This window comes from Staphylococcus argensis, from assembly GCF_002902305.1.
GTDB classification, from domain to species: domain Bacteria; phylum Bacillota; class Bacilli; order Staphylococcales; family Staphylococcaceae; genus Staphylococcus; species Staphylococcus argensis.
In genome coordinates, this window is sequence record NZ_PPPX01000016.1 from 105,731 (window position 1) to 161,815 (window position 56,085).

52 protein-coding genes, 1 pseudogene and 1 riboswitch are annotated in these 56,085 nt (G+C 39.2%); of the genes and pseudogenes, 13 read left to right on the top strand and 40 right to left on the bottom strand.

Annotated features, from left to right (window positions below; all coding sequences use genetic code 11):
- The 3 genes from CD039_RS09415 to CD039_RS09425 all read right to left on the bottom strand — a co-directional run.
- Nucleotides 1-5,220, bottom strand: a 5,220-nt coding sequence (locus CD039_RS09415; RefSeq protein WP_142384382.1) for a YPDG domain-containing protein, incomplete at its 3' end; no start/stop codon positions are given.
- 548 nt (nucleotides 5,221-5,768) lie between these two features.
- Nucleotides 5,769-6,470, bottom strand: a complete 702-nt coding sequence (locus CD039_RS09420; protein ID WP_103372095.1) for a DUF4064 domain-containing protein — start codon at nucleotides 6,468-6,470, stop codon at nucleotides 5,769-5,771.
- A 95-nt stretch (nucleotides 6,471-6,565) separates the two neighbouring features.
- Entirely contained in the window at nucleotides 6,566-7,039 is a 474-nt protein-coding gene (locus tag CD039_RS09425; protein ID WP_103372096.1) for a peptide-methionine (S)-S-oxide reductase, read from the bottom strand.
- A gap of 247 nt (nucleotides 7,040-7,286) precedes the next feature.
- Here CD039_RS09425 and CD039_RS09430 point away from each other — a divergent pair, with 247 nt between their 5' ends.
- Nucleotides 7,287-7,553, top strand: coding sequence for a hypothetical protein (locus tag CD039_RS09430; protein WP_002472660.1), 267 nt, complete (start codon nucleotides 7,287-7,289; stop codon nucleotides 7,551-7,553).
- Nucleotides 7,554-7,735: 182 nt separating this feature from the next.
- Here CD039_RS09430 and CD039_RS12185 read toward each other — a convergent pair.
- Nucleotides 7,736-7,984, bottom strand: a pseudogene (locus tag CD039_RS12185) (MFS transporter); the annotation flags it as partial.
- Between the two features lie 12 nt (nucleotides 7,985-7,996).
- The gene (locus CD039_RS09435; RefSeq protein WP_313955606.1) at nucleotides 7,997-8,938 is read right to left on the bottom strand and encodes an MFS transporter; all 942 of its coding nucleotides are present in this window, start codon (nucleotides 8,936-8,938) and stop codon (nucleotides 7,997-7,999) included.
- 420 nt (nucleotides 8,939-9,358) lie between these two features.
- On the opposite strand from CD039_RS09435, the gene CD039_RS09440 reads away from it, so the two are divergent.
- Entirely contained in the window at nucleotides 9,359-9,622 is a 264-nt protein-coding gene (locus CD039_RS09440; protein ID WP_103372097.1) for a hypothetical protein, read from the top strand.
- Nucleotides 9,623-9,648: 26 nt separating this feature from the next.
- On the opposite strand, the gene CD039_RS09445 is transcribed toward CD039_RS09440, so the two are convergent.
- Entirely contained in the window at nucleotides 9,649-9,861 is a 213-nt protein-coding gene (locus tag CD039_RS09445; RefSeq protein WP_103372098.1) for a YozE family protein, read from the bottom strand.
- Between the two features lie 743 nt (nucleotides 9,862-10,604).
- On the opposite strand from CD039_RS09445, the gene CD039_RS09450 reads away from it, so the two are divergent.
- The 4 genes from CD039_RS09450 (at nucleotide 10,605) to CD039_RS09465 (ending at nucleotide 13,365) form a co-directional block, all read left to right on the top strand.
- Nucleotides 10,605-10,856, top strand: coding sequence for a hypothetical protein (locus tag CD039_RS09450; RefSeq protein WP_103372099.1), 252 nt, complete (start codon nucleotides 10,605-10,607; stop codon nucleotides 10,854-10,856).
- Nucleotides 10,857-11,011: 155 nt separating this feature from the next.
- Nucleotides 11,012-11,512 (top strand): HTH domain-containing protein, encoded by a 501-nt coding sequence (locus CD039_RS09455; RefSeq protein ID WP_103372100.1) that lies wholly within the window; start codon nucleotides 11,012-11,014, stop codon nucleotides 11,510-11,512.
- Nucleotides 11,513-11,617: 105 nt separating this feature from the next.
- On the top strand, nucleotides 11,618-12,589 hold the full coding sequence (locus tag CD039_RS09460) for a hypothetical protein (protein ID WP_103372101.1): 972 nt from the start codon (nucleotides 11,618-11,620) through the stop codon (nucleotides 12,587-12,589).
- A gap of 17 nt (nucleotides 12,590-12,606) precedes the next feature.
- On the top strand, nucleotides 12,607-13,365 hold the full coding sequence (locus CD039_RS09465) for a hypothetical protein (protein WP_103372102.1): 759 nt from the start codon (nucleotides 12,607-12,609) through the stop codon (nucleotides 13,363-13,365).
- Nucleotides 13,366-13,531: 166 nt separating this feature from the next.
- Here CD039_RS09465 and CD039_RS12165 read toward each other — a convergent pair whose 3' ends face one another.
- From CD039_RS12165 to CD039_RS09485, 4 genes are all read right to left on the bottom strand, one after another.
- Entirely contained in the window at nucleotides 13,532-14,947 is a 1,416-nt protein-coding gene (locus tag CD039_RS12165) for a peptidoglycan DD-metalloendopeptidase family protein (protein WP_103372103.1), read from the bottom strand.
- A gap of 224 nt (nucleotides 14,948-15,171) precedes the next feature.
- A complete protein-coding gene (locus CD039_RS09475) occupies nucleotides 15,172-15,837 on the bottom strand; it encodes an ABC transporter ATP-binding protein (RefSeq protein WP_103372104.1) in 666 nt (221 codons plus the stop codon).
- Between the two features lie 12 nt (nucleotides 15,838-15,849).
- On the bottom strand, nucleotides 15,850-16,899 hold the full coding sequence (locus CD039_RS09480) for an ABC transporter permease (protein ID WP_103372105.1): 1,050 nt from the start codon (nucleotides 16,897-16,899) through the stop codon (nucleotides 15,850-15,852).
- 25 nt (nucleotides 16,900-16,924) lie between these two features.
- Nucleotides 16,925-17,296: a YbgA family protein gene (locus CD039_RS09485; RefSeq protein ID WP_240595129.1), complete on the bottom strand. Its 372-nt coding sequence runs from the start codon at nucleotides 17,294-17,296 to the stop codon at nucleotides 16,925-16,927.
- Nucleotides 17,297-17,421: 125 nt separating this feature from the next.
- Here CD039_RS09485 and CD039_RS09490 point away from each other — a divergent pair, with 125 nt between their 5' ends.
- Nucleotides 17,422-17,847 (top strand): pyridoxamine 5'-phosphate oxidase family protein, encoded by a 426-nt coding sequence (locus CD039_RS09490; RefSeq protein ID WP_103372107.1) that lies wholly within the window; start codon nucleotides 17,422-17,424, stop codon nucleotides 17,845-17,847.
- A 139-nt stretch (nucleotides 17,848-17,986) separates the two neighbouring features.
- On the opposite strand, the gene CD039_RS09495 is transcribed toward CD039_RS09490, so the two are convergent.
- Entirely contained in the window at nucleotides 17,987-18,253 is a 267-nt protein-coding gene (locus tag CD039_RS09495) for an FmdB family zinc ribbon protein (RefSeq protein ID WP_049408304.1), read from the bottom strand.
- A complete protein-coding gene (gene fmdA / locus CD039_RS09500; RefSeq protein WP_103372108.1) occupies nucleotides 18,253-19,446 on the bottom strand; it encodes a formamidase in 1,194 nt (397 codons plus the stop codon). Before fmdA ends, CD039_RS09495 begins: the two co-directional genes overlap by 1 nt.
- A gap of 689 nt (nucleotides 19,447-20,135) precedes the next feature.
- Between fmdA and CD039_RS09505 the strand changes: the two genes are divergently transcribed.
- Both CD039_RS09505 and CD039_RS09510 read left to right on the top strand, forming a co-directional pair.
- A complete protein-coding gene (locus CD039_RS09505) occupies nucleotides 20,136-20,360 on the top strand; it encodes a hypothetical protein (RefSeq protein ID WP_103372109.1) in 225 nt (74 codons plus the stop codon).
- A gap of 185 nt (nucleotides 20,361-20,545) precedes the next feature.
- Complete coding sequence (locus CD039_RS09510) at nucleotides 20,546-21,751, top strand: macrolide family glycosyltransferase (protein WP_103372110.1); 1,206 nt, start codon at nucleotides 20,546-20,548, stop codon at nucleotides 21,749-21,751.
- A 112-nt stretch (nucleotides 21,752-21,863) separates the two neighbouring features.
- On the opposite strand, the gene CD039_RS12095 is transcribed toward CD039_RS09510, so the two are convergent.
- The 7 genes from CD039_RS12095 to CD039_RS09545 all read right to left on the bottom strand — a co-directional run bounded on the left by CD039_RS12095 (nucleotide 21,864) and on the right by CD039_RS09545 (nucleotide 29,505).
- A complete protein-coding gene (locus CD039_RS12095) occupies nucleotides 21,864-22,076 on the bottom strand; it encodes a hypothetical protein (protein WP_240595131.1) in 213 nt (70 codons plus the stop codon).
- Nucleotides 22,077-22,439: 363 nt separating this feature from the next.
- On the bottom strand, nucleotides 22,440-23,108 hold the full coding sequence (locus CD039_RS09520; protein ID WP_002472642.1) for an MgtC/SapB family protein: 669 nt from the start codon (nucleotides 23,106-23,108) through the stop codon (nucleotides 22,440-22,442).
- A 66-nt stretch (nucleotides 23,109-23,174) separates the two neighbouring features.
- Nucleotides 23,175-24,782 carry an FMN-binding glutamate synthase family protein gene (locus tag CD039_RS09525; RefSeq protein WP_103372111.1) on the bottom strand — a complete coding sequence of 536 codons (1,608 nt, stop codon included), beginning with the start codon at nucleotides 24,780-24,782 and terminating at the stop codon, nucleotides 23,175-23,177.
- 463 nt (nucleotides 24,783-25,245) lie between these two features.
- Nucleotides 25,246-26,373, bottom strand: coding sequence for a M20 family metallopeptidase (locus tag CD039_RS09530; protein WP_167386255.1), 1,128 nt, complete (start codon nucleotides 26,371-26,373; stop codon nucleotides 25,246-25,248).
- 12 nt (nucleotides 26,374-26,385) lie between these two features.
- Nucleotides 26,386-27,207 carry a MurR/RpiR family transcriptional regulator gene (locus CD039_RS09535; protein ID WP_103372113.1) on the bottom strand — a complete coding sequence of 274 codons (822 nt, stop codon included), beginning with the start codon at nucleotides 27,205-27,207 and terminating at the stop codon, nucleotides 26,386-26,388.
- A 12-nt stretch (nucleotides 27,208-27,219) separates the two neighbouring features.
- On the bottom strand, nucleotides 27,220-28,095 hold the full coding sequence (locus tag CD039_RS09540; RefSeq protein WP_167386256.1) for a succinylglutamate desuccinylase/aspartoacylase family protein: 876 nt from the start codon (nucleotides 28,093-28,095) through the stop codon (nucleotides 27,220-27,222).
- 27 nt (nucleotides 28,096-28,122) lie between these two features.
- Entirely contained in the window at nucleotides 28,123-29,505 is a 1,383-nt protein-coding gene (locus tag CD039_RS09545; protein WP_240595133.1) for a YfcC family protein, read from the bottom strand.
- A gap of 334 nt (nucleotides 29,506-29,839) precedes the next feature.
- Between CD039_RS09545 and CD039_RS09550 the strand changes: the two genes are divergently transcribed.
- A complete protein-coding gene (locus tag CD039_RS09550; RefSeq protein ID WP_103372115.1) occupies nucleotides 29,840-31,078 on the top strand; it encodes an acetylornithine deacetylase in 1,239 nt (412 codons plus the stop codon).
- Nucleotides 31,079-31,416: 338 nt separating this feature from the next.
- Here the strand turns inward: CD039_RS09550 and CD039_RS09555 are convergent, their stop codons facing one another.
- The 6 genes from CD039_RS09555 to xylB form a co-directional block, all read right to left on the bottom strand.
- Nucleotides 31,417-32,415, bottom strand: coding sequence for a ThiF family adenylyltransferase (locus tag CD039_RS09555; protein WP_103372116.1), 999 nt, complete (start codon nucleotides 32,413-32,415; stop codon nucleotides 31,417-31,419).
- A complete protein-coding gene (locus CD039_RS09560; protein ID WP_002472666.1) occupies nucleotides 32,415-33,182 on the bottom strand; it encodes a thiazole synthase in 768 nt (255 codons plus the stop codon). The genes CD039_RS09555 and CD039_RS09560 overlap by 1 nt, the downstream gene beginning before the upstream one ends.
- A 1-nt stretch (nucleotide 33,183) precedes the next feature.
- Nucleotides 33,184-33,384, bottom strand: coding sequence for a sulfur carrier protein ThiS (gene thiS, locus CD039_RS09565; RefSeq protein WP_103372117.1), 201 nt, complete (start codon nucleotides 33,382-33,384; stop codon nucleotides 33,184-33,186).
- Nucleotides 33,368-34,486, bottom strand: coding sequence for a glycine oxidase ThiO (gene thiO / locus CD039_RS09570; protein ID WP_103372118.1), 1,119 nt, complete (start codon nucleotides 34,484-34,486; stop codon nucleotides 33,368-33,370). The genes thiS and thiO overlap by 17 nt, the downstream gene beginning before the upstream one ends.
- Nucleotides 34,479-35,063 (bottom strand): thiamine phosphate synthase, encoded by a 585-nt coding sequence (locus tag CD039_RS09575; protein ID WP_142384383.1) that lies wholly within the window; start codon nucleotides 35,061-35,063, stop codon nucleotides 34,479-34,481. The genes thiO and CD039_RS09575 overlap by 8 nt, the downstream gene beginning before the upstream one ends.
- A 73-nt stretch (nucleotides 35,064-35,136) precedes the next feature.
- Nucleotides 35,137-35,246, bottom strand: a riboswitch (TPP riboswitch).
- Between the two features lie 89 nt (nucleotides 35,247-35,335).
- Nucleotides 35,336-36,829 (bottom strand): xylulokinase, encoded by a 1,494-nt coding sequence (xylB, locus tag CD039_RS09580; RefSeq protein ID WP_103372119.1) that lies wholly within the window; start codon nucleotides 36,827-36,829, stop codon nucleotides 35,336-35,338.
- Between the two features lie 445 nt (nucleotides 36,830-37,274).
- On the opposite strand from xylB, the gene trhO reads away from it, so the two are divergent.
- Nucleotides 37,275-38,228, top strand: coding sequence for an oxygen-dependent tRNA uridine(34) hydroxylase TrhO (trhO, locus tag CD039_RS09585; protein ID WP_049408360.1), 954 nt, complete (start codon nucleotides 37,275-37,277; stop codon nucleotides 38,226-38,228).
- Between the two features lie 266 nt (nucleotides 38,229-38,494).
- On the opposite strand, the gene pcp is transcribed toward trhO, so the two are convergent.
- The 14 genes from pcp to CD039_RS09655 form a co-directional block, all read right to left on the bottom strand.
- Nucleotides 38,495-39,130 carry a pyroglutamyl-peptidase I gene (pcp, locus tag CD039_RS09590; RefSeq protein ID WP_103372120.1) on the bottom strand — a complete coding sequence of 212 codons (636 nt, stop codon included), beginning with the start codon at nucleotides 39,128-39,130 and terminating at the stop codon, nucleotides 38,495-38,497.
- Between the two features lie 31 nt (nucleotides 39,131-39,161).
- Entirely contained in the window at nucleotides 39,162-40,088 is a 927-nt protein-coding gene (locus CD039_RS09595) for a DUF979 domain-containing protein (RefSeq protein WP_103372121.1), read from the bottom strand.
- Nucleotides 40,081-40,791, bottom strand: coding sequence for a DUF969 domain-containing protein (locus CD039_RS09600; RefSeq protein WP_103372122.1), 711 nt, complete (start codon nucleotides 40,789-40,791; stop codon nucleotides 40,081-40,083). The genes CD039_RS09595 and CD039_RS09600 overlap by 8 nt, the downstream gene beginning before the upstream one ends.
- 191 nt (nucleotides 40,792-40,982) lie before the next feature.
- Entirely contained in the window at nucleotides 40,983-41,180 is a 198-nt protein-coding gene (locus tag CD039_RS09605) for a hypothetical protein (protein WP_103372123.1), read from the bottom strand.
- A gap of 27 nt (nucleotides 41,181-41,207) precedes the next feature.
- Entirely contained in the window at nucleotides 41,208-41,807 is a 600-nt protein-coding gene (gene cysC / locus CD039_RS09610) for an adenylyl-sulfate kinase (RefSeq protein WP_103372124.1), read from the bottom strand.
- 18 nt (nucleotides 41,808-41,825) lie between these two features.
- Nucleotides 41,826-43,004: a sulfate adenylyltransferase gene (gene sat, locus CD039_RS09615; protein WP_103372125.1), complete on the bottom strand. Its 1,179-nt coding sequence runs from the start codon at nucleotides 43,002-43,004 to the stop codon at nucleotides 41,826-41,828.
- Between the two features lie 4 nt (nucleotides 43,005-43,008).
- Complete coding sequence (locus CD039_RS09620) at nucleotides 43,009-43,905, bottom strand: sulfite exporter TauE/SafE family protein (protein ID WP_002472641.1); 897 nt, start codon at nucleotides 43,903-43,905, stop codon at nucleotides 43,009-43,011.
- Between the two features lie 25 nt (nucleotides 43,906-43,930).
- Complete coding sequence (locus CD039_RS09625; RefSeq protein WP_103372126.1) at nucleotides 43,931-44,545, bottom strand: NAD(P)-binding protein; 615 nt, start codon at nucleotides 44,543-44,545, stop codon at nucleotides 43,931-43,933.
- 58 nt (nucleotides 44,546-44,603) lie between these two features.
- Nucleotides 44,604-45,377: a uroporphyrinogen-III C-methyltransferase gene (cobA, locus tag CD039_RS09630; protein ID WP_103372127.1), complete on the bottom strand. Its 774-nt coding sequence runs from the start codon at nucleotides 45,375-45,377 to the stop codon at nucleotides 44,604-44,606.
- A 15-nt stretch (nucleotides 45,378-45,392) separates the two neighbouring features.
- Nucleotides 45,393-47,129 carry an NADPH-dependent assimilatory sulfite reductase hemoprotein subunit gene (locus CD039_RS09635; protein WP_103372128.1) on the bottom strand — a complete coding sequence of 579 codons (1,737 nt, stop codon included), beginning with the start codon at nucleotides 47,127-47,129 and terminating at the stop codon, nucleotides 45,393-45,395.
- Nucleotides 47,130-47,146: 17 nt separating this feature from the next.
- The gene (locus CD039_RS09640; protein ID WP_103372129.1) at nucleotides 47,147-49,006 is read right to left on the bottom strand and encodes an assimilatory sulfite reductase (NADPH) flavoprotein subunit; all 1,860 of its coding nucleotides are present in this window, start codon (nucleotides 49,004-49,006) and stop codon (nucleotides 47,147-47,149) included.
- A 148-nt stretch (nucleotides 49,007-49,154) separates the two neighbouring features.
- Complete coding sequence (locus CD039_RS09645) at nucleotides 49,155-49,880, bottom strand: phosphoadenylyl-sulfate reductase (protein WP_103372130.1); 726 nt, start codon at nucleotides 49,878-49,880, stop codon at nucleotides 49,155-49,157.
- Nucleotides 49,881-50,161: 281 nt separating this feature from the next.
- Complete coding sequence (locus tag CD039_RS09650) at nucleotides 50,162-50,719, bottom strand: DUF4064 domain-containing protein (RefSeq protein ID WP_167386257.1); 558 nt, start codon at nucleotides 50,717-50,719, stop codon at nucleotides 50,162-50,164.
- 138 nt (nucleotides 50,720-50,857) lie between these two features.
- Nucleotides 50,858-51,712: an oxidoreductase gene (locus CD039_RS09655; protein ID WP_103372132.1), complete on the bottom strand. Its 855-nt coding sequence runs from the start codon at nucleotides 51,710-51,712 to the stop codon at nucleotides 50,858-50,860.
- Nucleotides 51,713-51,782: 70 nt separating this feature from the next.
- On the opposite strand from CD039_RS09655, the gene panB reads away from it, so the two are divergent.
- The gene (gene panB / locus CD039_RS09660; RefSeq protein ID WP_103372133.1) at nucleotides 51,783-52,601 is read left to right on the top strand and encodes a 3-methyl-2-oxobutanoate hydroxymethyltransferase; all 819 of its coding nucleotides are present in this window, start codon (nucleotides 51,783-51,785) and stop codon (nucleotides 52,599-52,601) included.
- Complete coding sequence (gene panC, locus CD039_RS09665) at nucleotides 52,594-53,436, top strand: pantoate--beta-alanine ligase (RefSeq protein ID WP_103372134.1); 843 nt, start codon at nucleotides 52,594-52,596, stop codon at nucleotides 53,434-53,436. The genes panB and panC overlap by 8 nt, the downstream gene beginning before the upstream one ends.
- 195 nt (nucleotides 53,437-53,631) lie before the next feature.
- On the opposite strand, the gene CD039_RS09670 is transcribed toward panC, so the two are convergent.
- Nucleotides 53,632-56,085 (bottom strand): Ig-like domain-containing protein (locus tag CD039_RS09670; RefSeq protein ID WP_206169776.1); only part of this gene is annotated, 2,454 nt, incomplete at its 5' end.

The window sequence follows — 56,085 nt, forward strand, 5'->3', positions numbered from 1 at the left end:
AGTCACTTTCACATTTGGTGTATCAGTAGAACCATCTGGATAGTGTACTGTTATCGGAATGTTCACTTCTGTGCCTGGCGTTGCATCAGCAGGTGGAGTCACCGTTACCTTACCTGTATTTGGATCCACATCGATTACCCAACCTGTTGGAACATCTTTCGGTCCTTCGAATCTTGTACCTTCTGGAACATCTTTATCTTTAGTTTGTGGTACTTCTACTGGTTTGCCCGGTTGTGTCTTAGCGTCATCATATCCTGGATCATGGTGATCAGTATCAGCATCTGCATCAGAGTCACTGTCTGAGTCAGAGTCGCTGTCTGAATCTGAGTCGCTGTCGGAGTCGGAATCGCTGTCTGAATCAGAATCACTGTCCGAGTCGGAGTCACTGTCGGAATCAGAATCGCTGTCTGAGTCTGAATCACTATCTGAATCTGAGTCACTGTCCGAGTCTGAATCGCTATCTGAGTCGGAGTCGCTATCGGAATCTGAATCACTGTCCGAATCTGAGTCACTGTCGGAATCGGAATCGCTATCTGAGTCGGAGTCACTGTCGGAGTCGGAATCGCTGTCTGAATCAGAATCACTGTCTGAGTCAGAGTCGCTGTCTGAGTCAGAGTCGCTGTCTGAATCTGAGTCACTGTCCGAGTCTGAATCGCTGTCTGAATCAGAATCGCTGTCTGAGTCAGAGTCGCTGTCTGAGTCAGAGTCGCTGTCTGAATCTGAGTCACTGTCGGAATCTGAGTCACTATCTGAATCGGAGTCGCTATCTGAGTCTGAATCACTGTCAGAATCCGAATCGCTATCTGAGTCGCTGTCTGAGTCTGAATCACTATCTGAATCTGAGTCACTGTCGGAATCGGAGTCGCTATCTGAGTCTGAATCACTGTCAGAATCCGAATCGCTATCTGAATCTGAGTCACTGTCAGAATCCGAATCGCTATCTGAATCCGCATCGCTATCAGCATCCGCATCTGATTCTTCAGGTTCATCTACAATAACTTTCGCATTAACTTCATCTGTTGAACCATCTGGATAATGTACAGTTACAGGAATTTCAATTTCAGTACCTGGTTGAATATCTTCAGGTGGCGTTACTGTTACTGTTCCTGTGTTTGGATCTACGTCTACTGTCCAACCTGGTGGTACGTCTTTCGGTCCTTCAAATTGTGTACCTGGTGGTAAATCTGAGTCTTTTGTTTGTGGTACTTCTACCGGTTGTCCTGGTTTCGTTGTTTTATCTTCGTAACCTGGGTCGTTTTGACCTGCATCAGTCTCACTTGGATCTTTAGGAATTATTGTTACTTTTGCATTCGTTGTGTCAGTTGATCCATCTGGATATTTAACTGTCACTGGAATGCCTACTTCTGTGCCTGGTTTAGCATTATTAGGTGGTGTTACTGTAACTGTTCCTGTATTTGGATCTACATCTACTGTCCAACCTTCTGGAGCATCTTTCGGTCCTTCAAACTGTGTACCTGTTGGTAATTCTGGATCTTTCGTTTGTGGTACCTCAACTGGTTGACCTGGTTTAGTCGTTTTAGGATCATAACCTGGATCATGCTCTTCAGAATCTGGTGTTGTTACTGTCACGTTAGCGTTTGTAGTATCAGTTGAACCATCTTGATACTTAACTGTTACTGGAATACCAACTTTAGTACCTGGTTTAGCATCTTTAGGAGGTGTTACTGTAACTGTTCCTGTATTTGGATCTACATTCACAGTCCAACCATCTGGAACATTCTTAGGTCCTTCAAATTGTGTACCAGGTGGTAAATCTTTATCTTTTGTCTGTGGTACTTCTACAGGTTGTCCTGGCTTAGTCGTTTTATCCTCGTAGCCTAGGTCATTTTCTTGCGCATCGTTTGGCGTTACTGTTACTTTCGCGTTTGTTGTGTCTGTTGAACCATCTGGATATTTCACTGTAACTGGGATGTCGACACTTGTGTTTGGATCTACATCCGCTGGTGGTGTAACCGTTACTTTACCTGTATTTGGATCTACATCTACTGTCCAGCCTGTCGGTACATCTTTAGGGCCTTCGAATTTTGTTCCTCTAGGGATTGATTTATCACCAGTCTGTGGTACTTCTACAGCTTTACCTGGTGTTGTAGTCTTCGGTTCATAGCTTGGATTATGATCATCAGCATTAGAGCTAATTACATCAATGCTAGCATCTGTATCAGTTGTTGAACCATCTGGATAAACAACAGTTACCGGTACAGTAATACCTTGTCCACGATGAGCAGTAATAGGAGGTGTTGCTGTGATTACACCTGTAGTTGCATCAATAGAAACTGTCCAATCTTTTGGAATTTCATCCGTATTAGTAATTCTATAAGTAGTTCCCTCTGGAAGATCTGTCTCCCCTACTTGAGGTACATCAACTGGAACACCTGGTCTAGTAGTAGCATCGTCATAATACGGGTCGTACTGAGATGCTTGATCTTCAATAACAGTGATTTTAGCTGACGCGATTTCTCTTGATCCATCCGGATACTCTACTAATACTGGGACATTGACCACATTACCAGGAAGTGCATCTTCTGGAGATGTTGCAGTAATTTCACCTGTATTTCTATTAACTTCTACTGTCCAACCACTTTCATTAAAACTTTTATCTAAAGAATAATGCGTATTAGCTGGCATATCAGTATCTTTATTCTGAGGAAGTCCAATTGTACCTCCAGGTCTTACTTCGCCTTCGTCATAACCAGGAGAGTTATTATAAGCATCATCAGCAACGATTCTAATGTTTGCTTTTGCTTTATCAACTGTACCGTCTGGGTAATAAACTCTTACAGGTACGTCAATTTCTTCACCAGGTTTAGCATTCTCACTAGTTTTTACAGTTAATTCACCAGTAGTTTCATTGATTGAAACCGTCCAAATTGCGTCATTTGAGAATGATGAATCAATACCAAATCTAGTGTTTGCTGGTATATTGTGCTCTTGTGTTTGAGGGTCTTGAATCGTTTCACCAGGTCTTATAACTTTATGATCATATCCAGGATTATATAAATACGCATCACTAGCTACTACTGATACTTTAGCAGGTATCTTTTCAGATGAACCATCTGGATAAGTTACTCTAACTCGTATTTCTTGATCAGTTCCAGGACGTGCATCTTCTGGAGGAGTGACACTTATTTCTCCCGAATTCGCATCTACTATTACTGTCCAGCCTGGCATAACTGGGAAGTCGCCTGCTAACTCATAACGACTACCAGAAGGTACAGTTGAATCACCAATTTGCGGAAGCTTAACTGTTACAGCTGGGAATGTCGTCTCATCATGATATGCTGGAGAATACGCTTCTGCATCTGATACATTCAGATGAATAGGAGCATCGACGACTACATCATCTGGTGCAGCTCTCAAAGCTCCACTATAATTTTTAGGATAGATTATATGCACAGGAATATGTACATCTTCACTTCTTTTTGCATTTGCTGGTGGTATTGCTGTTACTTCACCAGTATTTTCATTAACAGTTGCTGTCCAACCAGTAGGAACTTCATTTGGATAGATTACAAATTTAGTTCCAGGAGGTAAATCTTTGTCGTGAATCTGTGGCGATTTCACAGTTCCACCAAGATTTACTTCTACCTTATCATAACCAGGATGATAATCACGTGCTGGTGTAGCTACCCCATATTGAGATAAAGCAGAATCAATTGCAATATTATAATGTGTGTTGCCAACTACATTAGTATCATTTGTACTTGTAACTGCGTAGTTATATTCTTTATTTTTACCTAGACCTAATTCACTTACGTTAATAGACCAAGATTGATTTAAGTAATTAGCCGTTAATACACCAGTTGAAGCTTTATAGCTTAGAGTGATCTTATTTAAATTAGCTCCATCAATATTTTGACCTACGCCTATTTGTCTATGAATACGGTCAGCATATTTTAATGTGCTATGAGGCCCAACATTATGAGAAGTTCCATCATCATCATTCTTAACGAATGAAGCATAACCTTCCATTTCATGTTCAGGTTTGACATAATCTCTTTCACCAGGATTAAAGTGAGTATCAATTTTAAATCCAACTGCATTTGGTAAACCTTTTACAGAAGTGATACCACCGTATTGAGTGAATTTATTGATGTTATCTCCTGCGAACATGAAGCCCCAACCGTCTCCATTAGTAGAAGTTCGTTGCTCATTATTAGCAATATCATAAGAGAAAGTGAAATCCTTAGCGAAGCTGACTTTATCCTTTAATAAGAAACCTGACTTAGCGCCTCTTCTGTTTGCCATTTCATAAGTATTTACTCTTTCTCCGCCACCAACATAGTAATCATTGTATGCAGGTGAGCCTAACTGAGTATATGCACCATCTAAACCTTTAATGGTTTTGCTAGTTCTTACATCTGGAGCGCCATCGGACTCTCTAAACCCAGCATAGCCACGCACAGCTACTGGATTTTGATTTTGCTCATCACTATATTTTTTAAGTGCTTCAAATAACACAGCTTGTTTAATTTCTTCAGCAGACGCTTTTGTTGTATCAATATTTAAATCATTAATAGCTTGTTCTGCTTCCTCATTTGATACACCCGTAGTCTTCGCATAGTAATCTACAGCTGAAGTACGGTCTTCAACGTTATTGATATCTGCATGTGTGTCTTGAGTTTCTACTTTATTATTAGAAGATTGTGTTATTTCTTTATTATTCTCAACAGATTGAGCTGGCTCTTCTGTTTGAACTTGATCAGTTTCATTAGAAGTTGTTTCTGTAGATTGATCTTCTTTCTGTTGTGTAGATGGGTCTACTTGAGATGAAGAAGTATCATCGTTAGATGCTTTCGTTTCATGTTGAGAAGGTTGTTCAGATTGAACATCAGTCGCTTCTTCTTGAGTTTGATCATCTTGAACTGATTGCTCAGTTGAGGATGTTTCATCAGTGGCTTGAGATGCTTCTGTTTCTGTTGCTTGCGTGTCGTGTGACGTTGTATCAGTTGTTTCAGGGTTAGATACCGCTTCAGCCTCAGTTGATTCCTTAACAGAACCTTCACCCTTATCATTATTACCTACTGAATGACTGCTGTTCGCTTCAGTATCTTCAGCAGCTTTGGCATCACTGTTTGCACCAAAGATAAGAGTGGCACCAATTAAGATTGATGCAGTCCCTACAGTGAAACGACGAATAGAGTATTTGTTCTGTCTATTCGGTAGGAAATCTAATCTCCCTTTTCTCTTCTTGTTTCTCAAAGAATGATCCTCCCTATAGTATAAAATGTGTTATTTCTTGAAGTCATTATCTGACGCCTTAACTATACCACACAACTATAGTTGACACTAGTCAATATTATTTTGATTAATTTATCTATTTATTTATATAGTTTTAATACTTTGTCGCTTTAATACAGAGTATATAAACGTTTGTTTTATTTTAATGCAAACCTTATTAGAGTGTGTTTGTCTTTAATAGTAACTAGCAATTAATAATCATAAATATGTACTCTAATTGAGAATTTCACTGAATAATCTCATTCTTATTGAGAAACTGTGTATAAAAAAACAAAGCACGTCTAGTGCTTTGAGAAGTTAATGGAAACTTACTTTAATAATAATTATAGATAAGTGTGTTTATTATATTAGCGACGAACTTAAGTCCTCTAATCTCTCGCTTACGTTCCTAAAATGCCTTGCAAAAAATTTTCGTAAATTTTTCACAAATGCACTTTAACAAGCTTTTGACATAGCAAAAACCCACAATCCTAACCATCAGTCAGAATCGTGGGTTCATCACAAAAATATTATTTATCACGAGGATCTTCGACGTGTAAGTCATCAGCTTTCTCTTGTAAGTCTTCTTTCATGTCCTCGCGAGCATGTTCTTTACCGAAACGTGCTTCTTGATGCTCGTTACTATTGGCTTCAGTAAACCCTGTTCCATTACGTTCAGAAGAATGATCTTCTGATTTCGTAGTTCCAAACTGTGTCGGTTCTTTCTGTTCTTCATTAGCTTCTGTGAAATCAGGACGTCCATCATGTTGATGATCATCGCGACCACTATATTGTTTACCTGCTTCTTCATGATAAACACTGTCTTGATTCTCTCGGTGCATATCATCTTGATTGTGGTTCTTCGGCTTTCTCACTAAAAGCATGATACCTGCAATTAAGAAGAGAATAGTACAAATCCAATTTGCGAAGATGAACACGATACCTGCGATGATGAGTAACACACCCGCAGCAACACGACTTTTCTTAATGAGGAATACTGCAATTAGGGCTAAAATAGTTCCGATAATTGAAATAACAATTAATGTAGTCATCGATGAGCTTAAATTTTCCATACCTTGTCGTGCTTGTTCAACACTTTGATCTGAGTTTACTGTGTCTGGATCCACACTGTCAGAGTTGAATAATGGTTTTGCAACGGCAAATAAGATAATTCCAAGTATTGAAACTACAATTCCAATCCATGAAAGGACTTTTTCTGCTGTTCTTTTCATAAATATGTAACCTCCTTTTCTATCTCTATCCCCTATTTAAAAGTAATTAATCTCTAATTTCAAATATTAATTAAATATTTGTTGTTGTAGTAAGATTAATTTTTATATTTATCAAATATATATTGGGGAATGTGACAATAGTCGTTAGGATGACGATCTAAGTAGTCTTGATGCTCTTCAGCACTCGGAATATAATTCGTTAAGGGTAATACTTCTGTCGCGATGAGATGATGATCTTCAAACTGGTCTATAAAGTCTTGTGCCTCGCTAAGATGTGCTTTCGATTCACTGTAGAAACCCGTGCGATATTTCAACCCTACATCTTCACCTTGCTGATTCACGCTATAAGGGTCAATGATTTCAAACAGATATTCCATTAGCTTTGTTACGCTCACTTCATCAGGGTCGAATGTGATCTTCACCGCTTCAGCATAACCATCGTACTCTCCGTCGAGGGTCGAAGTCGTTCCGTTCACCCGGCCCGCTTCCGTCTCTTTAACTCCAGGGATAATCTTCATAAAAGCTTGGACACCCCATAAACAACCGCCTGCTAAATATGCTGTTTCCATCTTATCTCCTCCCTTGTCATACTAGTTTCTTCAATAGTTAGTCAAAGCTTATCATTATCATTTTTATTGTCAAAGGCAGATGATGTTATTTGCAAAAGCAAATGGAGTAGCGAAAAAATTATAAGTCTACACAAGTAAAATTTTTGTATTTTTAATAAAAAACTCGTTATACTGTCGGTAGAGAAAGGCTGCGTGAATAGGCACAATTACTGGCGGTCCCAATACTTATTGGGAGGATTGATAACGCATGTCTGAACAAGAGCATTTCGACATAGCACTCGATCCTAAAGAACTCAACATTGACTGGGATAAGGCCACAGTCGATGAAGAGGAGTTACTCGAAGCAGGTTATCCTCTGGCCTTACTCGTCAATTGGATCGAGAACAATATCATTGCACCTTTCTCTGTTGAAAACAGTAAACGCCATTTCTACACTAAAGAAGTGTTTAAGGCGACTGTTTATCATGTCATGAGCCAAAAAGCTCAAGACGATGATAAGAAAGTAATGGACTAGTCTTTGGCTAGTCCATCTTTCTTATTTATTAGACGCCCCGCATGTTCATTTTTACAAAAATAAGACGGCCGACCCTCTAAAGTCAGTTCTATCGCAGAAAATGACATTTCCTCAACAAATTCCCTATACAATATAAAAAAGCTCCTACACGAAATCACTTCGCATAGGAACTTAATTAAGCTTTAAGACGTATGGGTATTCGGGTTCGTATATTTGTAACGTCTTTGTACATAATAGTAGAGACACATAGCTAAGAGAACGACAATAGCAATCGCTATATAGAGCCAACGATATCCAATAGCTGAGATAACGAAACCTAAGACGAACGGACCGATACCTGAGCCTAAGTCTAAACAAATAAAGAATGTGGATGTGGCTAAGCCCATCTTGTCAGCAGGTGATTGTTGAATCGCAATCGTCTGACTGCTAGGAACGAGCGTACCTTATCCTAGACCGACAAAGATAGAAGCGAGAATAATCAACCATGTATTCACTGAACCGGCAAGTGTAATGAGTCCGAGCGCAAAGAGGATAAATGTTGGGAACATGATGAAATTAGCCCCTTTGTGGTCGAATATTTTACCGGTAAATGGACGAGAAATAAATGAGATCACCGCATAGAAGATAAAGAATAAACTAGATGCAGTGACGAGATCCATTGTCTCCGCAAAGCTCTTAATATAGGAAAGAATACTTGAGTAACAGATACCTATAATAAAGATAACGATTGAAATCGGTAAGGCTTCCGGTTGAAGGAAAGCTTTCCATCCTTTAGGCTGATTCTGTTTATCGTTTGAACGCACAACTGGGATGCGTTTAATAAATAAGGATAGGATAAATGCAATAACGATAAAGATGAGACCAAATAGGAAGATATGTTGGAAACTTGCTTGTTGAGAGATGAGTATACCCACAAACGGTCCGATAGCTGATGCGAGAATATTACTTAATGAGTAATAACCGATACCTTCCCCTTTACGTGAGGCAGGCACGACCTTGGATGCCATAGAGCTTGTTGCGTTTGACCCGATACCGAATGCGAGTCCATGGATAAAACGCACGATATACAGTATCACGAGTGTCGCTGCAATGTAGTAGAGCGCCACGGCAATAAATGAGAATATGACACCAAAGATCAACATATATTTCAGTTGAATCGAGTCGATGAAACGTCCGGCAACTAGACGTCCAAAGAGCATGCCGATAATAAAGATTCCTGCTGCTAGTCCACCGAGACTTTCACTCGTATGGAACGCATGTATCGTATAAGAGGTCACTGTAACGAATAACGCGAAGTGAACCATATACATCAGAAAGTTCACGACAGTGACGTTGATAAAGTCACGCGTCCATAAAGGCTCTTGTACTTGTGATTTATGAGCCATGTTCTTCACCTCACTATGAGTTAATCGTTAATTGATTCACACATATTATTTATACTGGTTGTTTAAGTTAAAACGTGCCGGGCTACTTATTAGTTTGAAAATTGAATGTCGCGTCGATGGTTGGAAAGTAAATTTACGGAGAAGGGTAGATTGATTTAGTGCTGAATCTTTCGTACTGGCGTATCAATATAGAATTCTATTTAAAGAAGGTTTACAGTTGTTTGCTATGAAATAATGTTTAAAAACGACATAATTGAGCTATATTTACTAATGAGAAAGGCTCACCTTTCTTCATTCCTTAATTAACGACAATGTAGAAGATCAATCTTAGGATTGTTTGCTCTGTGGAGAGGCTTGTTTTTTAGCGAGTCTCTCCGGGGCAAGCCTCTCCGCTAATTTATTAGTGAGGAGGCTGATACATTGGCAAACTATGAAGGAACTGACATCCAAATTGATCCGAAAGAGATTGATTTGGATTGGAGTCAGCTGATAACTGACGAACAAGAGATGTTAGAAGCTGGCTACCCACTTGAGCTCATTGCTCATTGGGTCGACAACAACATTCTCGAGCCTTTCTCAGTCGATAATCAGCGCCAGTTCTACACACAAGATGTGTTTAAGGCGACTGTTTATCAAGCTATGGAACAACAATCCGTAGCTGATAATAAAGAAGTTATGGACTAATTTGTCCATAACTTCTCCCTTATTATTTATTGAAATAAATCTTCAAACACTGATAAAGAGCGTTTCACTGTCTCGATGTATTGTTCTTTCACTAAAGGTTGCTCGTTAAAGTACTCCAATATATGTTCCAGTACGGTTTCTTCTTTGGGAAAATTAACATCTTGTTCTACGTAGTCTGCAAGCTTTCCTAATGGCGTGTCATCTCCCACGAAACTTTGTAAAAATTCGTAAAAACTCATGACTTTACCTCAAAATCTTACAGCTGTCAAATTCGAATCCTGTTACGAAGATAAAGTTTATTATTCCTTTCGCCAAACTCGGAATTCGTTTCCGCTTGTAATTCCTTATTTCCATTTTAACAGACAACTAATTGTATTGTTAATAGTGACATTGTTACATTTTATTGTACGACAGATTTTTATGACTTATTAAAAAATCATGTAAAATCTATTGACTTTAACTAAGTTGTATGTCCAAAAATGGTTTATGCTTACTCTTATTGCATCATCTACTAGTGTAACATTAAAAGAGTTGTTTTTATACCTAGTTTCATAATTTTATTGAAAATACTTTTCTCTCCTATGTAATACATTTTCAACTTTCGTATTTATTTTACGGTACGCTCCTTTATTACCTCTATTTATATATACTTTCTTTCGTGATGTGTAATCTACTTTCTAAAACCTATATTAATGAAGAAACAAATGTGAACTGTCACTTCAATCCGCTCTCTATTTAAACCTTTCTCGATCCTTTCATAAAGCTGTGATGAATTCAAAATATAAATTTGAAATTTACAAATTCCTAAAAATCCGCGCGCTCGCTTCAAATTTCAAAAATTTGAAGCGAGCGCATTTTTCATGTCCTTTTTTATATCTTTCTAATCTTTATAACTCCTTCTATTAAAAGAGCTGAATAATGATGTCTCCTGCTAAAGCAGTCGACATTTAGAGACGAACGAAAAGGAAGGAGGATTAGAAAGATGTTGTATTTACACATTAAGGCCATTCTCAATAGAAAACAGCAATCCATTCAGACCATTATTAAGATTTACGAGCAACATGAAGATAGTGTTACGTCATGCGAAATGCACAAATTAGGGATGCTTTTTCACCAAGTTTATGCAGAATTACTTAACACGACAACAGCAAACGAACTCAAATTGGTAGCATCCACACCACAAGAACTACTCGAATGGCTTGTCATTCAACACTATTATTACGAAACATTCTGACGCATGCGACACATATTGTCGTTACAAAGATATTTAAATTTCTACAAACGAACGTCAAGGCTAACAATTTAATAGTTTATTGTTTTCAAACTTTATTCTAAACGACCTTAACTGTCTAAGGTCGTTTTTTATAATGAATTTATAGAGGTTAAGAGGTGGTTATCATCGAACAGGCATACCGTTTACTTGAAATTTATACGAAATTACTCAACCGCGACACAGTAAATACGGCATTGCTTGCTGAAGAATTTAAAGTCGATCGCCGTACTATTCAACGTGATATCAGCAATATTAAACATTACTTTTACGAGAAAAGTCTTATCAACGAACTCGATTATGAAATACATTTTAACTTTAGTGAAAACAGTTATTTCATAACAAATAAGACTGACCGCTCACTAAATAATTTAGAAACTGTTAATTATGAAATGACGCATCAAACATATAAGAAGATTAAGCAGACCTATCGAACACAAGTTATTCATCAAGATGCGCAACACATCAAGGTTGAAATGAAACTTTCAACGATTGAAGCCATCAATCTCTGTTTCCAATATCGTAAATCTTTAAGATTGATTGCTCCAGAATCACTCTATGCTCAATTCATCACAGAGCTCATCAAGCTTGAGATGATTTACTTAAAACACAAAATTTAATAAATGATGGAAGGATGAACACTGAATTAGAGATTCAGTGTCGTCCTTCTTCTATTATAACTATCTTAGATGCCTCAACATTTACAAAAAGGAGTTAGAACATATATGAAAAAGAGAATAATTTCAACACTCAGTATCACTGCCCTACTACTCGCAGGGTGCCAAGGACACGATAGCCATGAGGATGGTTCAAAGGATAAGAAACAAACATCTAGTAGTAAATCTACTTCCTCTTCAGATAGCAAAAAGTCCTCTGAAGATAAGTCAAAATCCGAAGATAAAAAGATGAAAGAAGTCACATTCGAAGATTTATTCAAAAATGGTAAAGGGCATATGCTATACGATATCAAAGCAAAGTCTTATCATGTCAACGAGTCAGTAGACTTTGATAATATTGAAGACGAAAATAATAGCTTAGAACATATGTACTACGTTAAAGATAACAAAGGTCTTGAATATAATGTTGATTTCAATAAAGATGATTCCTATACTTTTAAAAACTTCACAAAATACGATACAGATACACAGAAATCTAAAATAGAAAAACTTGAGAAACGTCAATTAAATGACCGACTACTTAATGAAGATAAGGGTAAAGTTAACTATCATGCTGATTTGTCGCCTTTCTATCGCTTCAATTACGTTAAAGATGGTAAATTTGATGGCGTTTCATATCTATTTTCAAAACACGATCTTAAAAAGAAAGATGAATTTGATATTGATGAGCCTAAAAAATGGATGGAAACTCACACCACAGATAAAGACCTAGAACAGTATAAAAAAGACGCTCAAAAAAATTATAGACCATCCTATAACATGGCCATCAAACCTTTTGAATACAAAGGGAAGATGTATGCAGGTTTAGCTGAGGGGACTGAACTGGACAATGGCGTGGACCAACAACAAGCAATACCTGAAGTACTCATAACTGAAGTACCGAAAAATACAAAAATAGTCGTAAATAAAGATCATAAAGATAAAAATACGACCGTTCTAGACTACAGAAAAAGCGATGATGGGTCTAGAGAAGCAAAAGAGAAAAAAGACAAAGAAGAGCGTGACTTAGATAATATTTAATAAAGGGGAGTCTACATATGAAAAAATTGACTAAAAATTTATCGATTATTATCGCATTCGTTTTGCTTATAAGCATGTTAGGTGGTTGCGGAAAGAGCATACGAAATAAAGAAGAAGTGACAATTAAGGATATTATTAATGATCCTGAATTACATTTTATCTACATTACTTCTAATGATAGTGGCGGTAAATCAGAGGGAGGCTTTTTTACGAAAGGTGGAAAAATTAAGGCAATAGGGTTTAAGCATCCAGTAGATATATCTAAACTTTCTCGTACTAAAGCTAAAGACATTGAAAAGAAATTCAATGTTGAAAAACCTAAAGAAAAAAAGTTGAAGAAATGGCATGAAGTAAAATCTTATGGTGAGTATATTGGTCCAGATGGCACACCAGTTATGACAGGACTCTTCTCAAAAAAGATTTCTAAAAAAGCGTTAAAAAAAGATGGCATGAATTCTATGATGAACAATGATAACGCACTACTCTTATATACTTCTACCGAAGCACAGCCTTCACAAGATCCAAGCAAAAAAACGATTACTTATGGTTCGTTTAATATGAGTACGGATGATATTAAAAAAGCCGTGTATAAAGTTGAAGGTAAAGATGAAGAAGATTCCTATGATGATGAGGAAGAATTTGACGGAGAAGAAGACCTACGTACAGTTGTCAATTATAATATTACATTGCCTAAAAAAGTAAAAGAAATTAAAGATTTAGATCCTAAGGATAAAGATGTTCAAATAGTAAAATTCGAAGATATTTACGATGAATAAACTATATCTTAAAAATTAATGGAAAGAGGCTCTTTCATAACCTACTCTCGTTATGAAGGAGCCTCTTTTTATGCTTTATTACAGTCTAGAGCTACTACAAATATCAAATTTAAAACGACGACCACAGCACTTTTATCAAACTTAAGACGCCCGGCTGTCTTCTAATTTAAGAAATTGTTCCCCACATACTTCCCATTTGGTCGGTGTTGCGATTCCATGTACGTATTGGTAAGTAGCGACGACCACCATTAGAGTCGTAACCTAACCATACGTAACCATCTTGTTTCATCACTTCATCGTAATGAATTGTTTGACCTGCTTCTAAAGTTCCGCCACGTGGCATATTAATAAATGGGCCTGTCTTACGTGTAATAATAGAAGTATTTGGAGTAAATGACGCATGTTCTTCTTTATATAGCGTGCCGTATTGATTTTCTTGGAAACCAGTATGTGAAGCACTAGAACTACCGCCACTTTGACCTCCGTTACCGTAACCTAATGATTGTAAGAACGGTAATGGATTCTCATCTGTTTCGTTACTTGGATAACCATTCATGCGTTGGAAGTGTAGATGTGGACCTGTAGACGCACCTGTATTACCTGAATAACCGATAATTTGACCTGTCTGAATTGTTTGGCCTGCTGCTACGTTGAAACCACTGAGATGCATATAGAATTGAGAATGTTGACCGTCTGGTTCTTGAACAGTAATCGTGTTACCGCCACCCATTTGGTCCCAGCCTGCATACTGAACTGTGCCTCCAGTAATCGCACGGACTGGCGTTCCTTGTGGCATCGGTAAATCAACGCCATAGTGCATACCATTATTATTCGGTAGAGGGTAACTACCAAACCCGTATGATACGTTATACGCATTTAACCATTCTGCTGAACCATAACTTGGCATCGCGAAGAAGGATGTTTCAGGTGTACTTTCTTGAGTGTTTGTCTCACTTTCTGCCACTTCGTCTTGAGGTTGTTGCGTAGCTTGTGTCGTTGCTTGTGTCGTTGCTTGATTAGAACCTTCCACATTGATATCGTCACCTGAATTCTCTTCTTCAGTTGTTGTTACTCCCTCGTTCCCTTGGTTAGACTGCGCGCTGTCTTCTGTGCCTTGTTGCCATTCATCTGTTAATTTTTGTTGGTATGTATAATCTGCATCTTTAGCTTTATTTGTTGAAGACGCGTTATCCTCTTCAGCATTCGCTTCTACGTCTACGTTCTGCTTATCTGACGTTGATGTTTCTGAAAGATCTTGCTCGTCTTCACCACTAACCGTTTCACCTTGTTGTTGTGACACTGCTTGTGAATCCTTCGCTCCTTGTTGGCTCGCTGTTGTAGCATCAGCCACTTCGTTATTTTTAACTTCCTCAGCGTTATTTGATTGAGGTTCTTCTCCAGCTACCTCTCCTTGAGCATCAGTTGTTTGTTGCACTTGTTCTGCATTGTCCGCTTCTGCTGCCTCAGCGATACTATTATCGCCCATATGTATCCATAAACAAGTTCCCACTATCAGTGATCCAACGCCGACAGTAAGCTTGCGAATTCCAAATTGTTGGCGCGATGATTGCTTCCGTTTCATTTATGTAACACTCCTCAATTTAATTACTGTTCCCATTGTTTCACGCCTTATAGTAAAAAGCCATTAAATTCAAATATCATTTATATTACATAAATGTAATATATAATTTTAAAGAAAATAATCATAATTGTGTCTATTATAGCTAACGACATACAAAAAACGTTTGCATCCTTACATGGCATAAAGCCCCTTCACACCTCATAAGAATACAAACGTCACTCTAATTATTTCTGCTTCGTTAAACGACCGTCCACTAATTGAAAGACTTGATCGCAATAATCGGTCAAACGTTCATCATGCGTTACTATAATGCACGTTTTTTCCTGTTCTTTACTCATATCTCGTAGAATACGCATGACTTCCATCGCATTTTCAGTATCCAACGACGCGGTAGGTTCGTCTGCTAAGATCAGCGATGGGTTGGTATATAGCGCTTTAAGAATCGCCACGCGTTGTTTCTGACCGCCAGAAACTTGTTCAGGCAGTTTGTTGACGACTTTGCTTAAACCTAGGCGCTCTAACATGTTCTGCAACACCTTATCTGACATGACATCTTTCTTTTCCTTTCTCAATAATTCAAATTGTTGTTTAACTGTGAGAAAGGGAACTAAGTTTGAGGTTTGTAATATAAAGCCTATTTCATTCATACGAATATTTGATAACTGCTTTTGAGATAATTGCGTTATATCCTGCTCATTAATCACAATTCGACCTGATGTGGGTGTTTGTAGCGCACCTGCCATGGTCAACAAAGTACTTTTACCTGAACCGGAAGGACCAACGATAGCGACAATCTCACCTTTACCGAGCTTCAAAGTAGTGGGTTTCACAGCCTCAATCGTCTGGTCGCCATCTCGAAAGTCTTTCGTCACTTGATCAAATTCAATCACTTTAACTGCCTCCTAACCTATCGCTTTCAACGGGTCTATCTTACGGATACTGAGTATTGAGAACACACTGCCTAATAGCGATATCACGATGAGTGCCACACCAAAGAGCAGCAGCGTGAGTAAGTCCAGTTTAATTGGCACTGCGTCTGGCAAGAATTCACTCGTCAACAATGTCAATCCAAAGCCTATCACTGTACCAATCAATGCGAGAATGAAGGTTTGTGATAGAACCACTTTGCTGAGATAGCCGTTCGTAAAGCCTTGTGCTTTCAAGACACCGAAGAGTTGTTTCTTCTGTAAAGTCATCACATATAAGAACACGCCGATAACTGTTGCAGATATGATAAATAAGAACGTAATCATAAAGTTTAATGTTAAATTTTGCGGTTTGTAACCAGGAAGTTGTTCGATAAAGTTATCCATACTGACCGCTTCAAGCTTGCTATCGAGCGATTTGTCTTTCCACTTCTTATCTTTCACTACGACAGCGTTCACTTTGTCGCCCTGTAGCTGTGGATTAACTTTCGCTACTGTTTGATTGTTTGCGAAGATTACAGGTGAAGCGTTGTATTTCGCACTTTCTGTCACGCCGACGACTTTCAATTTCACGTCAGATTGTGACAAACTGAGCTGATCGCCCACCTTAAATCCTTTATTTGCTAAGGATTGGTCAATCATCACTTCTTTATCTTTATGGACTTTGTGTCCTTTCACAATCTTAGGGACAAGGAATGAGGGTTGTTCAGTTCCGAACATCAATGCGTTCTCTTCGTCTTTCCCATTCGACGCTATGACGCCCGTTTGTTTAAGTGTCGCTTGTTTCTTATACTTGCCGTCCACTTTGTCCTTATCCACGATAGATTGCGCTACCGTTTGATTGGCATCTTTGTTCATGACGATCGCGTCCGCATTCCACTTTTTAATGCCTTCTGTATTCATGTTAATTAGCCCTTTTGCTAACCCTGATAGTAAAAATAATAAATAACTGATGAGTATCAAGATACAAATAATTAGACTAAATTTGAGCTTATTTCTCTTAATTTCATTCCATGCTAGAAACATTGTTTTCCTCCATCATTCACACATTTTATTGCAATATGCGACTTTCTAATAAATATTCCGACTCGTAACGTTGTGCTAACACTCTCAAGTAGTCACGCAAGTCTGATGCAGGGCGCGTGCCACTTTTGAATTGACGCTTCAATTTCTTGTAATGCTTTTTCTCATCGGAAGTCGCTTCATTTTTAAAATAACCCCACATATGATCTGCAGAATTAATAATATTGTTCTTCTTCGGCTCATATTTCAACGCTTGAATGATGAGCTTCTCGATTTCTTTGTACGAGGGGTCCCCTTTCAAACGCTCTCTAATTTCATCATATGTACGGTGGCTATACCATAACACACGGTACTTCTCTGTCCGCCACAATAATTCAATACGACCGCGCTCTTTCATCATGTCATCTCCTTACTACGTCTTTATCTTTACATATTCCCGTTTTGAATACGAATTATTACCTTTGTAAAGCAAATAAGTGTAGTCAGATTTGTGATCGGGTAAATGATGAGTGAGGTGATAATGCTATGAGTAAAGAACAAGTTAAGACAGAAATTGAGAAGATCCTTGAACAATCTAAAGTAGGTGTCCTATCTACTGCTCATAACAACGTTCCAAACAGTAGATATATGATTTTCTATAACGATGATTTCACACTTTATACTAAAACGAACATCGAATCTGAAAAAATACAAGAATTCAAAGACAATCCTCGCGCACACATCTTACTCGGTTTCGACGATACCAACAATCGCAGTTTCTTAGAAATTGACGCTGAAGTTGAAATCTTAAAAGACCAAGAAACAATTGATTGGTTATGGCAAAAACAAGATAAATCCTTCTTCGATTCTAAAGATGACCCAGATTTATGTGTCATCAAAGCGACACCTAAACAAGTGAAAGTAATGAATGATGACAATGTGGATTCACCACGTACGATTGAAATGGATTAACCTAATTAGATAATAAATCACTATTATCGCACTACGGTGACGGCAACCCCTATCACCGTAGTGCTTTTTTATGACACTGAAAAGCCACTTCTTGCAGGCGGATATCTTCAACCTCTTCAAGAAGTGACTAATAATAAGTTTAATGCCCTGTCATCCAAGGACGAGCATTTTTATTCGGTTTCTTCTGTTGTTTCGGCAAATCTTTGCCTTTTACAAGACGTGGTTCCTGTCCGCGTTCAATACGTTTCTTCAATTTCGAATCCATGCGTCCTGTCTGCGGAGCGCTAAAGACACGCGTGGAACGTTGCCCGCACTTAGGACACTCTGCCTCGTCGTGATTCGCGTTCATCGACTGTCTAATCGTGAACTCTGCACAGTCAGGACATTCGTAAGTATAGTTTGGCATTAGTCTTCAGGATCCAATTTAGGCATAATGTCGCCTTTGAAGATTTCGCGTGGTAAGGCAATCGTACAGCAAGAGTTTGGTACGTCGACAATTCCTGCAACAGTACCTTGAACGGGAGCTGAACCGAGTAACATGAAGGCTTGTTCACCAGTGAAACCACGTGTCTTCAAGAACTCAATCGCGTTGAGACATGCATTACGATACGCTGTATTCGCGTTTAAGTATGTTTGTTCACCGCTAAATTCATCTACTGAAATACCTTCGAAGACGATGTAGTCATTGTAGTTCGGTAGCAATGGACTTGGTTTGAATGCCGGATTCTTCTTGATTTGATATTTGTCCATACCGCCTTTAATCACATTCACGCGCAAGTCGACCCAACCTGGCATTTCGATTCCACCACAGAATGTGATTTCACCATCACCTTGTGAGAAGTGTAAGTCACCGATTGACAGTTTCGCACCGTCAACATGAACTGGGAAATAGACACGTGAACCACGAGATAGGTTCTTGATATCATAGTTACCACCGTTTTCACGTGGAGGTACTGTACGGGCACCTTCTTTGGCTACTTTGTCAAAGTCTTTACCTTTCAATGTTCCGGCAACGACTTGGTCCGTATCTGGTAAGTATGCGAATGGTGGTTCGCGATCAGGATCTTGTTCTACGAGTTTCTTCTCGCGACGGTTCCATTCATCTAACATTTCTTGAGAAGGCGCTACACCGATAAGTCCAGGATGGATGACCCCTGTAAATTCAACACCTGGTACGTGACGACTCGTCGCATAAACACCATTAAAGTCCCAAATGGATTTCTGCGCATCAGGGTAATGATCGACTAAGAAACTGCCGCCATTCGTTTTATCAAAAATACCATTGAAGCCCCATTCATGTTCTGGAAAAGCCCCAATATCTAAAATATCTACGACAAGTAAGTCTCCCGGCTCAACGCCATTCACGTGGACAGGACCACTCAATACGTGGACGCGGTTTAAATTCGCATATTTAATATCACTTGGATCGTCGTTATTACCGACTTGGCCATCTGTCCAGTCTAAACATTCCATACGGAAAGATTCCCCTGGATCTACTGAGAATGCTGCTGGAATGTCTGGATGCCATCGGTTATGTCCTGGGTGATCTTGTTGATCCATCTTCTTATTTAGGTCTACGTGAAATAATTTCTTCGGCATGATAATTCCCCCATTTATCATTTTCACTTTTTGAGTAGGAAGGCAGTCTTAAATGTGAGGTAATGTTTTTCAATTACTCATAAGTAGTTATTCGCATTTTATGATTTTTGAACCATCCTCGACAGTTAGGCACCAGTTCCGTTGCACTCATCCTGTCACAATGTTTCATTATCTTATCCCTACATTACAGATAGGCATAGTATCTGAACATCTAGGCAAATTTTTAACAAAATTGTTGTTTCAAAATACGCTATTGTTTCATATTTAACCTTTCTTAAGTGTAATCAATTCCATATTTTGTCTTTCATGTCATACTTCTTTGTATGCTTAAAATGAAATATTTTAATCACTGAGATATTCCGATTTAACAGATAGGCATAGTTTTTAAACAGTTAGGAAGAATGCCTACCTATTTTGGTTTCATTTTCACTGATTACTTACTCTATTTTTATGAAATTGATAATCAATGTCAATAATTAAACTTCAAACTTCTCTGATAAATGAGTTAATTCGTAGAAAGTTCTTATTTCAATTATTTTATCTGACAAGACAGTTAGGCATAAATACGTACACTTACGCACTCAAATCAGCTGAAAGTGAAACGACTTGGCTCATCTCTTCCTAGACGTATGATTGATTTTACTCCAAACGGGAAATGAAATAATGAAACAGACAAGGAGTGATATTGAATGAGTATGATCGATGAACGTATGGCGAAAGATATTGAAGATAAGCCGTCACGCGCAGAAGCTGAAGGCGATTGGAATTCTGAACAAGAAATGCAGCAGAATGCATTCGAACGCTTAGGCAAAGACTCAGTCATCATTGAAACACTCGTCATCATGAACGTCGTATTTGCCGCAGCAACATTTGGCTTAATCGGCGCATTAATTTACGCGTTGAAGAAAGACTAAGCGCAAGTCAGACACATAAGTAAAGTTGATCTATTTCAGGATGGGACGAGAAATCGTAATGATTTCAGTTCCGTCCTTTTTTAGTGCGTTAGCTTATTTTGTATTAGCAATAGTTTTTATTACATTTTAAAATTCTAAAAATGATAAAATGTCTTTGCATAAATCTACAAAAGGAGGACAATCTCATGAGTAACGTCTTGATGGTTAACGTCGGATCAGAAGGTCATATCAATCCGACGATTTCAGTCGTACAGCGACTCGTTGAACAAGGCGAACACGTCGTTTACTACGCCTCAGACAATTTCGCAGACAAACTCAAACAAACTGGTGCGGAAATTCGACCGATTTCGACAGAAGCGCTGATGACCCAATTTCGACATTATGGTAACGATAACCTCTTTAATGTCATTAACGGTCTACTACGGATGGGCAATGTGGTGATTCCTGAAGTGCTAAATGGTATTAAAGGTGAGCACTACGACTATCTCATCTACGACTCAATGTTCAGCATGGGCTACTGCATTGCGCAACATCTCGACATTCCGTCTATCTCACTCTACGCCTCTTTCGCTGAAAATAAGACGACTTTCGACCAGAAATTAGAGGGTATGGCGCATGTCCTAAGTGATGATGAAGTTGCGAAAGCTGATAACATCTTCGACGATCTGAAACAGCATATAGAAACGAAATACGATGTCGAGATCCCTTCCCGCTACGTGGTGATGCAGAATCCTGCTGATCTCAATATCACTTTCGTTATGAAAGGTTTCCAGTCCAATAAGAACCTTATACCAGATGACCAATTTATTTACGCTGGACCTTCACTACGTCACGTCGAACAAGACACTGAATTTCTTAATAATATTGATAATTCACGTCCACTTATTTACATTTCGCTTGGAACGGTATTTAACAGCAATCAACGTTTCTTTGAACAATGCGTTGAAGCTTTCAGCGATATCGATGCGACTGTGCTTATGTCGATCAGTAATCCAGATGTGCTGAATGCGCTGAATGACTTCCCTGACAACTTTATCGTGAAGTCGTATGTGCCACAGCTTGAAGTGTTGAAACGTGCAGATCTCTTTCTCACTCATGGTGGCATGAACAGTACCAACGAAGGGATTTATTATCATGTGCCGTTGATCGCGTTTCCTCAAGGCGCAGACCAACCGTTTGTGGCGAAGCGTATCGCAGAGCTGAATATTGGCACGCATATGGATACAGCCCACATTTCAGCCGAGGATATTAAAAGTGAAGCTTCACACATTCTCGACCATCTTGACGAGTATCAAGCAAATGTACGTAAAGTTGCCGAAGATCAACCATACGATGAGCCAGGTTATATCGTAGCTGCAGATAAAATAATGGCATTCGGGCGTAAATCATAGAAATTTATACCGGTTGTAACTGAAATGAAGACGACTAGCGTTCGTATGCGTCGTCTTCATTTTAGTTTTGCATTCCATAATAGTTAGAAACGTTGATATACTAATACCGTGATTAGTGGTCCAACTCCACACTTTTAATCTTCGGAATTTCAGGAAGAAAGCCATACTGGATCTCCATTTCTAATTCAGCCGGTTGACCGTTCACTTCTACACGATAATATCCTACATGCCCACTTCCTTGGTTATCGGCCTGTCTTTCAATAGAAATATGCTTCTGAGTCTTTAAAAAGTGATATGTACTATTATCATTAGCTACTTTTCTCAACTTTGCATTATTCTAATCTTTTACATACTGGTTCAATTGCTTTTCACCCGAGTGACATGCCCAGACATCAAATAAGAAAAAGTTCGCAATAATATACGCTACCGCTAAAATAACGAGAATTCCTATAACATAAAATATTTTCTTCACATAAATTATCCTTTTATCAAAAATTTATAATCAACGATAACATAATGATATATATTTATCTACATTACCTCCTTTCTATTACACTCTTTCATCCCGTTTCATTATTCACTTCACTCGTGACCCTCTCCGCCTTTTACCACCAGCATCACTCAATCCCCTTTTACCATCAAAAAACGCTCATAGAAGCTAAACTACAACTTCTATGAGCGTTCTATATTAACCTACAGCTTTAATATCATCTAAATTAACTAAGTTCTCAATCATCGCATTGTTGTCGTAACCTTTCGCTGCCACTTTACCTGTCACATTCAGATAAATCATATCTCGATCTATCTTAAAGATATAGAAAGAAATACGTTCGATACCGTGTGACTCCAACAATTCTACAATCTCGCGTTTCAACTGAGGTGTATAAGAGGCTTCAATCGTAAATTTAATCGTCTCTTTACGAATGATAATCTCATGAAGGAAACGCGCACGCATAAAGTATTGGATAATCACAATCAGAATCGTCGTAACGATCCCAATAAAGTACATGCCAGCACCGAGCGCCATACCAATACCTGACATGATCCATAATCCTGCTGCTGTCGTTAACCCGTTGATGTTTGAGTTACGAATCAGAATCGTGCCGGCACCGATAAAGCTGATACCGCTGACAACTTGAGCAGCAACACGTGATGGGTCTAGCGCAATGTTCGTCTGACCTAACAAATCATCGAAACTATACTTCGAAATGATGATAAAGAGTGCTGAAGCTGCACTGACGAGAATATGCGTACGTACACCCGCAGCTTTCATCCGCTGTGCACGTTCGTAACCCATCACCGAACCACAAACTGCTGCGACGAAGATTCTTAGAAAGAGGTCTAATTGAAATAACATATTATCCCTTCTTTCACGCCATGCATGATTTCAACTTCCTCTTAATTATTCTACTATAATTTCAATTTAAGCAGAATCAGATTGGCCTTTCAATGCAGTCTCTGTGAGTTTCAATTTATAGTCATGAATCGTTTGAAGTGAACCGTCTTTACGTTTCAAGATGATGTGATCGCGTGTAATCTGTGTAGGACTTGAAACGCCTACTGCGGCTGCAATTGTAAACAGACCTTCATGTAAGCTCGTAATATAGTTCGTCACACGATATTTCTTCTCATCAATAATCAACGCGCGTTCACGTTTAGGATCTGTTGTCGCAACCCCAACTGGACACGTATTCATGTGACATTGTTGACTCATGATACAACCTACGCTGATCATCATACCACGCGCAACGTTGATTAAATCTGCACCTAGACCGAGCGCGATCGCAATCTTGTCTGGCGTTACGAGTTTACCTGACGCGAAGATCTTCACCTTGTCGCGCACACCGTATTTTTCCAACATGCCTGAAACGATTGGAAGTGCTGTGAAGAGTGGAAGTCCGACACCGTCTTGTAACTCTTGGAATGTCGCACCTGTACCACCTTCACCGCCATCGACAGTGATAAAGCTTGGGTACGTATCCGTTTCAACCATCGTCTTAACGAGGTCTTCGATTTCATGTACGCGGCTAACCACAATCTTGAAACCAACTGGCTTCTGACCATGCGTTTCGAGTTTCTTCACCCAACTCAATAGCTCTTTATTGTTGTTAATATGTGCGAAACGGTTTGGAGAGTTAATCGTCTTCCAAGGTTCCACATTACGAATTTCCGCAATTTCTTCTGTTACCTTGTTACCTTCCATGTGACCGCCACGTGTCTTCGCACCTTGAGCAAGTTTCACTTCAAAGGCACGAACCTTTTCACGACGCGCTTGTTTCAAGAACATATCTAAATCGAAGTCGCCTTCTTTATTGCGGACACCGAACATACCTGGTCCGATTTGGAAGATAATATCCGCGCCACCTTCGAGATGATATTTAGATAGACCACCTTCACCTGTATTCATCCAAGTTCCAGCTTGTCCTAGTCCCATGGAAAGTGCTGTGATCGCACGTCCACCAAGGGCACCGTAACTCATACCTGACTGACCCACGAGCCTTTTAATCGTAAAAGGATGTTGAAGATGACTACCTAAGACAATCGCATCATCGTCCGCGAGATAGAACGGATCAATTTCAGTCTTATGAATCTTCTCATCACGGTTGAAGAGACGTTCGTTCTTGATCTTGTAGATAAAAGTCGAAATCATATGTGACTGATCGACGTTAAGCTCAGATTCTTGTTTCGGATACATGGCGTTCTGAATAAAGAACCCATCTTCATATGGATACAATGTACCGTAACTGGACATACGTGAATTATATTTCCCTGCGATAACGATATTCTTATAATCGCTACGTGAGAAAGGCTTCCCTTGCGTATCTTCAGAGAACAAGTATTGACGCATCTCTGGACCAATCTTCTCTAAGAAATAACGTACACGCGCAAGTAATGGATAGTTTCTTAACACACTGTGATGCTTCTGCGTCTTATCTTTGAAATAGAAAGCAATGGCAGTAATAATGCCGAAAAGTAGAACTCCTACAACTAATACGTTGATGATTAGTTGTAGTATCGTAAGAAATGTCATGACTTTATCCCCCAATATGTGAGTTTCATCGATTATACTGAGACACCGTGTAAGCTCCCCCGTGCTCATCCAGAGATATTGTAAGCGCTTTATCAAGTGATATAACAAAAAAGCAATCATCGCCCTCTGACTGCTTTAAATGTTGTGTACCCTAGACAGTTCGTGTAGTCAAAAAGTAACTTACAATATTTGGTTATCAATCGTTATGTTATCGTTTTAAATTAAAACGAACTCAAAAAATTAAACCTATTCAGCATTGTATTATTCTACATTTTCATTTGTTTTTCAAGGCGTAACAACGGGATTTTGTAAAAAGTGAAAAATCAAAAATAGTACGAAAAATTTGCGGGGTTGAACTAAAATAAGCCTCCACACTCATTAAGAATATGTGGAGACTTTAAGTTGAATTTATTTATTATGAAAAAGAAATAATAGCTATTATTAATAACAACTTTTACAACAGTTATAGCTTCTCAATTAACGTCGCTAATAAAGCAGTTCTATCTGAGACATAATTGACATTTATATGTTCATTACGGGCATGAGGGCCCCCGCCCACACCACCTAGGCCATCTAATGTAGGTGTGCCTTGGGCTGCAATAAAACTACCATCACTACCACCACCTACAGCTACTTCTTCAAGTTCAAAGCCTAATTCATTAGCATAACTCCGCGCCTTATTAAAAAGTATTACTGTTTGTTTAGTTCTTTCCATAACAGGTCGAACTTCTCCGCCTTCGATTTCTATTTTTATTTTTTCATTACTTGATGATAAATTCTTTATTTTTTCATCAATTTGTTGACCTATTTCATTCTCGACGACTCTTACATCTACTTTAATTTCAGCGAAATCCGGTCGTACATTAATACCTGTTCCGCCACTAATTAGGCCAACATTCACTGTAGTCCCTTCTTCATAATCAGTTAAACCTTCTAATTTCTGAGTAAATATTGCTGCTTCAAGAATTGCACTTTCACCCTTCTCATGGTCATTTCCTGCATGCGAATTTTTACCATGAAATTGGATTTTATAACGATAGATACCTTTTCTAAATGTCTTGAGCGCGCCTTGTTCTCCGGTAGCAGCTTCCGCCACTAAACCATATTTGCTTTGACGAGCAGCTTCTTCGATATACGGTCGGGATGTGGGAGAAGCGATACCTTCGTGGTCTCCATTGAACAAGACTTTCACTCGTTTATTCAATGCTTTATTATTCTCCTTTAAAGCACGTAAACTCCAGAGAATTTGAACTACACCTGTCTTCATATCAATAACTCCCGGCCCATATATTATGTTATCTTCTTCAATTAGCTCCAAATCTCCTTTATCCCAAACTGTATCAAAATGTCCACTAAGTAAAATTTGTTCTTTACCTTCCCCTATTTCAAAGGTAATATGATTCCCTGTTTCATTTTGTTTAATAACATTCGGCGTAATTCCCAAGTATCTTTTAATAGCATTTTGAATCCAGTCTCCAGCTTGATCAACTGCATTTTTGTCCGAGGTAGGTGATTCAAGTTGAACTAACTGTTTGATATCACTAATAATTTCATCCTTGTGCATCTCTATATAATGTTGGATGTCAGACATCATATCTCCTCCTTATTCGATCAAATCATCGGAACTATCATTTAATTTTTCTAAATTTTGGATTCTTGATTTTACTTCATCTTTATACCGCTCTCTATATCTTGTGACGAAGACATTCAATAAACTAATAACTGGTGCAATCTCGTTATAACCACTGACATCACGGTTTGTTTTTGCTAGAAAGATTTTATCTGAAATATCGTAAATCGGTGAGAGTCGACTATCGGTAATTCCGATAATGCAAGCCTGTTGCTTTTTAGCATTTTTAATAAAGTGAACTGTGTCTTTGTGATAACGCGGAAAAGAAATGGCTACTACACAATCTTCTTCTGAAACATCCATTAAAAATCTATTTACTTGATCGCGATTTACAATTATCACATTAGGTTTATAATTGGCGAATACATGACTGAACCAATAAGCTGCACCGTACGCTGTATTGTTCCCAATAATATATATTGTTCGAGTTTGATGTAGCAATGTTACAATATCATCTACTTGTTTAACATCTAATGTATGAGCCATCTCTTGAATGAGTTCTCTATCACGTTCCATAGTTTCTACATAACTTTTAGAAGTAGAAGTTGTTTTATTTTTGACGTCAAACACATACTCTCTAATCGCGTTTTGCATTTCAGTATAGCCACCATAGCCAATCGTATAAGCGAAACGTATAATCGTAGCTTCGCTAACCTCAGTCACTTCCTGTAATTTAGCTAAGGTCAGATAACTTGCCTCACGTGAATGATTCAGAATATAGTTAGCTACTTTCTTCTTACCTGCAGTTAATGTTGTGAATTCAGATTCAATCTTTTGTATAACATTATCCGTCATTACTTAATCTCCTTACATATTATTTTCTGCTATCCTTACCATACGCTCTCCTGAAAAACAATAGCGTGGACGATTAATCGCTGCAATATAACCATCAAATGGAGCTTGTACCTTTTCATTATCTAACATACCTAAGATATCACCTTTTTTACAACGCGTACCAGCACTCATGTAAGGACGAAAGAAAGCGTGTCTATTCGATTTCATAGTCGTCATCTTATGATGAAATTGAACATACTTATCTTCGACATCGTTTTCACTTGGAATATTCCCTGTATAACGGAAGAGATCTTTAAGCTTTTTAAAAGTAGAATCAGCAGTGCTCACATCTACCACACCATCTGGCTGTCCACCTTTCATTTCAATCAGCATCGCCTGCTGCCCCTCATGACAAGCTTCAAGAAATAACTGTCCGCGTGCCCCACCAGTATGAACAATATTCTCAATGCCAAGTTTGCGTGCTAATGTATATTGATGATCATACTCACTATACAGTGACATGATATAAGTAGAACCGTGCTCACCACAGCAGTGTAAATCAATGATATAATCAGCATTTCTAGTCACTTCCCATATTTTATGAGCGAGTTGTTCAGTTTGCGTACCACTAGGATTTCCCGGGAAAATACGGTTTAAATCTATTCGATCATATGGTGAAACACGGTCGCGATTGAAGTAAGCTGGCTTGTTAACTATAGGTATAATTCTCACCGTACCTTTAGGAGGATGTTGGGTAAAATAATCAATGAATTGATATGCTGTGTAAATTGCTGTTTGTTCAACACCATGTATTCCTGCAGTAATGACAAGTTCAGGCCCCTTACCTTCCCCAAATGTATAAAGATCAAAGTTCGAAAGACTTGGTTCGTGATAAGTGATGCTTTCCATATACATTCTCCTTTCCTTATTTGAAATTTATGCTGGTCCATAGTGTATAAAGATTGCGATTATTACAAATATAATAGCTAATATTGACCAGATAATTACTAGCGGTAATGCGAACCGAACCCATTTAGAAAAAGGTACACCACCAATTGCAAGTACTGCCATTAATGTTCCTGAAACTGGGGTAATCATATTGGTGATTCCGTCACCCATCTTAAAAGCAATGACTGCAGTTTGACGGGTAATGTGTAAAACGTCAGAAAGTGGCGTCATTAACGGCATGACTACTGCTGCTTGCCCGCTCCCAGATGGCACAAGCAAATTGAATACCAAATTAAAAAGAAACATCATTACTCCACCGATAACTGTAGGCATATGACTTAAAGGAATAAACACACTATGAACGAGTGTATCTAGAATTTTTCCTTCCTCCATTAATATTGTTATAGAACGAGCAACTCCAATAATTAAAGCCCCAAATAGAATATTCTTAGCTCCACTAATAAATGTATGAATAAACTCATTAGGTTTAATACGTGCTACCATGGCAGTTAATACACCATCTATTATAAATAACGCTGATAATTCATTTACGTTCCAATCTTTTTGTAAAGATCCATAAACGAAGAGAAGTATAGTTAAAAAGAATAGAATAATAATTAACTTATGTTTCCATGTAAATTCTATTTTCTTATTGTTTTCTTCTTCACTTACACTTTCAAAAAATCGTTTTTCTCCCATTATACTTTTAGATGGATCTTTAGAGATTTTTTGCACATAATAAATTAAATAAGAAATAGTAGAAATCATAAATATGCAGAAAGTAATAACTCGAAAAACAGTACCTGAGAATATAGGCAATTTAGCTATTTTTTGAGCTACACCTAACGCAATAGGATCAAAAATTGGAGAGACCGCACCTACGTAATAAGAAAAATATATTATACCTATGCCGGCAATCGCATCTAAATTAAGTTTCCGAGCTAATATAACTCCCAATGGAATAAAAGCAATAACTGCATTAGCACTCACTCCAAAACCATGAATCAAACCGAAAGTAATACCTATGAATATTATAAGTAAATACTTATTACCACTTGTTTTATCAACTAATTTTTGAACTGCAGCATTAAAAGTTCCTTCACCTTCTATAACTGCAACCGCTCCTCCCATTATAAGAACTAAGAAGATAAGATCTGCTGTGTCAATAAGCCCTTTAGGAATTGCTTTAAATAAATCAAGTATATTTAACAAACCACTATCTACGTATTTAAAGCTCCCTGGTATAACTGTATTACTACTTCCCTTTGTAGCAAATTCACCTGATGGAATAATAAAACTCAATATCCAAACAATCGTGAGCAAACCAAATAAAATCACAAAAGTGTTCGGCATTTTAAATTTCTTTTTCATTTAACCGTCCCCTTTGTTTAGTAAGCGCTTACATAAAATAGTAAAGTAAATACTTCAATTAACGCATTAAATGAAGTATTTACTACAAATTACCACATTTACTCTTAAAATTCTAGAAAATAAGATATCTTTAGACAAAAAAGAAGTTTTATTACTTAATTTAAATTCTTAGAATTTATCACTAATATTAAGTAAAAAGTGCTAATAAGAATATTTACTAAGACTGAATGAAATATCCTCGTTCACCGCCAGCCCCACTCTCTCTGTAGCTTCCGTTGCTTATCTCCCCTACTTTGATACACTTTAACTAAAGACGATGAAAGGGAGATGTACGATGAATGAGAGATTATTTCACATACTTGAATTGTTAGTTAAGTATCAAACGGAAAGCCCACCTGCCCGCAACACAGATCCTCTTCAAGATGAGATTCAACACTTTCTAGAAGCGTTGGGCTTCGAAGTCAACCGCTATCCACTTTATGAGAACGATAGCATCATTAACGCGACGTTGAAAGGAAGTGATCCTACAGCACCTAAGCTCATTCTTAATGGTCACGTCGATGTCGCGCATGTTGGAGACAGTTCCGATTGGACCTATCCACCTTTCGAACTCACGCAAGTCGATGATTACTTGTACGGTCGTGGTGTGGCAGATATGAAAGGTGGCGTCGCTTCCTTATTATATGTATTAGAAAAGTTACGTCATGAGAATATTCAACCTCAAGGTGACATTATCGTGCAATCTGTAGTTGGCGAAGAAGTAGGAGAAGCCGGGACGAAGACCGCTTGTGAACACGCACCACAAGCCGATTTAGGATTAGTGCTCGACACCAGTGAACAAGTTGCTCAAGGTCAGGGCGGAGTTATTACCGGTTGGATTACCGTTAAAAGCTCTAAAACCGTACATGATGGTGCGCGCCAACAAATGATTCATGCAGGTGGAGGTTTATACGGTGCGAGTGCGATTGAGAAGATGTCCAAGGTTATTCAAGCATTAAATGAACTCGAGCGCCATTGGGCTGTGACGAAATCTTATCCTGATATGCCTGCAGGTTCTACGACGATTAATCCAGCTTATATTGAAGGAGGCAGACACCCTGCTTTCGTAGCCGATGAATGTAAGTTATGGATTACTGTGCATTATCTACCTAACGAGAATCATGATGAGATCGTTGCAGAAATTGAGGATTATCTCAACAAAGTAGCCGAAGCAGATGTGTGGTTACGCAACAATCCACTGCAATATGACTGGGGTGGCACGTCTATGATTGAAGACAAGAACGAAGTCTTTCCAAGCTTTACGATACCTACCGACCACCCAGGTTATGCGATGTTGCAACGTGCTCACGAACAAGTGATGCATCAACCGCTACAAGCGAATATGAGTACAACCGTGACCGATGGCGGATGGCTCGAGTATTTCGGCATTCCAACTATTCTCTACGGTCCGGGTGATTTAACTGAGGCACATAGTGTCGATGAGAAGATTAAAGTAGAGGAACTGGAACAATTCGCGCAGGTTCTTGAGGCCTTTTTAAGATCTTGGTATGAATCGCCGCAAAAAGGTCAATAAAGTAGGAAAGAAGCCAATAAATATTCAAACTTAAGACGCCCGGCATAGTAATAATTTAAATAACAGCTAATCAAACTCACGTAAGACCTGTAATACCCATCTCAGCCCATAAATAAAGAGGTCGGAACGGGCTCCGACCTCTTTATATTATACGGTTATAGGAATGGGAATAAGAGAACTTCTCATTGTTCTCTCGTTGTGCTTGCGTCTTTATATATCAGTAAGTATCAGATTCGTACATTATAATACCCTAGTCGTAACGTAGCGAAGTGACTTGCCACACTTCCTTCATGTATCTTATATCTCACGTTCTCCCATATATTTGTTATGACGCGAAATCATTTGAAACTTTTATTGATAGTATTAAAGAGTGTCTTAACATCTGTGTCTTCTGTCAGACCATGTACGTTCATACGTCCATCTTTGAATAACGTAAGGGTATAATCTTGATAATGGATAATGGTAGCAAAGTTATTTCTTTTCACAATCGTTCCCGGAAGTAACTCAGCATGGTCGAAGACTTGAGGCTTAAAACGAAATCGAATGGCATTGCCACACAAATCTTCTATCGGATGGTGTTCGTTATGATTCAATAACTGGTAATCGTGTTGGCTACACACACGACAGTCAGTATCTTTCAAAGCGTCAACATTCATCGTTTGATACTTGACTTGGAAGGTATCGATCGTCACAAGTTTTTTGGAAAAACCGTTACCACTGGCATAACGTAATAGCTCTGATACTTGCATACTTGCCACCTGTTGCACTACAGGTGGCAAGATGCCATTAATCGCACAACTTTCCGCTGTTTCAGGCATCTCCCCGAATAAACATTTTAAACAAGGACCCGTAAAGTCAAATGCGTAAACACTTCCTTTACTTCCAACTACTGCGCCATAAATCCACGGAATTTGCGCTTCGCACGCTGCTTCATTAATCAGATAACGCATTCTAAAGTTATCCATACCGTCAATAATGACATCAGGCTGCGTCCCACGAATCAGCTGACTGATGTTCGTGGGCGTAACTTCCATATATAATGTAGAAATCGGCACCTGAGAATTCACATTAGCTAATTTGTGTTTCAACGCTTTGACTTTAGGCAACATTTCAGCTACATCCTGCTCATCATACACAGCTTGTCGGTGTAAGTTCGACATTTCGACGATATCCATATCAGCAATCGTTAGTCGTCCTACACCCATGCGTACGAGCATTTCAGCCGTATGACTTCCTAAAGCACCTGCGCCAATAATCAGAACATGGAGCCCTTCTAATTGAGCTTGCCCTTGTTCACCAAACGGACCAAAGCGCGCTTGTCGTGCATAACGTGTCATTATAGATAGCCTAATCCTTCAGTTGGGCTAGAGGCTTGAGCTGTATATTTCACAGGAATACGACCTGCTTCGTACCCTAGACGACCCGCGTGAATGCCGAGTTTCATTGCTTCAGCCATTTTAACTGGATCTTTCGCACTGGAGATAGCCGTGTTTAACAAGATACCGTCAGCACCTAGTTCCATCGCTTGTGCAACGTCTTTCGGAGAGCCGATACCTGCGTCTACGATAACCGGCACGTTGGCTTGTTCGATGATATAGCGCAAGTTTAACGGGTTATTGATACCACGACCTGTGCCGATTGGCGAAGCGAGCGGCATGACCGCATGTACACCTAACTCTTCAAGACGTCTCGCTAACACGAGGTCGTTAGAAATGTACGGGCAAACTGTGTAACCTTTGTCTAACAACACTTTACATGCTTCATACGTCTCAAACGGATCAGGTAGTAACGTTTCATCGTCACCGATCACTTCGACTTTGATCATGTCACACACGCCTGCATGGTTCGCAATTTCGGCTATGCGAATCGCTTCTTTAGCTGTCTTAGCTCCTGCCGTATTTGGAAAAGTAGTAAATTGACTTAAATCCACATTCGCTAAAGGATTAGGTAATGACTTGTCATATAAATTCATACGACGTACTGCGAAAGTAAGTACTTCAGTTTCGGATGCTTCAATCGCTTTCGTTTGCGTCTCTTCATCTTCAAACTTTCCTGTTCCTAAAAATAGTCTTGACTTAAATTCGAAATTTCCAATTTTAAACATATTAACCGCCTCCTACGACTTCTAACAATTCTAATTTATCCGCTTCTTTCACGATGGCTTGCTCATATTGATCTCGCTTGAGCAAATCTTCATTGTGCTCGACAATGACGCGCTTCTCATCTAATTCAAGCTGTTGAATTACGTCATGTACGGACAATTCATTATCGAAAGTAAACGTATCGCCATTAATCACACACTTCATTCAATTCACCTCTCACATACGCAAAGTCATTGAGTGCCACGGGTTTCTGACCGTCAACTAGCCATTCTGCCATCAGTTCGCCGATAACAGGCGACAACAGAATTCCGTTACGATAATGCCCAGTGATAACGAACAACCCTTCTTCTATTTCGTCCATAATCGGCTGTTCACCACGGGTATACGGGCGGACACCAGACCAGTGCTTTAATACCTTACTGTTACGCAATCCAGGTATCTTGGCACACGCTTCGTCAAAGAGCCAATTTTTACCTGCTTCAGAAACACCTACTGAATAATCATCTCTCAAGCTCGTCGCTCCAATGAGAAACCGCGATTTATTCTTCGGCACTACATAACAGCCATTGGTCATAAAGACTGTTGTCTCAAGTTGGAGATCAGGATTCTCAACGAGCAGCACCTCACCTTTCACACCCGTCACTTGACGCTTCAACGCCTCATCTTCAAGTAAATCCGCACTCCAAGCACCACCAGCAACGATGACTTGTTCAGCCGTCAAACTTTCGCGATCTGTGTGCACCACATAACCTGAAGATGTACGTTCAATCGCTTGCGCCTCAGTCTGATACCAACGATGTACATTGCGCTTATTCAATGACTTGAGCAATGCTTTCGTATACTTGTTTGCGTTAATTTGATGGTCGTCCGGGATAAGCGTCGCGGCTAACCCCGCAACATCGATTTCACCATGCGTGTGTCGCTTTAATGCCTCACGATTCAAATCACGTACGAGCGGATTATATTTACTCAAGAATTGCGACTGCGCTTCCACAAAGTCGTTATCTTCCGACTGTGCAGCTAATTTGATGAGTCCTGTTTGTTTAAACTCAATATCAATGCCAACTTCTTCCCACAGACGCTCACTCAATTCTTCAAAGCGTGTCTGCGATTCTCTCGCCAATTCGTATAGCGGGCTATAATACGTGAACTCATTCTGCGCACCTAGCATGCCTCCTGCTTTATATGACGCATGCTTACCTGGCACATCGCGATCCAACACCGCAACGTTTAATTGTTTCGCACTTAATTCTCGCGCGATAGACATTCCCATGACTCCAGATCCTATGATGATGACATCATACATAATCGGACCATTCCTTTCTCAACGCCTTGATCTCTGACGTTGTGACATTTTCAAATAGTGAAATTGCTGCGATACCTGCAAATCCTTTCGGCAATTGTGAAATATTCGTGAGCGCAATTCCTCCCAACGCGACCACTGGTATGGGTTGAACGACTGCCTCTCTTATTTCTTCGGCTGTCCTTGGTGCTAAACCTGGCTTCGACTTTGTAGGAAAAATGTGTCCGTACAGCACAAAGTTGAGACCTAAATTGGCTGCCTGTTGTATTGTGGCTGCCGAATGTGTTGATTGACTGACGCGAATATTAGGGTGTGTTTCGATAAATGACTCTAGTTCCTCTGCACTTTCTTTAAAATGAATCGCACTTAAGTGTTGGCGTTCCAATAACTGAAGGTCATGATGCGCAATCAATTTATACTTTGGAAAGTCGTGTCTTAACAGACCTTCAATCCATTGCTCTAATTGTTCTCTCTGCATAGGCGTGCGTAATATTAAGCCGTCTATGTCTGCGGCGAGCGCACTATAGTGTTCTAAATCTTGTAATGTTAAATCTCGGTGCGGTGTGATTGCAATAAACAATGTCGTCACCCCAAATAAAAAAGACGTTATTTTTCCGGCTAGAAAAATAACGTCTACGCATCTCACTTTATCAACTCGTTGAACGCCACTTTCCTACGCCAGTATGAACTGGATCAGGTTCTAGGAATTCTAAAGTCGATACTTTAATCTCAGCCTTTAACAAAAGCACTTCCAGTGGTTCACTACTCATTTCTATTCAGTTCGTAATTCAATTTTTATATTAACGCAAGCCGAGACATCTTGCAAGCGGATTCAAACGTGTAATTAGAAACTTAATGTTTGCGTGTTAACTCTAACAGACCTTTTGTGATGTCTTTCGTTTGCGGATAAACTTGTTGATATAACTTGTAAAATTCCTGATAACGTTGGTGACGCTCAGTATTTGGATGATACACTGCACCGTATTCAATAAATTGATCTACACAGGCTTCTAATGACTCAAACCAACCTAAACCGTATGCCGCAATCATCGCAGCACCCATGCTTGGACCTTCTGAATTGCGTAAACTTTTAATATCAGCATTAAAGATATCGGCTTGAAGTTGAAGCCAGAATTCACTTTGTGCACCGCCACCAATCGCTACGATTTCTGAAATATTTTTACCTGTCTCGCGCAAATAAGCAATTGAGTCATAGAGCGAGAATGTAATTCCCTCTAGGACAGCACGTGCCATATCCGCTTCAGTATGCATACCGCTCAGACCTATGAAACTACCTCGAATATTTGCGTCACCATGCGGCGTGCGTTCCCCTGACAGATACGGAGCGAAAAGCAATCCATTACTTCCAGGTTGTGATTGCGCCGCTAAATCTACAATTTCTGCAAAGTCTAAATTAGGAAAGACGGTACGTTTCAACCAACTCAAACTATCGCCAGCTGCGAGTGTGACGCCCATCGCATACGACATGTGCATCTTGGCGTGCTTAAACATATGGATATTGTGATACATCGTCTTATCTTCTTCGGTTTCACAAGAAAGAACAACACCAGAGGTTCCAATACTGCAAAGCGTTTCGTTCGCATTCATCACGCCAGCGCCAACTGCACCACATGCGTTATCTCCTCCACCAGCGAAGACTGCAACATCATCTTCTAAGCCGAGTTCTCGTGCTAACGACGCTGTGATATGACCCACTTTCGCTGTAGAAGGAACCAACTCAGGATAAATATCTTTCATGCCAAAGCACTCGCCTGTTTCTTTCGACCACTCATTCGTTACCGGATCTAAGAGTAATGTACTTGAACCGTCAGAGTACTCCATATTGATCTGATTCGTAAATTTAAAGCGCACATAATCTTTCGGCAACATGAAGACATGGGCTTGTTCCCAATTCTTAGGTTCGTGCTCTTTCACCCACAATAATTTCGTTAAAGTAAAGCCTTCCAGAACTGGATTTCCAAGCACATAATTCCCTAATTGATTAATAATCTGTTTACACTGCTCTGAAGAACGTGTATCATTCCAGAGTATTGCTCTACGCAAGAGTTCTAACACTTCGTTTAATAGCACTAAGCCATGCATTTGTCCTGAAAACGACAATCCTTTAATCACGTACTCAGCCATCGCTTCATCTTGGCGAAGTTGCTTCACACAGGAAGCCGCTGCTTCAAACCATTCATCGGGGTCCTGTTCACTGTAACCCGGAAAGTCGTGATAAATATTCAATTCTTCTTTCGCTACCGCTACGACCGAACCTTGCTTGTCGACCGCAATCGCTTTTACTGAACTTGTACCAACATCAATGCCCAACACTACTTCTTTCACTGTTCACACTCGTCCTTTACTTCAAATTTTTAAGTAGTACTCTTATTATCTTTAAGATTTATCACACCTTTTCTAGAAAAACAACTCCCAAATACAGCTCGACGATTAGGTTGAAAATGGGATAACCATGCGTTTTAACAGGGTGAGCAGTCTGCCCGACGTCTAAAAATGATATTTATGCGGCAAATCGTTGATGAAACAAATTAATATCCCCTACCCTGCTATTTAAGGCATAATAGTGGGGTGTAACTATTTATGAATATTTATAGGCAACTCGCTCATATAGGATTGACATACATGTTAGAATATTACTGTTAAACAGTTTAATTCCCCTTAATGAGTAGTATTATCGCTTAGCAATTATCTCAATTATTCACTTCAAAGCGTTGGAGTTATCGTTAACATATAAAGTAATCATAATATAAAGGAGAAGGTAAGTATGAGTATGGATTATAGAGTCTTACTATATTACAAATACGTAACTATCGATGATCCAGAAACATTTGCGCAAGAACATTTAGATTTCTGTAAATCACTCGGCTTGAAAGGACGTATCCTAGTCTCAACAGAAGGACTCAATGGAACGTTATCAGGCCCAGTTGAAGCAACAGAAAAATATAAAGAACATGTCCGTTCAGATGAACGTTTCAAAGATATCGTATTTAAAGAAGATAAAGCTGAAGAACACGCATTCAAGAAGATGCACGTACGCCCTAGAAAAGAGATTGTCGCATTTGATTTAGATGAAGATGTGAATCCGAAAGAACTCACTGGTAAATATTATTCACCAAGCGAATTTAAAGAAGCGTTATTATCAGATGACACAATCATCCTTGATGCACGTAACGACTATGAGTATGACTTAGGTCACTTCCGTGGCGCAGTTCGCCCTGATATTACTCGCTTCAGAGATCTACCTGATTGGATCAGAAATCACAAAGATGAACTCTCTGGCAAGAAGATTGTCACTTATTGTACAGGCGGTATTCGTTGTGAGAAATTCTCTGGTTGGCTCAAACGTGAAGGTTTCGAAGACGTAGGTCAACTTGAAGGCGGTATCGCGACATACGGTAAAGATCCTGAGACTCAAGGTGAATACTGGGATGGTAAAATGTACGTGTTTGATGAACGTATCAGCGTTGACGTGAACCATGTGAACAAGACAGTTGTCGGTAAAGAATGGTTCGACGGCACGCCATGTGAACGTTACATCAACTGTAGTAATCCAGAATGTAACAAACAAATTCTCGTTTCAGAAGAGAACGAAGAACGCTACTTAGGCGCATGCAGTTACGAATGTGCAGCAGACGAACGTAACCGTTATGTTAAACGCCACAACATTAGCGACGAAGAGAAACAACGTCGTCTTGAGAACTTTAAAGAACTCGCTAAACAATAATTTTTGACGCAATAAAGCTACTTCCCTCGCGCAGTGGAAGTAGCTTTTTTAGTTGGATAATTGTGCGAGGTGTAAAAGTAACCTCGTTTTTACGTGATTTAATTTTTTCCTATCTTGACTTATGTTATTTTTGTGAAAATTTCTGGTGAAGCTGAATTTCTGTTACTACCTTCCGTCTAAAAATTGAATAACTGCGATTTGCTTTGGCGTTGCCCGCCGATATATGATGAGTGCATCAAACGTCCTATATGCCAATTCAGTCTAATTTAGTGCGTTTCTCCTAATGCGACTTTCTCATCTTGTTGATCTATCACTCGAATTGCCGCGGTTAAGCCTTTAACCATTGTTTCATAAGCCATCGACGGTTGATTGGGTTTATTTGTCACTTGTTCAGGTACATAAGGTACATGAATAAAGCCAAAGCGTATATTTGAGAAACGTGTCGCTTGTAAATAACCTAGTTGATATAGGATATGGTTACACACAAAAGTTCCTGCAGTGTTAGACAATCTAGCAGGTACGCCAGCTTCTTTGATTGCCTCTACCATCCTTTTAACAGGCATATTAGAGAAGTAAGCTGCTTCACCTTCTGCTTGGATACTTTGATCAATAGGTTGATGCTTCTCATTATCTGGAATACGTGCATCATCTACGTTAATTCCGATACGTTCAGGAGTAAGTTCAAATCTACCACCTGCTTGTCCTACCACTAACACCGCATCATAGTCACGTTGTTCAAGTTCTTGTTCAATTACCTGTTTTGATTTATGAAAAACTGTTGGAATCTCCAACTTTGTAATTTGATGATTACCAATTGTATCTTCTAAAGACTTCACCGCTTCAAGTGCTGGATTAATCTTTTCTCCACCAAACGGATCAAATGCTGCAACTAGTATGTTCATACGCAAATCCTCCTATTATTAATTAGGTTTGTTAAAATGCCCAAAAGTACATTAAAGCAATATGAGCAACAATAAGCAGTAGTGCTATCGGTAATTGTGCCTTAATCACACCAAATTCGTCTTTCATTTCTAACAATGCAACAGGCAATGTGTTAAAGTTCGCTGCCATAGGTGTGATCAGAGTGCCACAGAAACCACCGGTCATAGCTAGTGCGCCTGCAATAACTGGGTCGCCACCCTGAGCGATTACGAAAGGAATTCCTATGCTTGCAGTTATAACAGTGAAAGCTGCAAATGCATTCCCCATTAACATCGTAAAGAGCACCATTCCTAATATATAAGCGATGGAGCCCACGAGGTGACTTCCTTCAGGTAGAAATGAAGAAATACCATGAGAGATTACTTTACCCACGCCACTCGCTGTAAATAGTACACCTAGAGCAGCGAGAAATTGAGGTAGAATCCCTACTGCACCCACCTGTTGCGTTAAACGGTCGCTATCATACAGTATGTATTTCGCTTTAGGTTTTATGACGATTAACGCGGCGATGAGACCTACAACTGAAGATACACCTAAGCCTATCGCTCCTCCTAAAGGTGTCCAATTCGAAACGATGACTGCTACGACTGCTAAAACTAATGCAGGTATGAATAATTTATTTCCGTAACGACGTGCACCTTGTTCTACTTCACGCTCATTTACATCGATGATATTTTTAATCGCGACTTGTTTGAAGAGTGTGAGTATACCCATGAACACGATGAGTAAACCATTTATGACGTTAGGAAGATATGGCCCTGCAATAAATAATATTGCAAGTATTAACCAGAACAGTGCAGTTCCTACCCGCTTACCTTTGTCAGGTGCTTTCAAAGCTCTATATGCTGTATAGATGAATTGCAAACCAGCTAGTATATAGAAACATTCAAGAATTCGATTTATTACTGTTTCACTCATCGTTACGCACCCCTTTGTGAGATCGACCATACTTTCTATCTAAATAACGATCAAACAAGATGTTATTAAGCCAGACAATCACAATCGTTACCCCAGCGATAGGTAGTGAAGCTAAGACAAGATCAACTGCATTTACGTTAATATGTAATGACTTGAACGTTCCAGCCATCAATAATACACCTGCTGAACCAATGAACAAATTTTGTCCAAAGAAGTTCCCGTAATTCTCCATAGCAGAGGTTTGAGCTTTAATCTTATCAATATCCTTTGGATCTACATCTTTCTGATCTAAGTTGTAACGTGTACGTAGTGCACTTTGAGTCATAGGATTGATAAGTGGGCGTACAAATTGTGGATGACCATTGATACGAATAGAAGCTAGCCCCGCTACTTTTCTCAGAATTAAGTACAAAGTCATTAACCTTCCACTCGTCACTTTTTGTACTTTACCAATTAAATTAGATGCTTGTTTCTTTAGTCCAAAACGTTCAATGAGCCCTACCATCGGCAACGTTAGCACGAACAACGTCACTAAGCGTTGATCCACGAAAGCCTTTCCTAAAGTAGCTAATATTTGAGTAAAGTCCATCCCTGAAACTAACCCAGTCGCTATAGCAGCGATTAGGATAACCGCGATTGTATCTATTTTGACTAAGAATCCAATAATGATAATCGCAATACCTATTAACTTAAGCCATTCCATAGTTTCAACTCCCCTTCGTTTAATATGAAAAGCTAATTGTATTAAAGATTATCATAATTCAGAATTCAATAATAGCCTTTTTCTTTAATTTACTGCATATAGAAAAAGAGTAGCACGATTATAAAGATGTTCCTTATACCGTGCTACTCAGAAATTACATTTTTGATAGATTCCACTATCATTCAATTCGTTTAATTATGAAAATGTCCAACCACTACTAAGATAATGCTTAAAAGGATGAAAGACCCCAACATGAACTTAGAGAGTAAATTCGTTTCAAAGAAAAATCGACGACGCTCTGTGCCTTTCGCTAATAATATCGCGTTAATCGCAATACTTGCAATAAAGATAATAAATAGTATTAAAATAATACTTCCTACTAAGTTCATGAGGTCTCCTCCTTTAAAGTTTATCCATTAAATATATTGATGTTCTTCCAAGTAATTTAGAATTTGAGTTACAGCATCTTTAACGTCTAGTTGCTCAGTATCAATTGTAATTTCAGGATTACGTGGTTCTTCATAAGGTGCACTAATTCCTGTGAATTCTGGGATTTCACCTGTTCTAGCTTTCTTATAAAGTCCTTTAGGATCACGACGTTCGCATTCTTCAACACTACATTTCGTGTAAATTTCGATAAATTCGTCGTCATCTAACATCGCTCTTACATTGTCTCTATCCTCTCGATAAGGATAAATAAATGCGGTGATGGTGATGAGCCCTGCATCTACCATTAGTTTACTTACTTCGCCGATACGACGAATGTTCTCTTGACGATCTTCAGGGCTAAACCCTAGATTCTTATTTAACCCATGACGAACATTATCGCCGTCTAAACGGAAGACATGTTTTTTATGTTCAAATAAAGATTTCTCTAACTCTACAGAAATTGTTGATTTACCAGAACCTGATAATCCTGTAAACCATAGCGTTGCACTTTTATGGCCATGAAGTTGTTGACGATCTCGTTTCGTTACTTCTGAATCATGCCAAGTAATATTTGTTGATTCACCCATCATTTCACTCCTCAAATATTATTTTTCTTTAAGTCCATTGATTAAGACTTCAGCAACCTCTGGACGTGAGAATTCTTTAGGTAATGATTCACCATTACGAAGTTTTTCACGTACTTTTGTACCGCTTAAATGAAGATGTTTAGAACTGTCGTGAGGGCAAGTCTTCGCTGTCGCCATATTGCCACATACTTCACAGTAGAATGCGTGCTCAAATTTTAATATTTGAATGCCTAATTCATCTTCATATTGTGAAATGAGTTCTTGTGCTTCGTATGTTCCGTAGTAATCGCCGACACCTGCATGGTCACGACCTACGATAAAGTGCGTACAACCATAGTTTTTACGTACAGTCGCGTGCAGAATGGCTTCTTTAGGACCTGCATAACGCATTGCGGCAGGATAGATTACTAAACGAGTTCTATTTTCTGGGAAATAATTTTTGAGTATCGCTTGATAACTTTCCATACGAACGTCCGCAGGGATATCATCTGATTTCGTTTCACCTACGAGTGGGTTTAACAACAATCCATCTACAATTTCTAAAGCTGATTTTTGAATATATTCATGTGCACGATGAACTGGATTACGCGTTTGGAAACCTACCACTGTCTTCCAACCTAAGTCAGCGAACATCTGACGTGTTTCAGCTGGATCATAGTGATAATCAGAGAATTCATCATGTTTTGGACGGTTTAATAAATAAACTGGACCACCGAGATAAATTGAGCCTTTTTCATAAACTTTTTTAACACCTGGATGGTTGTCGTCAGTAGTACCGTATACTTCACGCGCTTCTTTTTCTTTGTCATAACTGAATTTCTCTTCCAAGTCTAAGACGCCGTAAAGTTCACCGTCTTCGCCATATAATGCAACGCGATCACCGACATTAAGTTCATCTGCTTTCGCTTCATCTACTGGAAGTGTGATTGGAATACTCCAAACTAACCCATTAGCTAAATGTGTGTCTTCAACTACCTTATTGTAATCTGCTTCACCCATGAAACCAGTAAGTGGGCTGAATCCACCAATACCAATTAATTCAAGGTCAGAAAGACTCCATGGATTGAGCGTTACACTTGGGAAATCTTGAGCTTGTTGAATGAGTGTTTCACGCTCTTGACCTTCTAGAGTACGATTAATCAGTTCGCCTCCGTGCGGTTTGATTGTGTTATTGATAATGTCATTTGAAACTGCCATCTGTTTATACCTCAACTTTCTTTTTATTTTTAGTTCTCTTAAAAGACCGGTTTCGATTCACCACATAAAGAATGAGAATTACGAATAGAAAGACAATAATACCTTTAATCGTATTCGCAAGCGCTGCATTAGAAACAAGATATTGTAACAACGCGTTGCTATTCGTAAAGATAATCAGTCCTCCTACGCATACCGCCAATACATTGACAGGAAGTATACGTACGAGAAAAGCTGAAATAGGAGCAGCAATCATGCCACCTACACTTAATGCGATGACTAAGCCCCAATTAATTTGGCTAACGCCTAAAAAGATGATAAAGCTTAATGAGGCGGAAATCGTTACGAAAAATTCACTTGCAGAAACTGTCCCAATCGCATAACGTGGTTCCAGTTTCTTACTAGAGAGAAGTAATGGTGTGTTGACGGGACCCCAACCGCCACCACCTATTGAATCTAATATTCCTGCAATTAAGCCTTGAGGAATAATTAGAAAACTATTTATCTTTCCGACTTTGTGTCCCTCAGATGGGTGATTTCTTTTAAACAAGAATTGATATAAGATATAGAATCCCATCAAGAGTAAAAACGTCGCAATAAAAGGTTTGATGTTGTCACCTTTAATATGTGTGAGAAAGGCTGCACCTAGAAATGCTGCAATTGCTCCTGGGACAGCGAGTTTAATCATTGTCGGTTTATGGACGTTCTTAAATTTAAGGTGAGACGTTCCGGATGCTGCTGTCGTAGCTATTTCTGAAAAGTGTACAGTTGCTGAGACGATGGCTGGTGTGATACCGAAAGTTAATAGTATAGAGGATGAGGAAGCTCCGAACCCCATGCCTAAGGAGCCATCAATCAATTGTGCTACGAAACCCGCTAAGGCAAATATTAATAATTTCCGCATATCCTTTCCGTCCCCCAGTTCTTAATTAAGTTAATCTATCAAGATATTGAAGCATTTCTTGTTGTTGCATCTGTGAGAAATAATCTTCTGAAAGCAGAGATTTCAATAAACTCTGCTTTTCTGAAGCGCTGAGCGAAGTATGTTTCACTTTGATTCGACACTGGTTGAGAAAGTCTATATAACTTTCATATGATTCGTTATACTTCGTCTCTAATTCATTTTTAATTTGTTTCGTTAATTGTGGACTTGCTCCGTTAGTCGATACACTTAACGTCAACTTGCCTCTATGAATAATACTTGGAAACGTAGCATTACCCGCTTCTGCATTACTCGCTACATTCACTAAAGCAGAGTTTGACGCTTCACGACTAATCGAATCGTTTAACTCGGAATTATCTGTAGCAATGATGATGAAATCTGCATTCTGCACATCATTACTTTGGTAGCGGCGTGCCTGCCAATCAATTATTCCCTGTTCAATCAGAGAGCGAATGTCATTATGCACCTCTGGACTAATGACAGTGATATTGTAGGTATAGCGCACTACGACGTTGATACGTCGTGCAGCAACCTTTCCGCCTCCGATTACGACTACGTGTTTATTATGCAAATCAACCATAATTGGCATGTGAGATGTCATCTTATATACCTCTCTTTATCGTTCTAAATTAGATCACTTTGTATTTACTACTAGTGTACTAATTTAACGTAACAGATGGTATGTTTTTAGCTAATGACATCTCCTTAAACCAACTAATCTTATCTCGTAAGTTCACCACTTCTCCAACGATAATCATCGCAGGATTCTGGATACCCTGAGCTTTAGTAACGATATTATCTAAAGTCCCTACTACCGTCTCCTGTTGTGAAGTGGTACCCAAACGAACGAGGGCTACTGGTGTGTCAGCAGCACGTCCGTTATTGATTAACATTTGAGAGATATAAGATAACTTTCTAACTCCCATATATACACATAATGTTTCGGGTCCTTGAGCGAGATGTTCCCAGTGGATATTCTCCTCGATATCATCCTTAGTCACTGCTGTGACGAAAGCTACAGAAGAACTATAATCACGATGGGTTACTGGAATACCAGCATAAGCTGGTGCTGCGATGCCTGAAGTAATTCCTGGTACTATTTCGAAATCTATATTATTTTGCGCTAATACTTCCGCTTCTTCACCACCACGTCCGAAAACGAAAGGATCTCCACCTTTTAAGCGAGTAATTGTATGGTCTTTCTTCGCTAAAGCGACCATCGTCTTATTCGTTTCAGATTGTGGTAAAGAATGTCGATTAGGATCCTTACCACAGTAGAGAAATTTAGTATTAGATTTGGCGTATTCTAGAATTTCTCTATTTACTAAACGATCATAAAGAATGACATCGGACTGTTGAATTGCTTTTAAACCTTTAATTGTTAATAGATCAGGATCACCAGGTCCAGCACCTACAAGAAACACTTTGCCCATCGTCTCACCACTTTTCTATTTAATATTTTTATGGAAGTCTGTACCATCTTCAGTCTTCTCAACGATACCTGCACGGATAACGTAGTCACCGAAGTGCTCACCTTCCATTTTTTCTTTACCGTAATCAATGAGTATAGGTCGAAGGCTGTCTAGAATTTCTTTTTCATTAATATTTTCTTTGAAGAGTTTGCTGAGTCGGTCTCCTTTAAAGCCACCACCAAGATAAAGATTATATTTACCTGGTGCTTTACCTACTAAGCCAATTTCAGCTAATGCTGGTCTCGCACAACCGTTTGGACAACCTGTAATACGAATAGTGATTTCTTCTTCGTCGATATTAGCTTCATCTAGTAAGTCTTCCATTTTATCTAGTAAAGATGGAAGGTAACGCTCAGATTCAGCCATCGCTAAGCCACATGTTGGGAAAGCTACACATGACATCGCGTTACGTCTTAAACCAGAATAATGTTTACCGTCAGTTAAACCATATTTATCGATGATTTCTTGAATCGTATCTTTGTCTTCTGGCTTAACATCAGAAATCACTAAGTTCTGGTTCGGTGTGAGTCTGAAATAACCTTTATGTTTTTGCGCGATTTCTTTGATTGCAGTTTTTAACTTATAATCTTCTGTATCTTTAACACGACCACTTAGGATAAATAGAGTATAGTGATACATTCCTTTACCTTCAACCCATCCAAGTCGATCACCGTTATCTTCAAATTCGAAATCTCTTGGTTCTTCCATATTCCAACCAAGCCGCTCATTAATCATATCAACGACAGTGTCGACACCTAGACGGTCGATTGTATATTTAAAACGGGCTTGTTTACGATCTTCACGGTCACCATAATCACGTTGTACAGTGACAATCTTCTCACAAACATCGATAATCTCTTCTTTAGGTACGTAACCAACGAGCTTACCTATTTGAGGATACGTATGTTCTTCACCGTGAGTCATACCCATTCCACCGCCAATGAGCACGTTGAATCCGACGAGTTGGTCGTTCTCCACGATAGCGACGAGTCCAATATCTTGTGAGTACACATCAATATCATTAGAAGGTGGAACTGCGATACCAATTTTAAATTTACGAGGTAAATACGTCTTACCATAGATAGGCTCTGATTCTTCACTTTCATCTTTAGAATGTGCAACTTTCTCGCCATCTAACCAAATTTCGTGATAAGCACCTGTTTTAGGTGTCATATGGTTACTAATATCATTTGCGAGTTGGTTCACTTCTTCATGAACATCAGACTGATTAGGATTAGAGTTACACATCACGTTACGATTGACGTCCCCACACGCCGCAATCGAATCAAGACATGCTTTATTTAAGCCTTGCATTGAGTTTTTCAAATTATGCTTTAACACACCATGGAATTGGAATGTTTGTCTTGTTGTAAGTTTCAAAGTACCGTTCGCATAGTTGTCAGCTATTTCATCCATCGCTAACCATTGATCTGTAGTAGCTGTGCCCCCTGGGAGACGAACACGAATCATAAACATATAAGCAGGTTCAAGCTTCTGTTTACGACGTTCGTCACGTAAATCACGATCATCTTGCTGGTAAGTACCATGGAATTTCGTGATCTGAGTATCATCTTTAGATATGGAACCCGTTAAAGGATCATTCAGACCTTCTTCAATGGTTCCGCGTAGAAAGTTACTGTCATATTTAAGCTTTTCATTAGGGTGTAGAACTTCGAAGTTCTCTTCCCCTACTTCAGCTTTAGTCTTAACCATGCAATCTATCCTTTCCTTTAGTATATGTCCCGTTGATATTTCTTATCGCGTTTGAGTTGTTTTAAGAATTCTTCAGGGTCATCTTCGGAAATCTGACGCTCTTGACTAATCACTTGTTTGATTGCTTCATGCACGTCTTTAGCCATGTATTTTTCGTCACCGCAGACGTAAATCGCAGCCCCACGTTCTAACCATTCATTAAATAACTTCGCGTTCTCTTTAATCTTATGTTGCACGTATACTTTATCGTCAGTATCTCTTGAGAATGCGACGTCCATACGTTCTAAATAACCGTCTTCAAGCCAAGATTGCCATTCAGTTTGATACAAGAAGTCTGTTCTAAAGTGCTGGTTACCAAAGAACAACCATGTATTGCCTTCTAGTTCAAGCTCTTCTCTTTCTTGAAGATAGGATCTGAATGGTGCAACACCTGTACCTGGTCCAATCATGATTACTGGCGTCTCTTCATCTTTAGGGAACTTAAAGTTAGGATTATGTTTGAGATAAACCGGCACTGTATCACCTGGTTCTATGCGTTCAGCAAGTTGTATAGAACATACACCTGAACGATCACGTCCGTGCGCTTGGTAACGAACCGCGCCAACAGTGATATGCACTTCATCTGGTGCAGCTTGATAACTACTAGCAATCGAATACTCACGTGGTGGTAATTTACGTAACATACCGTATAGGTCATCTGGCTTAAGTCCTTCAGGTTTAAAGTCTTGAATTAAATCGATTAAATCTCGACCATCGATATAAGACTTAATCCAGTCGGAATCCGTTTCTTTCTTCGCAAGTTCATCGTTATTAAATAGTGTAGCTGCTTTCTGAACTAAAGGTTTAGTCAATCTTGTAATTTCGAAATGACGTGTTAAAGCATCTTGTAACGTCATCTTATCTTCGTCTTCATTAATCACGATGTCTTGTTCTGGATCCCAATCTAACGTTTCAATGAGTTGCTTAACGAGTTCAGGGTCATTTTCAGGAAGGACGACTAAGCAATCACCTGGCTCATATTCTTCGTTGAAATCTTCTAACAATAATTCGATGTGTCTTGTTTCTTTCGCTGACCCGCGTCCATTTAGATTGATATTCTCTAATACTTCTGCATAGAAAGGATTAGCTTTAGAATGCTTTTGTTGCTTCTCAGATTGAATTGTTTCACTCACGACTTCTTCAGCTTGAGCCGTGCTCCCCGTTTCTTCGTTTAGCGCGTCTATAACTTTCGCAATCCATTTCTCAGCATCTTCGTCGTAATCGACATCACAATCAACACGCTCGTAAAGTCTTTCTGCGCCAAGCTCTTCAAGTTTCGCGTCGAAATCTTTACCAGTTTGACAGAAATGATCGTACGATTGATCTCCTAACGCGAGTACAGAGAATCTCACGCCTTCAAGTTTCGGCGCTTTACGACCATGTAAGAATTCGTGAAGTTCTATCGCATTATCTGGTGGATCCCCTTCACCATGTGTAGCGGTAACGATAAATAAATCTTCAACTTTTTTAATATTACGTGGCTTGATTTCATCCATGCCTTTAACTTCGATGGTATGACCTAAACCTTGTAGGCGTTCGCCAAACATTTCAGCTACCCCTTGCGCATTTCCTGTTTCAGAACCATAAAGCACTGTGATATCTCGCGCTTTCGGTTGAGCGACATTACTTTGCGCTGATCCTGAAGGAAGATTGGCGGCACTATCATTTGTTGTTACACTGTCCGACGCTTCACCAGTCGTTGATCCGCCTATATGTTGTGTTGCAGTAATGTACCCGCTAAACCACAGTTTCTGTTCTGGTGTTAAAGAAGCGAGTAACTCATTGGCTTTCGCTGCTTGTTCTTCAGTTAACGGACTGTTCGTCACATTTAAGTTCACTCAATGACACCTCTTATCTGCTATTTGTAGTAAAATTATTACAATTCAAAATCGTAATCTATGTAGATAGGAATATTGCTTTCAATCTCTCAAAAGCAATATATTCCTATCGCTATACTAAGGATTATATTTAAAAAATTTTACCCAATTAAGGTTTTGTTGTGTGTAAACCACATTCTGTCTTACCAAAGTTGGACCATCTACCTGCACGTGGGTCGTCAGAATTAAATACTTGAGACGTACAAGGTATGCAGCCAATACTTGGATAATGATGATCGTGTAACTTATTGTAAGGAAGATCTCTTGATTTAATATAATCCCATACTTCGTCTTCTTCCCAATAAATTAATGGACACACTTTGATAGATTTAAAACGTTCATCCTTATTCACAAAATCAGTATTCGCACGTGTTGGAGATTGCGCACGACGTAAACCAGAAATCCATGCCACTGCGCCTGACAATTCTTCTTCGAGCGGTTTAATCTTACGGATATAGCAACATTGGTTAGGATCTTTCTTCCATAATGCAGCACCGTATTCTTCAGATTGTTGTTCGAGTGTGAGTTCTGTTTTCTTCATCTTGATACGTAACTCTGGATATTTCTCTTGCACACGGTCGATTAAATCGTACGTTTCTTGAAAGTGTAAATCTGTATCTAGAAAGACGATTTGTGCATTAGGTTTCACTTTGTAAATTAAATCTATAAGCACCATGCTTTCGGCACCGAAACTGCATGAATAAACGATGTCATTACCGTAAGTGTCGTATGCCCATTTCAACACGTGGTATGCACCTTTCGTTTCGTCATCTGGCTCGAAATCTTTGAACGGGTCAGATGTGAAGTTATCATAAGTAATTACTTCTTCACTCATACTATAATGTTACCCCCTAACATTACGAGACCTATTCCATACAACTATTATCAACTTTGTCGGAATTATATGTTAATAAGGTAACTATTTTTTAATAGTAAGTCAAGCTTTTTTCTGAATATTACTAATAGATAACGTCTTTTTATTTTCTCTAATCATTGAATAACGCCGTTCAAATTATTTTGTAGAATTTTACACCTAAACGTTCACTTATTTCTTCTACTTAGTAAAAAAGTCTGCGAGTTAGACTACCCGCATACTTACCTAGTACATAATTCAGTTTAAAACTTGTAAGGTTGATCATCTTTTTCATTTTTCTTATGGGATAAAGTCGAAGCACTTTTGCTTTCATCTTTATCTTGATTGTTAGGAGAAGTATGGTCTTCATTTATAGTGCTATTACCATGCTCAGTATGTGATTCTTGAGCGTCGGCATACGACGGTTGAGTTTGTTCGTTATATAAATCGTTCTTTTCATCATTAACTATAACAAGTAATAAGATACCTGCTATAAGCCAAAGCGCTCCTGTAATAATAGTTGAACTTATTATGCTCAAGCCTCCAACGACAATAAGCATTATACCAGCTGGTTTGTCTTTCTTACCTATCCAAACTGTCGCAAGAATACTAATGATTAAACTTATAATAAAGAAGATAAAGCCAATAGCTAAAACGATATTAAAGCCCAATAAAGCTAAAGCATCTTCCTCGTCCATAAAATTCACGCTAAACATTGAACCAACATTCATAAATATCCAAACCAGTATCAAAAGTATAAGGGCTAATATTTTCAGGCCATTTCCAATCCATGCTAGAGTTCTTACAGGTGTTCGATTCATCATATTTCCTCCTTTACTCTATTATATTTAGCCTATAATAAAAAAATTAGTCTTTCAATATGACAAATAATTATTTTTGAACTTTATTCTCAATTATAATTTACCTAAAAGCCATCCAACATGATTATTTCACTAAGACTAGACCTGATGCGCTAATAGCAACGTATAAATCGTATCGAGATAAGGTGTTTCGAGCTTATGTTCTCTAGCTTTTTCATAGATATAACCCTGAATGTAATCGACTTCGAGCGTCTTTCTATCCTTAATGTCGTAGTACATACTTGTGCCCATTTCATCAGGATAGCCGTCGTAAATATTCATAATGTCATCAATGAGCGTTGTTTCAAATTGAATTCCTTCTGCCTGTGCAACTCGAAGACCGTCGTTAATTAAATGTCTAACTAATTCACGCATCCCGTCTACCTTTAACACGCGCGCGGTATCGTTGCCTAAAGCAGTTACTGAATTGATACCTAGATTTACTAATAATTTATACCAAATTGTCGATTCAATATTGTTTTCAAGTTCTATGTGTAATCCACTATCATCGAGTTCCTGTTTTAACTGTTGAGTACGCGCATCCCTTTGTAAATGCAGGATTTCATCTCGATAGTGTGTGACTGTGTTACCATCTTTCTGTCCACTGATATATACTACCGCTTGATAGACATGCTTGATTGGCAAACGATTCAGGTCTCGATAACCGTTCTGAGCTAAGATGACGATACTATTTTCGCCAATGAGTCGCTCAAGATCGTGCATTACAGCATTTAGTTGATGCGCTTTTACTGCAATGAACAGCACATCAAAGGAAGTCTCTGCTTTCTTAATATCTGTTACTCCAAGTGTAGTACATGACTGACTATTCCCTGGATCATATTCCATCCTTTTATCTGAACGGCCAAGTAACTGAACGTCCTTACTAGCCTGTGCAAGCTCATACGCAATCGTCGTCCCTACCGCACCTGGACCTACCACTCCATATCGAGTCATCTCAACTTTCCTTTCCTCATAAAATTACCTATACTAATGATAAGTATAGCAAATATGGGGAGGGCTTAAATTGAAACGATTAAAAGATTTAATGACTATGAAAGAAGAAAAAGAGAAAATCACCATGGTTACAGCCTATGATTACCCTAGCGCGAAACAAGCAGAAGAAGCTGGGCTAGATACCATACTCGTTGGTGATTCACTGGGCATGACTGTCCTAGGATATGAAAGTACCGTTCAAGTGACACTTGCCGACATGATTCACCATGCACGCGCAGTTCGTCGTGGTGCTCCAAATACATTTATGGTCGTCGATATTCCATTTGGAGAAGTTGGCGTAAGTGAATCTTATGATATTAAACAAGCAGTGAAGTTATATAGAGAAACAGATGCCAATGCGATTAAAGCTGAAGGTGCGCATCTTACTGATTTTATAAAAAATGTGACGCGTATGGGCATTCCTGTCGTCTCTCATCTCGGTTTAACACCGCAAAGTGTAGGCGTGACGGGCTATAAACTTCAAGCAGGTACAAAAGAGGCAGCGCAACAACTCATTAAAGATGCTCAAGTGGTTGAACGAGCTGGAGCCATCATGCTTGTACTTGAAGCAATCCCTAGCGATCTCGCCAAAGTCATTAGCGAGACAGTTACTATTCCAGTGATTGGCATCGGTGCAGGTCGTCATACTGATGGACAAGTCTTGGTTTATCACGATATCTTACAATATGGTACAGATCACAGACCGAAATTTGTGAAACCGTATGGCGACTTCTCTATCGGGGTGCCAGCGCTAACGCAATACCGTGAAGAAGTGAAATCTCAAGCATTCCCTTCTGATGATCATACGTATAAGAAACAAATTATGAGTGAGGTAGAAGATCATGACTAAATGTATTACTACAGTTAAAGAAATGCAGACGTTAACCTCCCAATTCAAACGTGAGGGGCAATCTATCGGTTTCGTTCCGACCATGGGTGCGCTCCATGATGGACATCTCACAATGATGCGTCAGTCTAGATCCGAAAACGATATTTCCATTATTAGCGTCTTCGTTAACCCGCTTCAATTTGGCCCTAACGAAGATTACGAAGCTTATCCGAGACAGATAGAGCAAGATACGCAAGCCGCAAGTAGTGCTGGTGTCGATTACGTTTTTGCCCCAAGTGTCGACGAAATGTATCCCAACACGTTAGGTATTACGTTGAAGGTAGGTCGCATGGCTGAAGTGCTTGAGGGTGCACAACGTCCTGGCCACTTTGAAGGTGTAGTGACTGTTGTTAATAAACTTTTTAATATTGTCCAACCTGACCGCGCTTATTTCGGTAAAAAGGATGCGCAACAACTTGCGATTGTAGAGAAGCTGGTTCAAGACTTTAATCATCCTATTGAAATTCGTGGCATTGATATCGTTCGTGAAGACGATGGTTTAGCTAAAAGTTCTCGAAACGTCTATCTAACTGAACAAGAACGTCAAGAAGCAGTACACTTGTCCAAAAGTCTAACGCTCGCCAAAGAGATGTATGATAAAGGCGAAAGACATAGTGCTAATATTATTAATGCTGTAACAGATTATCTCCATAATCACACAAGTGGCGAAGTTCAAGAAGTGGCCGTTTATAGTTATCCAGAATTAGAAGAACAAGATGTCATACATGGCCAAATTTTTATCTCACTTGCTGTGAAATTCTCGAAAGCCCGCTTAATAGACAATATTATAATTTAGAGCTATAGGCAGGGTTCCACGCTTCGGAATTCTGCCGAAATTTTTACTTTCTTTATGTATCACTTTGTAACCCTTTTTAGTATTTCTCACTGTCCTTAGTTTAGCCATTTTAAAAATATAAAAACTGCCAGCAAGCCTTAAAGACCTGCTGACAGCTATAGAAATTCAAGTAAGATATTTAATTATTGCTCAAGCTTATTCTTCATCTTTTTTATCTTTACGACGTCTACCGAATAAGAAGATTGCGCCAAGTGCTGCGAATAATGTACCAAAGATTGTACCTTTGTTAGATTCGCTGTTACCTGTATCTGGTAAATCAGCTGTATCTTGGTTGTCGCCTTGAGCTACGTGGTTATCTCCTACAACTGTTGATGTTGTATTTGAAGTATGACCATTTGCATCTTGTTCGACCACTTGTACAGTGTCACCGTTATTAAAATGCGTATTTGCTGGTACATTGATATTCCAAGTTCCATCATTATTCACTGTTGTCGTAGCAGTTGAACCATCTGGGAATGTCGCGATAATTGTATTTCCTGGTGTCGCGTTCTGACCAGAAATACCGTGATCATGTTGACCTATTGGATTCACTGCAGGTGCTGTTGGTTGATTATGATTCATTGAATTAGATCCAGCGTTGTTATGATGTGCAGGTTGATCAGTGTTGTTACCTGCTGAATGACTGCCGTTGTTATCACCATTATTATTGTTGCCACCATTGTGAGTAGATGGATCTGTAGGTTCCTCTCCTGAGCCATTGTGACCTGGATCTACAGGTTGGTCACCTGAGCCATTATTGCCTGGATCTACATTGTTACCTTCTTGAACTGTTACTTCAGCTGAATCTGATGTGTTACCGTCTTTGTCTGTTGCAGTAACATTTACTGAATCACCTGGTTTCAAGTTCACATTACTTGGAACATCAATAATGTAGTTTCCTTGATCGTCTGCAGTACCAGTAGCTGTTGTACCATCAGGGAATGTCACAGTCACTGTTGAGCCCGGTTCGGCTGTACCAGAAACTTGTGTATCGCCAGCATGAATATCGTTAATAGATGGTGTGGTTGGCGCTGTTGTATCTGCCACCGTTACAGATGTTGGATTAGAAGTGTTGCCATCTTTATCTGTCGCAGTCACTGATACTGTTTCGCCACCGTTAAGTTTAACGTTATCTGGAATTTCAATTGTGTAATTACCATTATCATCGGCTGTGCCTGTAGCTGTTGTGCCATCTGGGAACGTCACTGTTACTGTTGAACCTGGTTCTGCTTGGCCTGTGATTGCTTTATCTGTGCTGTTCACTCCATTAACCGTAGGCTCAGTAGGTGCTGTTGTATCAGTTACAGTCGTTGTAGCTGCATTTGAAGTGTTACCTGCTTTATCTGTTGCAGTAACTTCAAGTTCTTCGCCACCAGTAAGCTTCTTAGGTAATTCGATAGTGTAATTACCATTGTCGTCTGCTGTACCTGTAACTTTTGTACCATCAGGTAACGTTACCGTCACTGTTGAACCTGGTTCTGCTGTACCAGATACTGAATTATCGCTACTAGTTACATCATTAATTGTTGGTGTGTCAGGCGCTGTTGTATCTTTAACAGTTTGTTTAGTTTCTCCTGATACGTTGCCGTCTTTGTCAGTAGCTGTAATTGTTACTTCTTCGCCACCTTGGAGGTCTTTAGGTAATTCGATGCTGTAATTACCGTCATTGTCAGCTGTTCCTTTGATTGGATCGTGACCTGGAATGTTTACAGTAATCGTTGAGCCTGGTTCTGCCTTACCTTTAACTGACGGACTTTCGCTTGTAATCTCATCAGCTGTTGGCGCATTTGGTGCTGTTTTATCTGCTACAGTTGTTGTTGCTTTGTCTGAAGTGTTGCCTGCTTTGTCTGTCGCAGTTACTTCAAGTTCTTCGCCGCCTTGTAAGTCGACATCGTCAGGAATTTTAACAGTGTAGTTTCCGTCGTCGTCAGCTGTTCCTGTTGAAGTTGTACCATCAGGGAATGTCACTGTGACTGTTGAACCTGGTTCCGCTGTTCCTGTAATTTCTTTATCTGTACTGTTTACACCTCTAACTGATGGTTTGTCTGGCGCTGTTGCGTCAGTTACTGTTTTCTTAGTTTCTCCAGAAACGTTGCCGTCTTTATCTTTCGCTGTAACTGTAATTTCTTCGCCACCTTGGAGGTCTTTAGGTAATTCGATGCTGTAATTACCGTCATTGTCAGCTGTTCCTTTGATTGGATCATGTCCTGGGATGTTTACAGTAACCTCAGAGCCTGGCTCTGCTTTACCTTTGATAGCGTTATCTTCACTTGTAATGTCATCTGCAGTTGGTGCATCTGGTGCTGTCTTATCTGCCACTGTTGTTGTTGCTTTATCAGATGTGTTGCCTGCTTTGTCTGGCGCAGTTACTTCAAGCTCTTCGCCACCTTTAAGATTAACGCTATCAGGAATTTCGACAGTGTAATTACCATTGTTATCCGCTGTTCCTGTTGATGTTGTGCCGTCTGGGAACTTAACTGTTACTTCGGAACCTGGTTCCGCCGTACCTGTAACCTCTTTATCAGTGCTATTTACGCCTTTAACCGACGGTTTCTCTGGTGCTGTCGCGTCAGTTACTGTTTTCTTAGTTTCTCCAGAAACATTGCCATC

Bases quoted from the DNA above. Each gene is read 5' to 3' on its own strand.
- CD039_RS09420 (WP_103372095.1), bottom strand. From the start codon at position 6,470: ATGAAAAGAACAGCAGAAAAAGTCCTTTCATGGATTGGAATTGTAGTT.
- CD039_RS09425 (WP_103372096.1), bottom strand. From the start codon at position 7,039: ATGGAAACAGCATATTTAGCAGGCGGTTGTTTATGGGGTGTCCAAGCT.
- CD039_RS09430 (WP_002472660.1), top strand. From the start codon at position 7,287: ATGTCTGAACAAGAGCATTTCGACATAGCACTCGATCCTAAAGAACTC.
- CD039_RS09435 (WP_313955606.1), bottom strand. From the start codon at position 8,938: ATGGCTCATAAATCACAAGTACAAGAGCCTTTATGGACGCGTGACTTT.
- CD039_RS09445 (WP_103372098.1), bottom strand. From the start codon at position 9,861: ATGAGTTTTTACGAATTTTTACAAAGTTTCGTGGGAGATGACACGCCA.
- CD039_RS09450 (WP_103372099.1), top strand. From the start codon at position 10,605: ATGTTGTATTTACACATTAAGGCCATTCTCAATAGAAAACAGCAATCC.
- CD039_RS09460 (WP_103372101.1), top strand. From the start codon at position 11,618: ATGAAAAAGAGAATAATTTCAACACTCAGTATCACTGCCCTACTACTC.
- CD039_RS09465 (WP_103372102.1), top strand. From the start codon at position 12,607: ATGAAAAAATTGACTAAAAATTTATCGATTATTATCGCATTCGTTTTG.
- CD039_RS12165 (WP_103372103.1), bottom strand. From the start codon at position 14,947: ATGAAACGGAAGCAATCATCGCGCCAACAATTTGGAATTCGCAAGCTT.
- CD039_RS09480 (WP_103372105.1), bottom strand. From the start codon at position 16,899: ATGTTTCTAGCATGGAATGAAATTAAGAGAAATAAGCTCAAATTTAGT.
- CD039_RS09485 (WP_240595129.1), bottom strand. From the start codon at position 17,296: ATGATGAAAGAGCGCGGTCGTATTGAATTATTGTGGCGGACAGAGAAG.
- CD039_RS09490 (WP_103372107.1), top strand. From the start codon at position 17,422: ATGAGTAAAGAACAAGTTAAGACAGAAATTGAGAAGATCCTTGAACAA.
- CD039_RS09495 (WP_049408304.1), bottom strand. From the start codon at position 18,253: ATGCCAAACTATACTTACGAATGTCCTGACTGTGCAGAGTTCACGATT.
- fmdA (WP_103372108.1), bottom strand. From the start codon at position 19,446: ATGCCGAAGAAATTATTTCACGTAGACCTAAATAAGAAGATGGATCAA.
- CD039_RS09505 (WP_103372109.1), top strand. From the start codon at position 20,136: ATGAGTATGATCGATGAACGTATGGCGAAAGATATTGAAGATAAGCCG.
- CD039_RS09510 (WP_103372110.1), top strand. From the start codon at position 20,546: ATGAGTAACGTCTTGATGGTTAACGTCGGATCAGAAGGTCATATCAAT.
- CD039_RS09520 (WP_002472642.1), bottom strand. From the start codon at position 23,108: ATGTTATTTCAATTAGACCTCTTTCTAAGAATCTTCGTCGCAGCAGTT.
- CD039_RS09525 (WP_103372111.1), bottom strand. From the start codon at position 24,782: ATGACATTTCTTACGATACTACAACTAATCATCAACGTATTAGTTGTA.
- CD039_RS09530 (WP_167386255.1), bottom strand. From the start codon at position 26,373: ATGTCTGACATCCAACATTATATAGAGATGCACAAGGATGAAATTATT.
- CD039_RS09535 (WP_103372113.1), bottom strand. From the start codon at position 27,207: ATGACGGATAATGTTATACAAAAGATTGAATCTGAATTCACAACATTA.
- CD039_RS09540 (WP_167386256.1), bottom strand. From the start codon at position 28,095: ATGGAAAGCATCACTTATCACGAACCAAGTCTTTCGAACTTTGATCTT.
- CD039_RS09545 (WP_240595133.1), bottom strand. From the start codon at position 29,505: ATGAAAAAGAAATTTAAAATGCCGAACACTTTTGTGATTTTATTTGGT.
- CD039_RS09550 (WP_103372115.1), top strand. From the start codon at position 29,840: ATGAATGAGAGATTATTTCACATACTTGAATTGTTAGTTAAGTATCAA.
- CD039_RS09555 (WP_103372116.1), bottom strand. From the start codon at position 32,415: ATGACACGTTATGCACGACAAGCGCGCTTTGGTCCGTTTGGTGAACAA.
- CD039_RS09560 (WP_002472666.1), bottom strand. From the start codon at position 33,182: ATGTTTAAAATTGGAAATTTCGAATTTAAGTCAAGACTATTTTTAGGA.
- thiS (WP_103372117.1), bottom strand. From the start codon at position 33,384: ATGAAGTGTGTGATTAATGGCGATACGTTTACTTTCGATAATGAATTG.
- thiO (WP_103372118.1), bottom strand. From the start codon at position 34,486: ATGTATGATGTCATCATCATAGGATCTGGAGTCATGGGAATGTCTATC.
- trhO (WP_049408360.1), top strand. From the start codon at position 37,275: ATGGATTATAGAGTCTTACTATATTACAAATACGTAACTATCGATGAT.
- pcp (WP_103372120.1), bottom strand. From the start codon at position 39,130: ATGAACATACTAGTTGCAGCATTTGATCCGTTTGGTGGAGAAAAGATT.
- CD039_RS09595 (WP_103372121.1), bottom strand. From the start codon at position 40,088: ATGAGTGAAACAGTAATAAATCGAATTCTTGAATGTTTCTATATACTA.
- CD039_RS09600 (WP_103372122.1), bottom strand. From the start codon at position 40,791: ATGGAATGGCTTAAGTTAATAGGTATTGCGATTATCATTATTGGATTC.
- CD039_RS09605 (WP_103372123.1), bottom strand. From the start codon at position 41,180: ATGAACTTAGTAGGAAGTATTATTTTAATACTATTTATTATCTTTATT.
- cysC (WP_103372124.1), bottom strand. From the start codon at position 41,807: ATGGGTGAATCAACAAATATTACTTGGCATGATTCAGAAGTAACGAAA.
- sat (WP_103372125.1), bottom strand. From the start codon at position 43,004: ATGGCAGTTTCAAATGACATTATCAATAACACAATCAAACCGCACGGA.
- CD039_RS09620 (WP_002472641.1), bottom strand. From the start codon at position 43,905: ATGCGGAAATTATTAATATTTGCCTTAGCGGGTTTCGTAGCACAATTG.
- CD039_RS09625 (WP_103372126.1), bottom strand. From the start codon at position 44,545: ATGACATCTCACATGCCAATTATGGTTGATTTGCATAATAAACACGTA.
- cobA (WP_103372127.1), bottom strand. From the start codon at position 45,377: ATGGGCAAAGTGTTTCTTGTAGGTGCTGGACCTGGTGATCCTGATCTA.
- CD039_RS09635 (WP_103372128.1), bottom strand. From the start codon at position 47,129: ATGGTTAAGACTAAAGCTGAAGTAGGGGAAGAGAACTTCGAAGTTCTA.
- CD039_RS09645 (WP_103372130.1), bottom strand. From the start codon at position 49,880: ATGAGTGAAGAAGTAATTACTTATGATAACTTCACATCTGACCCGTTC.
- CD039_RS09650 (WP_167386257.1), bottom strand. From the start codon at position 50,719: ATGAATCGAACACCTGTAAGAACTCTAGCATGGATTGGAAATGGCCTG.
- CD039_RS09655 (WP_103372132.1), bottom strand. From the start codon at position 51,712: ATGACTCGATATGGAGTGGTAGGTCCAGGTGCGGTAGGGACGACGATT.
- panC (WP_103372134.1), top strand. From the start codon at position 52,594: ATGACTAAATGTATTACTACAGTTAAAGAAATGCAGACGTTAACCTCC.